A 55,191-nucleotide genomic window follows, 5' to 3' on the forward strand; every position below is an offset into this window, starting at 1 on the left:
GACGACATCGCGCTTCAGGTTATTGTTTGAGCATGATCTTTCCGGAAAACCGCTACGCGCTTTTCCGGGTCATGCTCAGAGCAGCCCGAGATCGCGCAGCTCGCGCCGCATCGGCTCCGGCATTGCCGCGATGGTGCCCGCGGCGGACTTGCCGAGATCCGGCGGCACGGAATCATCGGCGAGATAGCGCCAGCCCTGGAACGGGCGCATCGGCCGCGGCGAGACCGGGATCACCTTCGGCTGCATCACGATCCGGCAGCGCCCGATGCCGTCCTTGTCGCGGAACGGCTCGATGCCGATGATCTTTTCGCGCGCGGCGATCTCGCCCTTGATGACCCAATAGAGCGACCCGCCCGAGAGGATCTCGGCGTCGCGCTTGGGCACCATGCGGGTGATGTGGATGTGATGTTGCGGCAGACCCTTCTTCTTGGCGGTCTGCATCCGTTCGGCCACCCACTCCTTCAATTCCTTGACGGAGTCGCAGCCGACGGCGAGCTTGATCAGATGGAGTGGCATGCCCCAGCATTAGCGGGCCGGCCGCAGGTTTTCAAAGCCGAACTATTCGTTATCCGCAGCCGCGGGAGCCGAAGCCGCGGGAGCCGAACCCGGCGGCGGCGCCAGAGGAACCGGTGCAGCTGCCGGCGCGCGCGCAGCCTTCGGCGCCGGCGGCTTCTTGGCGGCCGGTGCCGCGGGCGCTGCGGCCTGTGCCGAAGTCGCGGCCGGCGGGCGCGGAGCCGACGCTGCGTTCGCGGCTGGTGCGGCCTGGCGCGTGCCCGTCGTGGGCGGCTCCGGATTCATGATGCTCACCGGCGGCGTCGACGAGGCGCTCGGGAACTCAGCGTTGGTCGGCTTGCCCGTCGGCATCGACGGCGGCAGCGCGGCGAGCGCACCTGCGGCCGGCACGGCCGATGCTGCCGCTGCGGGCGCGTTCCAGGTGGGCACATAGCGCGCGACCAGCATGTCGTAGAGATGGGAGTCCATGTTGGCGACGACCTGCTGCTGATCGGTCAGCGAGCGGAAGGCGGCGCAATCGAACCGGGTGCAGCCGTCGCGGGCGATCAGCACCTGCGCGACGAGGCCGTAGCGATCGCGTTCCAGTGCCTTGCGCAGCACCTTCATGTCCAGCGTCAGGCTCTTGTCGACGGTCGCGGCATCGCCGAGCGCGGTCAGCCGGTCGATCCTGACGGCGGTGTAGGAGACGGCGGCGGCCACCGCATCCGGCGAGCCGAACAGCGCCTTCTCGCAGCCAACGGCCACCGCATCGCCGGCGAGATCGTCGAGGCAGGACAGCGCCGGCAGGCTAGCGATAAAACCGGCCTGCGCGCGCGCCTCGGCGGGAGTTGCCTGCCCCGCCGGCCCATAGGCGCGCACCGTGGCAGCCACCGCGATGGCAATGGCAAGCAGCGTGATGACGGTCAGCGCACCGTTGGCGAGCGATCTCTCGGCGCGCAGCAGCGTGACCAGCAGTATGAATCCGAAGAAGCCGGCAGCCGCCAGCGTCATCCACATCGGAAAGGCCGACGAGCGCCAGATTTCGTCGAGCGACGAGGCCCATGCCCAGTTCATGCGCGACGTCCCCTCACGCGAGCAACGAGCGAATGGTCAAAGCGAGCACCGCGAGTCGGCAACTGCCCCCGGCCCACCTTGTGAAGGTGAAGCGGGCCTTTTGACGGCGAGCGGAGCAAATTCGTCCGCGACATCAATGGGCGGTGGCGGCGCTTCAGGAGAGCGCGAGCTGACTTTCCTTGGCGACCCGTTCGAAGGCCTCGGTCGAGCTCTTGATCCGGTACTGGCAGTCGTCGCCTTCCGTCGGCAGCAGGCGGATGATTTCGTACGAGCCGCTGGCAGCCGGGCGCGCAACGTTGCTGGCCGTGAACAATACGCGCGTTCCAACGGGGAATTTGTGCTTCAACACCCTCTCCATTACTCAAACAACGCCTGCCTCGCCCATGGTCCCACTGCGATGGCCGGCCGGAAACCCAGCAAGCTATATAGCACGCATGCGGCGTTTTTGGCCAGCCTCATCCGAGCATGGCAACACACCAATCTTGAAGTCTTTTCAGGACGATAACGGGAACAACGGGTCACGGTAAATACCGCGGGAACCGGGCCTCAGGCGGTATGGGGCAAATGACCCTGCGGGCTCGCCTGATCCACCGCCTTGGGCAGCTCCTGGGCCAGGATCTGGCCCAGCTGGTCGACCGGGATGTTGTAGCGCGCAGCCAGCTGGCGGACGGTGTCGTTGCCGAGCACGGCGCGGAGCTGGTCCGCCGAGATCGGCAGGTTCTGGCCGTTGCCGAGCCAGGATTTGACCTGGTCACCGAACCCGGCCTGCTGAAGCTTGGCGACGATCGCGCTGAGGCCGCCCTGGTTGTTGCTGCCGAGCACTTCGCTCAAGACGGCCGGCAGCACGGCGGCGCCGAGCTGGCCGAGCGCGCTGCGGAGCGCGGGATTGTTTTCCAGCGAGTCCAGGATTCCCATGGCGTGCCCTCTCCCAAGCCGCAGCTCCAGCACGATTGAGCGCCGCCGGCTGGCGTATCGTCAAGCGGCGCCCGATCACATTCGCGGGTTACGCGTCCTCGAACTTCGCGATGACAAGCGTCTCGGCAAGGCCCTCGCGGGTCCATTCCTGGAATGCCGGCAGCGCCATCATCGTTTCCATGTACGCCTTGGTATCCGGCGCGACGTCGATCGCATAGGAGCGGAAGCGGTGCACGACCGGGGCATACATCGCATCCGCCGCGCCGAAGCGGCCGAACAGGAACGGTCCGTTGGCACTGTGGCGCGCCCGGCACTCGCGCCAGATCTCCTCGATGCGCGCAACGTTGGCCTTCGCATCGGCCGACAACGTCACGGGGCGGATCGGCCGGTGCAGGTTCATGCCGCATTCGCTGCGCAGGGGCACGAAGCCGGAATGCATCTCGGCGCACACCGAACGGGCATGGGCGCGAGCGGCGGCATCATCGGGCCACAGCTTCACTTCCGGGTAGCGCTCGGCGATGTATTCGATGATCGCGAGTGAATCCCACACCGTGGTGTCGCCGTCGACCAGCACGGGCACCTTGCCGGCGCGGCTGAAGGACAGGATCTGCTCCTTGTCCGCGGGGTTATCCGTATAGAGCGGGATCATGGTCTCCACGAACGGGATGTCATTGGCGCGCAGCGCGAGCCAGGGCCGCATCGACCATGACGAGTAGTTCTTGTTGCCGATGGCAAGTTTTAGTGCAGCCATGTCACTGGTCCTTCCCAAGTCCTCTGCATGCGGCTGCTTTTAGCGCCATCGCCTGCCGTCAATCAATCGTTGCTGCGCCCGGCCTTGCGTGGCAATCGTTGCGATACTCGCGAGGAGAGAGACATGAGCAGGCATTGGGTCGACATCACCGCCGTCGGCTTCTTCATCGTCGAATGGCTGGTCTATGCCCTGACCCTGGAACATTCGGCCTATGGCCGCGACAGCCTGTCGGCGCGCATGAACCGTTATCGCGAGGTCTGGGTGCGCCGGCTGCTCGACCGCGAGACGCGCATGGTCGACATGCAGATCATGGCCTCGCTCCAGAACGGCACCGCCTTCTTCGCCTCCACCAGCCTCATCGCACTCGGCGGCGCGCTGGCGCTGCTGCACGCCACCAACGACGCCATCACGATCCTGAGCAAGCTGCCGGTCGACCTCAGCACCTCGCCCGCAATGTGGGAACTGAAATGCGTCGGCCTCGTGCTGATCTGCGTCTACGCCTTCTTCAAGTTCGCCTGGGCCTATCGCCTGTTCAACTATGTCGCCATCCTGTTCGGCGGCATGCCGCCGGCGACCCAGCGCGACACGCCAGCGGCCGAAGCCCATGTCATCCGCACCACGCGCCTGTTCGAATCCGCCGGCCGTCATTTCAACCGCGGCCAGCGCGCCTTCTTCTTCGCGCTCGGCTATCTCGGCTGGTTCGTCAGCCCCTGGGTGCTGTTCGTGACCACGGCAGCCGTGGTGATCGTGACCTGGCGAAGGCAGTTCGCGTCCAGTGCATGGGCGGCGATGGCACCGGAGGTGGAGGATGGCGAGGCGATGAAGAGGCGGGGTCCTCAGGGGTGAAGCGAGAGAGGCGGCACACTCTCTCCACATCGTCATTGCGAGCGCAGCGAAGCAATCCAGAATCTTTCCGCGGTGGCAGTCTGGATTGCTTCGCTGCGCTCGCAATGACGGAGTATGAGGCATCGACTTCGTCCTCCAAGTACAACTGTCATTCCCCGCCTTGTGCGCACTTGCGCACTGGGGCGGGGAATCCGGTACGCCGCGGCCTCTCGGCTCCATCACAGCCGTCTCTGGAATACTGGATCGCCCGGTCGAGCCGGGCGATGACAGCGAGTGTGTGGTTACAGACACGCCTTCGCAGCCTCGCGGCGCAATTCACCCGAGCTTTGCTTCGTCGCTCTACCCTCTAAGCCAAGAGGGCGCAGGGAAGGCCGGGTGCCAGCTGGCACCCGCGGTCCGCTGCGCGAAAAGCACACGCAGGAAGAACCGCACAGCAGCATACAGGTGTAGCCAATCACTCGGCCTTCCCTGCGCAGTGGTTGGACGGCTTATGCCTGCTCTCCCGGGAGCCGAGTTCCTTCTGGCCTCCCTCACCTTCGCGGAATTCACCGACACCGCGCCGGTTGACGCGACTGCCGCCTCCGCAAGAGCTTGACCGTAGCAACGACGGCCAGGACCACACGGTTTTGCCGTACGCACGGCCCGCCATTTCGCCGCGGTTTTCCCGGCCCTGTCGACGGAGCCGGAAACCTGCTGGCGAGACGAACCTCACAGCGCCGCTCGTCTGGCACGAAGTCTTGGGCTCACGGAGAGCAATCCGCCCTGCCCGCAACTCTCGCGCCCGACGCTGCCGCGTCCACCGCAAGCCCGGCTCGCGAAAATGACGACCACATGATCGCCCCTCAAGGATGAGCCGGGATGGGCGACACATACGACAAATCCGAATTTCGGTAAAGCGGAATGTTTTTGGGAAGGAGGCTTGACAGCATTAGGGGTGTTTTGCCCGTCGGGTCATGGATGCTTTGGATGCCGCTGAGAAGCGCAACGACGAGCTCGTCGCCAGCGAGCGGTACATTGCAACGACGGCCTATGGCGTGCAGGCAACCTATCCCCCGCCAAAATCCCGCGGCGAGAACGGCAAGTCCAACACCTTCCATTCCTCGTATTTGTCGGCCGGCAGCATCTTGTACGGCTGGCAGGCCTGAAGCGCGCTCGTCGCCGACTTCACGATAGCCACGCCCTTCGCGGATGGCGGGGCTTCGATCAGGATCGGCGGGCGCGCCAGCGTGCCGTCGATGGCGAGCACCGTGCGCAGCTTGATGTGGACGGTGTCGGTCGGGTCGACCCCGGCCGGCAGTTTTGCGCAGCTTCTCAAGTGCCGACGAAACTCGGCGATGACCTCGGGTGGAAGCTTTGCGCCGATCGAATCCCTGGCGTCGCCGCCGTCGCCCTTGGGTGCGTCTTTCGGCTCGATCGGCAGTTCGGGTGGCAGGCCCAGCATGACGCCGTATTTGAGGGTGACGTCGGGCTCGGGAGCCTGATAGGCCGGAGGTGCGGCCTGCGGCTGCGGCTGTTGCGGCGGCTGCTGGGGCTGCGGCTGCGCGGTGGTCTCACGCTGCTTCGGCGCCTGTGAGGGGGGCGGCTGTTTCTGCTGCGTCGGCTGCTCCGGTTCGGGCCGCGCCTTCTGCTGCGATGATTGCGACGCGGCCTGCTGCTTGGCGGCCGGCTTCGCCGCTGGATCCGCCTTTTCGGTGACATCCAGTTTCGGGAGTCTCAGCTCGGGCATCGGCTCCGGCGGCTTTTTCGCCGCTTCTTCCTTGGCCTTCTCCTCGGCTTTGGCCTCCTCCTGCTTCACCTCCTCCGGCGTGACGATGTCGACCGACACAGTTTCCGGCAGCTGGCTGCGAAACGGATGGACCTCGCTGATCACGATGATCAGCGCCACCAGCGTCAGGTGCGCGACCGCCGACGCCGCAATGTCCGTCCGTATGATCTTCCGCAGTTCCATCGCTCGATCTTGGGTTGCCGTCCTGCTCCTAAAGCGCGATGAAGTCAGGATCAACCGTCATCGCGCTTTAGGCTCTTGTTCGAGCATGATCTTATCGGAAAACCGCTTCGCACTTTTCCGGATCATGCTGGGCATACGGCAGCCCGCCCTCAATCCCATTTTGGCGCGAAGCCATAGTCGGTCAGGCGGCCCTTGGGATTGGCCAGACCGGCGATCCGGGCCATCTCCTCGTCCGAGAGCTCAAAATCGAAGATCTCGATGTTCTCCGACAGACGCTCGACACGTGAGGTGCGCGGGATCGCGGTGACGTTCTGTTGCACGAGCCAGCGCAGGCAGACCTGCGCCGGCGTCTTGCGATGCGTCCGCCCGATCTCGGCCAGCGTCTGGTCGGTCTTGATGCGGCCCCTGGCGATCGGGCTGTAGGCGACCAGCGCGAGCCCATGCTGGTCGCAGGCCGTCCTCACCTTGGCCTGGTCGAGATAAGGGTGAAATTCGACCTGGTTGCAGACGAGCGGCTCCGGCGACAGCGCGACCGCCTGCTCGATCAGCGCCACCGTGAAATTGGAGACGCCGATGTGACGCGTCAGGCCCATTTGCCTGGCATGCGACAGCGCACCAAGCGTCTCCGCTAGCGGCACGTGCGAATTGGGCCAGTGCAGCAGCAACAGATCGACGGAGGGAAGCCGCAGGCGCGCAAGGCTCTCCTTCACCGACCGTTCGAGGTCGTTGGGCGCGAAATGGTTGGTCCAGACCTTGGTGGTGAGGAAGACGTCGTCGCGGCGCACGCCGGAGGCGCGCACGCCGTCGCCGACCTCGCGCTCGTTGTCATAGACCTGTGCGGTGTCGATGTGGCGATAGCCGAGCCGCAGCGCCTGCTCGACCACGCGCGCACACGGCCGCCCGCTCAGTTCCCAGGTCCCGAGCCCGATCGCCGGGATCCTTGCGCCATTGGCCTCGACGAACAGCATGAGGAATCCTCTCTGTTGCGGTCGCCCCAGGACTCATCACAAGCATCAGCCACGCGCCATTATGGACCTCGCCCGTGACACTGCCAACGGAAGCGGGAGCGATCGGGCCGGTTATTCAGCGCAATGCTAACGGGAGGTTCGCAGCTCAGGCCTTGTCGTCAGGCTTTGGCGAGCGCCTGGAACACGGTGTCGGGCGCATGCGCGATCACGGCGAGCAGCGCGCGGGCCGGTCCCCGCGGGGCGCGCTTGCCCTGCTCCCAGTTGCGGATGGTCTCGACGGGAACGCCGAGCTTGGCCGCGAACTCCATCTGGGTCAGGCAGGCGCGGCGGCGCAGGTCGCGCACCGCGAGCGAGCCGGTGTCGGCCGGTGCGGCATTGGCCGCCGGCTGGACCGGAAACTCCTGCCCGTCCCGCAACTCGACGATCCGTCCGTCCGCCTTAAGCCGCAACCGCATATCCATTCCCCCAAGCGAGGGCGATGATGCGTCAGGTCGCTTAAGTTCGGATTAAAGATAGTTGCCCGTAGCCCGGATGGAGCGCAGCGCAATCCGGGGAAGCGCGCGCCGCGGGCAACCCGGATTACGCTTACGCTCCATCCGGGCTACGAACGCGACCGCCCCCTACCTCAACCCGAACCACAAGGTCGCAATCCCGAGGAAGGAGAAGAACCCGACCACATCGGTCACCGTCGTCACGAACGTCCCCGACGCCACCGCCGGATCGGCCCGGACACGTTCGAGCGCCATCGGGATCAGGATGCCGCCGAGCGCGCCGGCAACGAGGTTGCAGATGATCGCAAGCCCGATGACGATGCCGAGGCCCGGGATCTTGAACCAGGCCACCGCGGCGATGCCCGTGATCACGGCGAAGGCGAGCCCGTTGACGAGGCCGACCAGGCCTTCGCGCATCACCACGCGCCAGGCATTGGAGGAGCCGAGCTCGCGGGTCGCGAGCGCGCGCACCGCGACCGTCATGGTCTGGGTCGCGGCGTTGCCGCCCTGGCTCGCCACGATCGGCGCGAGCACCGCGAGCGCGACCATTTTCTCCAGCTGGCCCTCGAACAGGCCGAGCACGGAGGACGCCAGGAAGGCGGTGGCGAGGTTAACCAGCAGCCAGTTGAACCGGGCGCGCGCAATGGTGAACACGGTGTCGGAGAGTTCTTCGTCGCTGGTGACGCCGCCGAGCGCCTTGAGGTCTTCGGCCGCCTCTTCCTCGATGACGTCGACGACGTCGTCCACGGTGATGACACCGACCAGGCGGTCCTGGGTGTCGAGCACGGGCGCTGCGACGAGGTTGTACTTGCCGAACATCCGCGCCACCTCCTCCTGGTCCTCCAGGACGGAGACGCGGCGGCGATCCTCGTCGGTCAGCTCCGCAAGCGCCACCGGACGGCGGGCGCGAAGCAGGACGTCGAGCGAGACCGCGCCCTGCCAGTGCTGGTCCTTGTCGACGACATAGATCTCGTAGAAGCGGTCGGGCAGATCCGGCGTCTCGCGCATGTAGTCGATCGCCTGCCCCACGGTGAAATCCTGGGGCACGGCGATGAACTCGGTCTGCATCCGGCGGCCGGCGGAATTTTCCGGATACAGCAGGCTGCGCTCGAGCGCGACGCGCTCGCGCAAGGGCAGCTTCTCGAGGATCTCCTCCTGCTCGTCCTCGTCGAGCGTCTCCAGCAGCTCGACCGCGTCGTCGGACTCGAGTTCGCGGACACCTTCCGCGACCGTCTCCGGCGGCAGCTCATCGAGGATCTCCTCGCGGACGCTCTCGTCGACTTCGTTCAGCGCCGAAAAGTCGAAGTCGCGGCCCGTGAGCTCGACCAGGCGGACGCGGTCGTCGGGCTCCAATGCGCCGATCAGGTCGCCGAGATCGGCCTCGTGCAGCTCGGCAACGCAGGCGCGCAGCGCCGCACTGTCGCCGGCCTCGATCGCACGGGCAATCTCCTCGACGAATTCGTGACGAATTTCGCCGTCTTCATTGCGCATCGGCACGTGGTCGAGTACCGAGGCCTCGGCGGATGGGGCACCGTCCATATGTTCGTCCATGGCGCGCCTCGCCGTTTGACAGGTTGGAACGAGTGGTATGAGCTGATGGTTCAGGCAATACCCACAAGGCAACTCCGAGCGCAATGGCAAAGATGCTTCGACTGAGCTGGACATCGATGTCGGCGGGCGCGGTGCTCGCGGCCCTCGCCGGCGTCGCCTCGACTGAGGCCGCCGAGTGCCCGCGCAAGGATGCGCTCGGCACCTCGCGCATTCTGAGCGTCGACGCCAGGACCACGCCGCGCGTGGGCTTGAAGAGCTTTCCGGAGACGCTGCCGCTTGCCGATCGCGAGGTCGTGCTGACCTTCGACGACGGCCCGCATCCGCCGACGACGTCGAAGGTGCTGGCGGCGCTGGCGCAGGAATGCGCGCGCGCGACCTTCTTCCTGATCGGCCAACACGCCTCCGAACACCCTGACATGGTCAAGCGCATCGCGCGCGAGGGCCACACCGTCGGCCACCACACCTGGTCGCACCCGTTCATGGCGCGGATCCCGTTCGACAAGGCCACGGCCGAGATCGACCGCGGCATCGCCGCCGACGAGATGGCGCTGCACGGGACCTCGACCACGACGCCCTCGACGCCGTTCTTCCGCTTCCCCTATTTCGAGGCGACGCAAGCCGAGCTCGACCTGCTCCAGTCGCGCGGCATCGTCGTGTTCGGGGCCGATCTCTGGGCCAGCGACTGGGAGGAGATAACGCCGGAGCAGGAACTGAAGCTGGTCACCGAGCGCCTCGCCGCCGCCGGCAAGGGTATCATCCTCTTCCACGATCCCAAGGCGCGCACGGCTGCGATCATGCCGGCCTTCCTGCGGTATCTGAAGGAGAACGGCTATCGGGTGGTTCACATCGTCCCGGCGGGCGCAGCGCAGAAGAATGCCGACACGCGCTGATGCCGGAATGTCACGCCAGTGCAAAATGGGGTGATTTGGGCCCTATTAACAGTCTGTTCATGATACGCCATGCAAGTATTGAGGCGGGCGCGTCCTGGGAAAAGTTCTGGTGCCTGAACCGTTTCCTGATGTCTCCGACCTACTATGGCGGCAATCGCATATGAGGGCAGACGGGATTCATGATCGGAAGTAGCGTTGTTGTTCGGACGCGATCGTGGATCGTCCTATGTTTGGGCTTGCTGACCGTTGGCACACCGGCGGCCTTTGCAGCCGACTGCCCCGGCCACCCGGATGCGCTCGGGACCTCCCGCACCCTCGTGGTCGATCCGCACGAGCATCCGCGCATCGGCACGATGCAGTACCGCGAGACGCTGCCGCTGAAGGACCACGAGGTCGTCCTGACCTTCGACGACGGTCCGCTGCCGAAATATTCCAACCAGGTGCTCCAGATCCTCGCCGACGAGTGCATCAAGGCGACCTTCTTCATCATCGGCGGCCAGGCCAAGGCGAACCCTGAAGGGGTGCGCAAGCTGGTGGCGGCGGGCCACACCGTCGGCACGCACAGCATGAACCATCCGCTGACGTTCGACCGCATGCCGATCGAAAAATTCGAGCCCGAGATCAACGGCGGCATCGAATGGACGTCGGCCGCGATGACCGATCCGTCCAAGCTCGCGCCGTTCTTCCGCATCCCCGGCCTGATGCGCGCCGAGGGCGTCGAGAACTATCTGATCTCGCGCGGCATTCAGGTCTGGAGCGCCGATTTCCCCGCTGACGACTGGCGGCATGTGTCGTCCGATCGCGTCTACCAGCTCGCGATCCAGCGGCTGGAGGCCAAGGGCAAGGGCATCCTGCTGTTGCACGACATCCAGGCCCGCACGGTGGCGGCGCTGCCCAAGATCATCCGCGACCTGAAGGCGCGCGGCTATCGCATCGTGCATGTGGTGCCTGCGACCGCGGAGCGGCCGGCGACGCCGACCACACCGGTGGAATGGCTGCTGCATCCGCCGACCGAGACCGTGCCGATCGCGCGCTGGCCGGCCGTGCCGAACTTCGTGTTCACGCAGACCCAGACGCTTCCGGCGCCATCGCTTGCCGATCTCAATGCGCAGACCGGGCATCAGCCGCTGCTGCCGCGCCGGACCATGGCGCAGGCGAATGTCGCCGCCACTCTCCCCGTGCCCGACCGCGATCTGTTCGCGATTCCCGAGGGCTCGGTCGAGGTCTTGCTGTCCACGACCTTGTCACGGCGTGCCGCGACACGGCTGGCAATGGCGGCCGAGACGCCCCGTGCGGCTAAGGGCAAGGCTGCCAAGTCGCAGGCACACCGAACCGCCCACGCTGCGCACGGCGCACCGAAGCATGCCGCGCAGGCCAAGGGCACGGTCGCCAGAAACACTGCCCCCAAGAGCACTGCACAGGGCGCCGCGCCGCGTCCGACTCGCGTGGCCAGCCTGAAGAAGCGCGCGCAGTAAGCTCTACTGCCGCATGATGTTGGCGACGCAGAGCAGCACGATCAGCGCCAGGAAGAACAGGTCCATATAGGACTTGAGCTCGCCGTCGCGGCGCAGCCGCGCAACGTCGACCACGATCTGCTTGCGCGTCGAGGTTCCGCCCGAGCCGTCGTTGATCGGGGCCTGAAGGCGCTTGGTCTCGGCTTCCAGCTTCTCGATCTTCTGGAAGAAGTAGAACGCACGCAGCGTCGAGGCCGCGCGCATGCCGGTATAGACCAGCACCAGGATCGCGACGATCGCCCGGTTTTGATATTTCTCCAGGAAGTTGAGGCTGAAATAGACCATCGCCATGAACGCGAAGTTGGTCACGAAGCGGTAGACGAAGCTTAGAAAGACCATACTGGCTCCAGCCCAGAGAAGACGTGCAAGCGGGCCTGAATGCCGCGCAGGCCCGTCTACGCCAACTTGGTTTCAACAAAGATACTATCCGCCCACAACTCGCCGCCTTTTAGCCACGCGCGGCCATAATGCAAGCCGGGCCACGACGGCCGGCCTGTCCCGCACGCGGGCGTCCGCAACGCTCAATGGCGATTTGGCGGAAGTCGCGATAGACTGGAGCTGCCGCCACACGTGGGGTCTGCCGATGCCGAAGAAGGGAATCACGGGCCACGACGACTGGGTTCTGACCGAGGCCCTCGCGACCGCGCTGGTCGCGCTGGAGCAGCTCGAGCCGAAGCACCAGCCGAGCGCGCATATGGACGACATCCGCAAGATGCTCTCCAGCGGCAAGGAGCCCGCGGCAGTGAGCCTGCACCTCGCCCAGGCCAAGTGCCGCCTGTTTCCGGAGTCGGATCCGCTTCAGATCTACAAGGAATACGGGATCGGCGAGGAATATGGCTGAAGGGGCCGGGTCATCACCCTACTCCCGCCAGAACTCCGCCAGTTCTTCCGCGGTCACCAGATCGACCTGGCCGTGGAAGCGGGTGCGATACATGGTCATCAGCGCATCGTGCCCGACATCGGACGAGCTGCACAGCGCGTCCTCGACGATGACGACCCTGAAGCCGAGATCGACTGCGCTGAGGACCGTCGACAGGACGCAGACGTCCGTCTCGGCCCCCGTGATCACCACCGTCCCGACGCTCTTTTCGAGCAACAGGCCCGCAAGGCCGGGATTGCTGAACGCGGAATAGGCCGGCTTGTCGATGACAGCGGCTGGAGGAACGAACCGGCTCAGAGCTGGCACGAGATCGAGCGCGGATGGCGGCAAGTGCCTGCGGGTCGCCTGGCTCCAGTGACGGAAATAGCTGCGCCACTGTCCGGGACGATCGTCCGGATCCTGAGGGGTCATGAAGCGCGTGAAGATCGTTCTGGCCTGGCGGCGGGAAACGATGGAGACGATCGCCGGCAGTACCCGTTCCATCCAGGGCGTCGCCCAGAGACCGCCGGGGGCGAAGATGTTCTGCATGTCGATGCAGAGGTGAACCGCATCCCGGATGTCGGCAATTTCCGCACTGTCCCTCATCGTCCTCCACCGTCAAACGCATGGCCGCGCGACGGCATCTCCGCGGCGAGCTCATCGGCTGCAATGCGCGTCCGACAGCCATCGTTCCGCGGTCATCCGCGATGGACGAAGCCCCGCGCCGCCAGCGCACGCCATCACGTCGGCGAATCGCGGGATCGATCGACGGCGTCGGCGGAATCATGAGGAAGTTCGCCGCGTTCGACCGGACCGGTCACGCGACGGCTTCGACCGACGCAAGCGACGCAGTGAAACGGGCCGGCGTGGTGCCAGTCCCGGGCCTTACATCAGAAAAACTTCAGGGATTTCAAAGCCAAATTCGGCTTTTGGTGCGCTCGGAGGGACTCGAACCCCCACGATTTTACTCACTGCCACCTCAAGGCAGCGCGTCTACCAGTTCCGCCACGAGCGCTTTGGGGATGCCGGCCTGAGGCTTGAGGGCCGGCCGGATCAACGGCGCCGATCTAACAAATCCATCAGAGGGGTACAAGCCTGCAAAGGCCCTGAATTCCACAAGCTTGGCAGGAAAATCTCTCCCTGCCCGGATCGGCCCTATCGGGTGCCCAGGCCGCCACCGCGTGCCCAGGCCGCTACCGCGTGCCCAGGCCGCTACCGCGTGCCCGGCGTGCGCGGCAGCATCTGCTTGACCTCGACCGCGATCCGGTTGCGATCGACCAGCACGACGCCGGAGGCGACCGGCAGGTTGTTGGCCAAAACCTTGACCTCGTCGGCCTCGGTTGCGTCCAGCTCGATGATGGCGCCGCGGGAAAGACGTAATACCTGATGGATCGGCATGGTGGTCGTCCCGAGGACGACCATGAGATCCACGGTGACTTTATCGAGAGTGGGCACTGTCAGGACCGCCGCAACTTGAGACTAGCATTTGCGCCTGCAATCATCACCACGTTATGGTTAGCCAATGGTTAATTCGCCTCACAACCTCCGCCAAGACCAGCGTCAAGACCTCGATTTGACGTCGTTTTCCGCCTCCGCAGGCACGCCCGTGGAGTGGCGGATCTCGGACGCGCCGGTGCCCTATCCGGAGGCCGTAGCCGCCATGGAGGCGCGGGTCGCCGCGATCGCAGCGGGCGAGGCTCCGGAGCTGGTCTGGCTGCTCGAACACCCCCCGCTCTACACCTCCGGCACCTCGGGCAAGGAATCCGACCTGCTCGACTCCCGATTCCCGGTCTTTGCCACCGGGCGCGGCGGGCAGCTGACCTATCACGGGCCCGGCCAGCGGGTGGCCTACATCATGCTCGACCTCAAGCGGCGCCGGCCGGACGTGCGGGCCTATGTCGCGAGCCTGGAGGAATTGATCCTGCGCACGCTCGCCGCCTTCAACGTCCGCGGTGAGCGGCGCGAGGACCGGGTCGGCGTCTGGGTGAAGCGCCCCGACAAGGGGCCCGAGCACGAAGACAAGATCGCCGCAATCGGCGTCCGGCTGAAGCGCTGGGTGTCGTTCCACGGCATCGCCATCAATGTCGAGCCGGAGCTGTCGCATTTCGCCGGCATCGTGCCCTGCGGCGTCGCCGATCCCCGCTACGGCGTCACCTCGCTGGTCGATCTCGGCCAGCTCGTGACCATGGCCGATGTCGACGTCGCGCTTCGGCAAGCGTTCGAAGAGCTGTTCGGGCCGACCCGCGCGCTGGTGCCGGAAGCGGCCGCTTAGGCGCTTTCCTGTTGGAGACCCACCGCCCGCGTTCTCCGCGCGCGCGGAATCAGCTACGCTTCATCCCGGCGCCGCCCACGCCTCCCCCCTCCGCCGGGAAAGCAGACGTCATGCCGGGCGACTAGATCATCGGACCGACTGTTCGAGCGCCAGGCATAAGGAGGGATTGCGATCATGCTCGCAATGGGAGGTTCTCTCGATGAAGTTGTCTGCACCCATCTACCATCTGAAGCGGAAAGCAAAACGCCTGTCCCGCGAGGAAGGCATTCCGCTCCACGACGCGCTTGACCGCATCGCAACGACGGAAGGTTTTGCCGCCTGGAGCATGCTTGCGGCGAAAGCCGCGGCGATGACGCCGGCCAATCGGCTGTTCCCGCAATTCCGCCCCGGTGACCTTGTGCTGGTCGGGGCGCGCCCCGGCCAGGGCAAGACGCTGATGAGCCTCGAGCTTGCCGCGGAGGCCATGAAGTCGGGCCATCGCGCCGCGTTCTTCTCGCTCGAATACACCGAGAGAGATGTGTTGGAGCGCCTTCGGGCGATCGGCGTGGACCCCGCGCAATTCGCTGACATGTTCGAGGTCGATTGCTCCGACGCGATCAGCGCCGACTACGTCGTCAAGCAGATGGCCGCTTCTCCCCGCGGCACGGTCGTGGTGATCGACTATCTGCAACTGCTCGACCAGAGACGGGAAAACCCTGATCTGACCGTTCAGGTGTGCGCACTGAAATCGTTCGCGCGCGACAAGGGGCTGATCGTCGTCTTCATCTCGCAGATCGATCGATCCTATGATCCCGCGGTCAAGCCCTGCCCTGACCTCAGCGACGTCCGCTTGCCGAACCCGCTGGATTTGAAGCTGTTCGACAAGACGTGCTTCATCAACAACGCCGAAGTGCAGTTCCGCGCGGCGAGCTGATGGCTTCAGGCCGCGGGTGGGATTGTTCACCCGCGGCCTGCAACATCACGCCGCCTTCAGCGCAACCTCGAGCTTGCCGGCGATGTAGCGGCGCTCCTGGGTCAGGCCGCCAAAGCCGTAGGCGTCGCCCTTGACCTCGTCGACATGCAAATAGGTCTCGGGGTGCAGCGGGCCCAGGATCTCGGCCATGCGCTTGAACATCGCGGCGAGATAGGCCGCCTTCTCGTCCTTGGTGTTGGTGCCTTCGGTGACATGGATGTCGATCCAGTAGCTGGCGAGCTTCTGCTCGGCGAGCGATTGGCCGCCTGCGAACCAGTCGCCGGCATCGACCGACTTCACGATGATGGCGGTCACCTTGGGATCCTTGTGCAGGATTTTTGCGGTGAGCTCGGACACGGCATTCGCGATGTCGGCCTTCAGCGAGGGTGACTGGCGAGAGGTGGTGTAGGACACGGTGATCAGGGGCATGGTCGTTCTCCTCAAGATGTCGCGCAGGTCTTGCGCGGCGCTGATGAGAAGCTAGACCTCCCTTCTCCATTTTGGTATCTTATCTCTATTGATACCAGTGATAACAAATCATAATGACAGCCACGCTCGACATCGCCACCATCAAGGCCTTCCTGCTGGTCGCCGACCTCCAGAGCTTTACCCGCACCGCCGAAGCGCTCGGCACGACGCAGGCCGCCGTCAGCCTCAAGCTGCAACGGCTGGAGACGTTGCTGGGGAAGCGGCTCGTCGAGCGCTCGCCGCGCGCGGTCCGGCTCACCGCCGACGGCGCAGCATTCCTCGAACGCGCCCGCGCGCTGATCGAGGCGCATGACCGCGCATTGTCCGGCGAGGCCTCCGTCGCGCAGTCGCTTTCGCTCGGCATCTCCGACCACGCAGCTGGGCCCGAGCTGGTGCCGCTGCTCGAACGGCTGCACGCGATGTCCTCGCACCTCACGCTCGCCGTCACCATCGGCTTCTCGCGCGAGATGCAGGACGCCTATGACGCGGGCGACTTGGATGCGGTGATCGTTCGCCAGGAAGGCAGCCGCCGCGGCGGCGAGAAATTGGCCGAGGATGAATTCGGCTGGTTCGCGTCACGCCGCTTCGCCCTGCCCAAGGGCGAGCCGCTGCCACTCGCAACGCTCGCCCCGCCCTGCGGCGTCCGCGCCGTTGCCGTGCGTGCGCTCGACAAGGCCGGCCTCGCCTGGCGCGAGCGATTTGTCGGCGGCGGCGTCACGGCGGTGGTCGCGGCCGCACTTGCCGGACTTGCGATCGCGCCGCTGGCGCGGCGGATCGCGCCACCCGGCCTCATCGACATCGGCCCCGCACACAGGCTGCCGAAACTCGGCAGCTCGAAGGTCATGCTGCATTCGAAGGTCAGCGACCCCGCCAAGCTGGCTGCGCTGCGTGCGGTGGCGGCGACGTTCAAGAGCGTCGCCGCCTGACATCACATCACCTCACAAGATCGCCTCGAACGCGCTGCGCAGTGTCTCGTGGCGGAACACAAAGCCGCGGCTCAGCGCCTTGTTCGGCAGCACGCGCTGACCGCCGAGCAGCAGCTCGTCGGCAAAGCCGCCGCCGATCCGGCGCAGCAGGCCACCGGGAATGCGGAACACGGCGGGCCGATGCAGGCGGCGGCCAAGCTCTTCGGTGAACTTTGCATTGGTGACCGGGATCGGCGCCGTGGCGTTGACGGGCCCGGCGAGATCGGGGGTCGCGATCACGTAGGCGATCAGCCGGATGAGATCGTCGCGCTCGATCCAGGACATCCACTGCCGGCCGGTGCCGAGCGGCCCGCCGAGGCCGAATTCGAACGGCGTCAGCATGCGCGTGATGAAGCCACCCTCGGTGCCGAGCACGAGGCCGATGCGCAAATAGACCACGCGCACGCCGAGCTCTTCCGCGGGCCGCGCCGCCTGCTCCCAGGCCGCGCACAGCTCATGGCTGAAGCAGGCATGCGACTTCGCCGACTCGGTCAGCACCTGGTCGGCCCACAGCCCGTACCAGCCGATCGCGGAGCCGCTGATGAGCACGTCGGGCTTGTGGTCGAGCCGCGCGATCAGCTTGACGACCTCGCCGGTCATGTCGATGCGAGACTTCAGTATCTCGGCGCGCTTCGCCTCGGTCCACAGGCCGTTGCCGATCGGCTCGCCGGCGAGATTGACGATGGCGTCGATACGCATGTCCGAGGCGAGCTGATCGAGGCTGGTGATCAGCGTCACCGGCGGCGGCAGCAGCTCGGCCTTCGCCGGGGTGCGAATGAGCGCGATGACGTGATGCCCTGCCCCGCTGAGGCTCGCCGCGAGGCGGCTGCCGATGAAGCCGGTGGCGCCTGATATCAGCACGGTCTTGCGGTCCGGAAGTTTCTCGACGAGCCCTGCCGCCGGCACGCACGTCATGCGGCCGAGCCGGCGCACCGCCGCAAAATCCCTGACGCCGCAGAGCGCAGCGCCGACCGCGCAGGCGGTCGCGGCGCTGCTGAGCAGGCCCTGATACGCGACGGTCACGCCGAACGGCTGCATCGCCCAATCGATCAGCGCCGGCAGCAGCAGCACCAGGATGGCGCCGTAGTTGATCGCCAGCAGCGTGTGATTGATCCGCTCGCTCGGCGGCAACTTCCGGCTCAGATCCTCCTCGACGAAATCCATCAGCGTGATGACGATCTCGGCAACAAGCACCGCCACGATCAAGAGCGCCAGCGCGCCATGAACCTCGAGCCAGCCGAGCACGAGGAACAGCAGCGCATAGAGCATGTTGCGGATGCCGTGCAGCTTCAGCTCGAAGCGCTGCGACACCCGCCAGGCCAGGCGCTCGGTGAATTCGTGGTGATAGAAGGTGTCGAACAGGCCCATCACGATCTGGACGGCGATGAGGATCCACAACAGCGGCGTCATGATACGGCCTCCCTGAAGGTGGCGGACTGGTGGATCAGCGCGCCGTAACGCGGGTGGGTGACATCGAGGGTGAAGCGGAAGGCGCCCTCGCCGAGATCGCTGTGCGTCACCGTGAGGTCGCCCGGCGTGAGCCATCGCGGCAACGGGATCCACAGGCGTCCGAGCTGGAGGCCGTAAGCAGCGCTGCGGAAGGTCAGCACCTGGTCCTCGACCGCGATGCGCAGCGCCATCGAGACGCCGAAGCCGACATATTCCTCGAGCCCGGTCGGGCCGGCGAAGCGTTTTGCGGAATGGATCACCTGCGGAAAGCCGCGCTTGCGCGCGCAGATGCGCGTCCAGGTCTGGCCGCCGCTTGCGGCGTCCTCGGTGACCGTCACGATCATCGGCACGCCGGTGTCGCGGCCGGTCGGCAATGGCCCGCCGACCAGGCGTACGAGTTGCGCCAACCACCAGCCGGCGTCGCTGAAGGCGACCTCGTCGACCACGCCGACATACACGACACTGTCGCCGTCGGCGACGCGTTTGGAAAAGCGCCGCCAGGTCGCGAGCGGCAGGCGGCCCCAGTCCTCGTCCGACAGGAGCGCACGGAATCGGCGGTCGTCGAGCAGTTTGGTGTGAACGGGAAGAGATGCGCTGGAGCCTGATAATCGAGCCGACGTCATCGCACCCTCCCTCGCGCTATTTGAGCTTGCCCAGCGGCAGCAGGTTGGCGATCTTCTCGCCAAGCCGCATCAGGGCGACCAGCCGCGGCCGCGGCACCTTCAGCATCTGCATGAACCAGTGGTCGGCGAGTTCGGTGAAGGCGAGCATCTCCTTCAGCCGTTTGCTTGCGACCGGATTGATGGTCGGATCGTCGGCCGCATCGGACACGCAGGCCCTGAGCGCCATGATCGCCGGATCGAGCTCGCGCTCCTTGCGCCGTGCCGCGATCCGGGCCGCAACCTCCCAGATGTCGGTTTCGGCTTCGAAATGATCGCGGCGGTCGCCGAGGATCGGCACGCGACGGATCAGGTTCCAGGCCAGCAGCTCCTTGATCGAGTTGGAGACGTTGGAGCGCGCCATGCCGAGCGTGTCGGCGATGTCCTCGGCGGTCATCGGCGCCTCCGCGAGATAGAGCAGCCCGTGGATCTGGCTGACGGAGCGGTTGACGCCCCACCCGTCGCCCATGTCGCCCCAATGCAGGATGAAGCGCTCGACGGCGGCGGGGAGTTTCTTCTTTCCGGTTATTTCTGTCATGACAGAAATATCTGACGGATGAGATTGAGTGTCAAGTGCTCCCGGCGGCCTCCCCCCCTGCATACCGGCGGCTGCATTTGCCTAAAAACTTCCCAGAGATCGGGAACCAAGCGCCCCATTCGGCGTTTGCACGGGTCGAGGCAGGGTGGCCGAAATGATTAGAAAGTCCAATCAGCAGAGAGACTTGTTCGAGAGCGAACGCAGTTTCCGGCTGTTGGTCGAAGGAGTTGCCGACTACGCCCTGTACATGCTCGATCCCAAGGGGATCATCACGAGCTGGAACATCGGTGGCGAGCGCATCAAGGGCTATTCGCCCGAGGAGATCGTCGGCCAGCATTTTTCGCGCTTCTACACCGAGACCGACCGGGCCAACGGCAAGCCCGCCCGCGCACTCGGCATCGCCCGCGACAAGGGCCGCTATGAGGAGGAAGGCTGGCGCGTCCGCAAGGACGGCACCTTCTTCTGGGCGAGCGTCGTGATCGACCCGATCTACGAGGACGGCGAGCTCATCGGCTTCGCCAAGATCACGCGCGACATCACCGAGCGACGCAACACGGAGCTCAAGCTCGAGGCGATGCAGAAGCAGCTTGCCGAGTCCCAGAAGTTCGATGCGCTCGGCCAGCTCACCGGCGGCGTCGCTCATGATTTCAACAATCTCCTGATGATCATCAGCGGCAGCCTTCACACCCTGAAGCGGGGCGCCGACGACGATGCCAAGCTCCAGCGCGCGATCTCGGCGATCGAGACTGCGACCAGGCGCGGCGCCGCGCTGACCAACCAGCTCCTCACCTTCGCGCGGCGACAGAGCGTCAACCCGCAGGCGATCGACTTTTCCGAGCGCATCGGGGCGATCCGCGAGGTGCTCGACGCCGGCGTCGGCAGCGCCGTGCGCATCACCTTCGACATCGCCCGCGAGATCTGGCCGATCAGGACCGACGTCTCGGAGTTCGAGACTGCGCTGCTCAATCTCGTCATCAATGCCCGAGATGCGATGCCCGACGGCGGCACGGTGACGATCAGCGCCCGCAACGTCGTACTGGACGAGGCCCCGCTCGCCGGCGAGTTCGTGGCGATCGACATCGCCGACACCGGGCTCGGCATTCCCGCCGACGTCGTCGACAAGATTTTCGAGCCGTTCTTCACCACCAAGCCGATCGGCAAGGGCACCGGTCTCGGCCTGTCCCAGGTGCACGGCTTTGCGCACCAGGCCGGCGGCACGGTGAAGGTCGCAAGCGAGCTCGGCAAGGGCACGGTCTTCAGCATCCTGCTGCCGCGCGGAACGGATGTGCCGGCGCGGGAAACGGCGGAGGTGATGCCGTTCCGCGGCAGCGGCACGGTGCTGCTGGTCGAGGACAATCCGGATGTCGCCATCGTCAGCATCGGTCTGCTGGAGCAGCTCGGCTACCGCGTTCGCCGCGTCCCCGACGCGGAATCCGCGCTGCGCGAGCTCGAGCAAAACGGCGTCGACTTCGTCTTCTCGGACATCGTGATGCCCGGCAAGATGGACGGCCTCACCCTCGCCCATCATCTGCGCCTGATCCGCCCCGGCCTGCCGATCCTGCTCGCCACCGGCTACAGCGAGGCCGCCGCCGACGTGCGCGGCGATTTCCCGATCCTGCGCAAGCCGTATGAGATCCACGAGCTGAGCGAGGCGATCGCGAAATTGCCGAGGTGAGTCCCGCTTTCTTAGCCTCTCCCCGCCCTGACCGCGTCGTGACCGTGCTTGACGACCTTCTCTGAGGGCGCAGCTACACCGTCGGCAGAACCGAGAACGTCTCCCCTGCCCTGCGCAGGTTCAGTTCATCCGCACCGGCGGTCTCGCTGGTCACGCTGTCGACGCGCGCGGATGGCGGACCATGGCGGCACAGCGCCACCATGTCGGCGACGTGGTTCGGCGCGCCCGCGAACAGCGCTTCCACGCTGCCGTCGCGACGGTTGCGGACCCAGCCTTCGAGCCCGCTCGTGGTGGCCTGGTATTCGACCCAGGCACGATAGCCGACGCCCTGCACGCGGCCGCGGATCATGACCTGGAGGATCGCCCGGCTCATTTCTTGAGTCCGAGCACATCGGCGCTGCGCGCCTTCGTCTCGGCCTCGCGCATGACACGGCTGGTCAATTCCGCGGACGCCAATCCCTTGAGTGCTTTGGGCGGCGTGCCTTCGCGCAGCGCCTTCAGCGTGTCGTGGACGGCCTGCGTCGCAGCCGCGATCGGCGCATGGCCCTGGAGCGCGATGCGCACGCGCTGGGAGACGAGATAATCGGGCGCATTCAATTCTTCCGGCGCACCACCGAGCACGATCGGAAGATGCGTGGCGGACGCGACGGCCTCGAGCTCCGCGCGCGACTTGATGCCGGTGAAGAACAGCGCGTCGACGCCGGTCGCCTCGTATGCCCGCGCGCGCCGGATGGCATCTTCGAGTGACGTGATCGCGGCCGCGCCGGTACGGCCCATGATGACGAGCGAGGGATCGCTGCGGCCGCTGAGCGCCGCCTTCATCTTGCCGACGCCCTCCTCCAGCGAGATCAGTTGCGTCTTCGCTTCACCGAAGGCGGCCGGCAGCAGCGTGTCCTCGATGGTGAGGCCGGCCGCCCCCGCCGTCTCCAGCTCCTGCACGGTGCGGCGCACGTTGAGCGCATTGCCATAGCCGTGATCGGCATCGACCAGCACCGGCAGCGCGGAGGCGCGCGACATCCGCCGCATCTGTTCGGCGAGCTCGGTGAGCGTGATCAGCGTGATATCGGGGTCGCCGAGCACGGCGAGCGAGGCCACCGAGCCGCCGAACATGCCGAGCGGAAAGCCGAGATCATCGGCTATGCGGATCGAGATGGCGTCATAGACCGAGCCGGGATGGATGCAGGCCGGACCCGACAGGATCGATCGCAATTTTTCGCGGCGGGAACGGAAGGCCATGGTGCTGTCTCGGTTAGTGCAACGCCGTCGCAACATACTCCGTCATTGCGAGCGCAGCGAAGCAATCCAGAATCTTTCCACGGAGGCAGTCTGGATTGCTTCGCTGCGCTCGCAATGACGGAGCTCGTGGAGCCCGCTTAGGACCCCACTCGCACTCTTTACGCAAACTCCAAAATCAGTGCATCGACCGCGAGCGTGGCACCGGCGCTTGCGTGGATCTTCTTCACGGTGCCGTCCCGCTCGGCGCGGAGCACGTTCTGCATCTTCATCGCTTCGACCACCGCGAGCGTCTCGCCGGCCTTGATCTCCTGCCCCTCGCTCACCGCGATCGAGACGATCAGCCCGGGCATCGGGCAGAGCAGCTTCTTGCCGGTGTCGGAGGCCGTGGTCACCGGCATCAGCCGCGCCGAGGCGGCTTCGGCCTCGGTCCAGACATAGACCGGCACCTCGACACCCTGATGCGCAAGACGGATGCCGTTGGGAACCGGGCGCGTCTGCACCGCGACGAAGTGGCCGTCGATGGTGCCCTGCCAGACCGGATCGCCCGGCTTCCACGGCGACTGCAACAGATGCGCATTGCCGGCCTTGCCGTCGGCATCGACGAAGCGGATCGCGATCGCCTCGCCCTCGCGCGCGACCTCGAGCCCAATCTCCTGGCGATCGAGCCACACCGCGCGGCGGCGCTCGCGCTGCACGATCCGGCCGCCCATCTGGCCCGAGATCTGGCGCTTGCGCTCGCCGAGCACGTGATCGATGGCTGCGCCGACCGCGGCGATCCGCCGGGCGACCTCGCCTTCGGGCACGCGCACCGCAAAGCCCTTGGGGAATTCCTCGGCGATGAAGCCGGTCGAGAGCCGGCCCTCGCGCCAGCGCGGATGGTGCATCAGCGCCGACAGGAACGGGATGTTGTGCCTGATGCCGTCGACATAGAACGAGTCCAGTGCCGTCGCCTGCGCCTCGATCGCGGCCGCGCGCGAGGGTGCGTGGGTGACGAGCTTGGCGATCATCGGATCGTAGTGGATCGAGATCTCGCCGCCCTCCTGCACGCCGGTGTCGTTGCGGATCGTGATGCCGTCCTGGCTGGCTTCCGCCGGCGGACGATACTTCACCAGGCGCCCGATCGAGGGCAGGAAGTTGCGGAACGGGTCCTCGGCGTAGAGGCGGGATTCCACGGCCCACCCGGTGAGCGTGACGTCTTTCTGAGCGAGGCCGAGCTTCTCGCCGGCGGCGACGCGGATCATCTGCTCGACGAGGTCGATGCCGGTCACGAGCTCGGTGACGGGATGCTCGACCTGGAGGCGCGTGTTCATCTCCAGGAAGAAGAAGCTCTTGTCCTGGCCGGCGACGAATTCGACGGTGCCGGCGGAATCGTAGTTCACGGCCTTGGCCAGCGCGACCGCCTGCTCGCCCATCTTCCGGCGGGTGGCCTCGTCGAGCAGCGGCGACGGCGCCTCCTCGATGACCTTCTGGTTGCGGCGCTGGATCGAGCATTCGCGCTCGCCGAGATAGATGACGTTGCCGTGCTTGTCGCCCAGCACCTGGATCTCGATGTGGCGGGGATCGACGATGAACTTCTCGACGAAGACGCGGTCGTCGCCGAACGAGGCCTTGGCCTCGGCCTTGGCGAGGTTGAAGCCTTCGGCGACCTCGTTCTTCGAATGCGCGATGCGCATGCCCTTGCCGCCGCCGCCGGCGGAGGCCTTGATCATCACGGGGTAGCCGATCTCGTCGGCGATGCGGACCGCGTGCTTGTCGTCCTCGATGACGCCGAGATAGCCCGGCACGGTCGAGACCTTGGCCTTGGCGGCCGCCTTCTTGGATTCGATCTTGTCGCCCATCGCGGCGATCGCGCCCGGGTTCGGGCCGATGAAGACGATGCCGGCGGCTTCCAGCGCGCGCGGAAAGGCCTCGCGCTCGGACAGGAAGCCGTAGCCGGGATGCACCGCCTCGGCGCCCGTCTTGCGGCAGGCCTCGACGATTTTCTCGATCACCAGATAGCTCTCGGCGGCGGCCGGCGGGCCGATCAGCACCGCCTCGTCGGCCATCTCGACATGGAGGGCGTCGCGGTCGGCCTCGGAATAGACCGCGACCGTTTCAATTCCCATCCGGCGGGCAGTCTTGATGACCCGGCAGGCGATTTCGCCGCGATTGGCGATCAGGATGCGTTTGAACATGCTTTTCTTGAGTCTCGACCTTGGGCGGGACCCTTCCCCGACCGTTGGGGCCTCTGGGACGGGCCGTGTGGCCCCGTGGTACATCAAAATAGGCCGGAGGCAACGGTCTAAATCCGGTCCCTCTGGCGTACCAGCGCAAGACCAAAATGGACTTGGGCAACGGGCTTGGCGAGCCCCGGGCCGGCCTACGGCTTCCCGGCCTTGGCCACGCCCCGTACCAGGGCGTGAATGAAGTCCAGTTTGGCGACCACCGCCTGCGACAGGATGAACGGATAGAGGTCGCGCATGCCCATGGCGCGGTTGACGCTGTTCAGGGCGAAGGTGAAGGGCAGCCATGCGTCGACCAGCGTCTGGACGTCCCGCGCCTCGTAGGGGTTGAACCGGAGCCGCGTCGATAACTCTCCGTCGCGATCGACCCGCGGCCGCACCTCCATACCGAACTCGGAGGCCATCTCCAGGGTGTCGACGATATGGAGGTAGTGCGCCCAGGTTTCGGCGAAATCTTCCCAGGGGTGTGTCGTGGCGTAGGCAGAGACATAGTTCTGCTGCCAGTCCGGCGGCGCGCCTTCGGCATAATGGCGCTGCAAGGCCTGGCCGTAATCGGCCGAATCGTCGCCGAAGACAGCACGGCATGCGTCGAGCTTGCCGCCCGCGCGGACCAGCACATCCCAGAAATAATGTCCGACCTCATGGCGGAAATGCCCGAGCAGCGTCCGGTAGGGCTCGCCCATCTCCAGCCTGCGCCGCTCGCGCTCGATGCCGTCGGTTTCGGTAAGCGCGATCGTGACCAGGCCGTTGTCATGGCCGGTCATGATCCTCTGTCCGCTGTTCGGATCGTCGGCGAGGAAGTTGAAGATCAGGCCGTGCTCGGGATTGTCCTGCCGGTTCTGGAGCGGCAGCTTCCAGCGGATCAGGGAATAGAACAGCCGGTGTTTCGCCACCTCCAGCTCGCGCCAGCCGGCGAGCTGAGCCGGATCGGAGAGATCAGGCACCATGCCGTTGTGGCGGCAGGCGCGACAATATCCGTTGGTATCGCCCGGATCCGTCAGCCAGTTGCAGGCATCGTACTCGGCATTGCGGCAGAGCATCCGTCCCCTGCCCTCGTCGGCCAGCGTCGTCCAGGACACCGCCCGAGCCTCGCCGTCCGGCTCGAGCGCCGACATCGTCTCCTTCTCCGGGAGGAAGGCGACGCGGTGACCGCAACGTCCGCAGGCGCGGTTCTCGAAATAGAGAACGTTGCCGCAGGACTGGCAGACAAAGAGCTTCAAGATTTAGCCTCTTCGAAAACGGAGTTTTATGAATGAGCGTCGTGGCGCCTCGCAAAGACGCGTCCGCAGACGCATCGTTCCAATCTTCGGAACAAATAGCCAGCCCCGCCGTTAGCTGACCGGACTTTTCCGCGTTCAGGCTGGCCGCGGGCCTTTACCGACAATCTATCCCCTTTGAGCAATGGCTATCACGCTTTGTCTGTGTGAATATTGGTCCGGCACGTGCGCACACGCATCACAACGGCCGACGCCTTGAACGATACTTTGCCAGAGACAATCGCCGCCGAAAGGCTGCGCCAGCACCTCGAAGACGTCGCGCGCGAGCGCGACAATGCCTATCGCGCGCTCCAGGAGCGCGAGGCCGAGCTCGCGCGCATCCAGCGCATCGGCAAGGTCGGCGGCCTCGAGGTCGACTTCCGCGAGGGCTTCAAGAACCGTCGCTCGCCGGAATACCTGATGATCCACGGCCTGCCTCCCGAGGCCGCCGACGAATCGCACGAGGACTGGGTCGGCCGCATCCATCCCGATGACCGCGACGCCGCGGTGGCACACTTCTTCGATGCGCTGGCCGGGACCAGCGGGGATTATACCGCCGAATACCGCATCATCCGTCCGAGCGACAGCGAGACACGCTGGATCCGTGTCGTCGCCAAGATCGAGCGTGGCAGCGACGGGCGCGCCATCCGTCTCGTCGGCGCCCATATCGACATCACCGACCAGATGCTCGCCCGTGAGACGCTGCGCGAGAGCGAGGAGCGGTTTCGGCTGATCGCCGACAGCGCGCCGGTGCCGATCTGGGTCACAAAACTCGACCGCAAGCGTTCCTTCGCCAACCAGGCCTATGTCGACTTCGTCGGCCTGCCCTACGAGGAGGCCATCGATTTCGACTGGCGCAAGGTGCTGCATCCGGACGACCTGCCGCATGTACTGCAGCAATCCGTCCAGGGTGAAGCGTCGCTAAAACCCTTCGTGCTGGAAGCGCGCTACAAGAACGCCAGCGGCGAGTGGCGCTGGCTGCGCTCCGAATCCCAGCCGCGCTGGGATCCGACCGGCAAGCATATCGGCTTCATCGGCGTCGCCCACGACGTCACCGCCGCCAAGCAGGCCGAGATCGAGCTGCGGCGGCTGAACGAGACGCTGGAAGAGCGCATCGTCGAGCGTACCGCCGAGCTCGAATCCAACGAGGCCCGGCTGCGCGCGATCCTGGAGACCAGCAACCAGTATCAGGGGCTGGTCAATCTCAAGGGCGAATTGCTCTACGCGAACAAGACCACGCTCGCCGGCATCTGCGCCGAGGCACGGGACGTCATCGGCCAGCCGTTCTGGGACACGCCGTGGTTCACCGGCACCCCGGGCATGAGCGACGTCGCGCGCGAGGCCTTTGAGACGGTGCTGCGGGGCGAAGCGGTGCGGATGGAGATGCGGCTGCGCCTGCCGGCCGGCGAGCGCGATTTCGAGTTCGGCATGCGCCCCGTGCTCGACCGCCACGGCAACATCACCGGCGCAGTGCCCGAGGCCGTCGACATCACCGAGCGCCGCCGCGGCGAGGAGGCGCTGCGGCAGTCGCAGAAGATGGAGGCGATCGGGCAGCTCACCGGCGGTGTCGCGCACGACTTCAACAACCTCCTGACCATCATCCGCTCGGCGACCGACTTCCTGCGCCGGCGCGAGCTGCCGGAGGAGCGCCGCCGCCGCTATGTCGACGCCATCTCCGACACCGTCGAGCGCGCCTCGAAGCTGACCGCGCAGCTTCTGGCCTTCGCGCGACGGCAGCCGCTGAAGCCGCAGATCTTCAATGTCGGCAGCCAGGTCGAGGGCGTGGCGCAACTGGTCCGGCCGCTGGTCGGCGGCCGCATCGAGATCAGCGTCGAGGTTCAGGATGCCGATTGTTTCACCGTCGCCGACGTCGCGCAGTTCGAGACGGCATTGATCAACCTCGCCATCAACGCCCGCGACGCCATGAACGGCGAAGGCCGCCTCACCATCGCGGTGCGCAAGGTGCAGGGCATCCCGAGCCTGCGCGCGCAATCGGCGCGTGGCGGCGACTATGTCGCGATCTCGGTCGCGGATACCGGCAGTGGCATCGCGCCTGAGAACATCGACGCCATCTTCGAGCCGTTCTTCACGACCAAGGAGGTCGGCAAGGGCACCGGCCTCGGCCTCAGTCAGGCGTTCGGTTTCGCCAAGCAGTCCGAGGGCGACATCGCGGTGACGAGCACACCTCGCAAGGGCGCGACCTTCACGATCTACCTTCCGCAGGCGCAGAGCCCGGCCGCCGAGAGCGAAGCCGCAGCGCTGACCAGCGAAGCCGCGACCACCGGGCGCGGCTACCGCGTGCTCGTGGTCGAGGACAATGACGACGTCGGCCAGTTCTCGACCGAGCTGCTGGAGGACCTCGGCTATGTCGTCCGGCGCGTCGCCAATGCCAGTGCGGCGCTCGCCATCCTCGGCGAGAACGAATTTGCCGTCGATCTCGTCTTCTCTGACGTCATCATGCCCGGCATGAACGGCGTCGAGCTCGCCGGCCTCATCCGCGAGCGCTATCCGGGCCTACCCGTCGTGCTCACCAGCGGCTACAGCAACGTGCTCGCCGAGAACGCCCATCGCGGCTTCGAGCTGATCCAGAAACCGTATTCGGTGGAATCGCTGTCACGCATCCTGCGCAAGGCGATCACGGAGAAGCTGTCGGTGGCGCGGTGAGTGTTATGGTTGCACGAAGCTCCCACAGACTCCGTCATTGCGAGCGCAGCGAAGCAATCCAGACTGCCTCCGCGGAAAGACTCTGGATTGCTTCGCTGCGCTCGCAATGACGGCGCTGGCGCGCCGTCCTAAAGCAACGGAACTTGATGACATGAAACCCGCCCTCCTCTCCGCCTGGCAGACCTGGGCGCTGCTGTCCGCTTGCTTCGCCGCGCTGACCGCGATCTTCGCCAAGGTCGGCGTCGAGAACATCAATCCGGATCTGGCGACCTTCATCCGCACCATCGTGGTGCTGCTCGCCTTTTCGGTGCTGCTGTTCTTCACCGGGCAATTCGCCGTGCCCTCGGCGATCTCGTCCAGGACCTGGCTGTTCCTGGTGCTGTCGGGGCTCGCGACCGGCGCATCCTGGCTGTGCTATTTTCGCGCGCTGAAGCTTGCCCCGCCACGCTGGTGGCGCCGATCGACAAGCTCAGCGTCGTTCTGGTTGCTGTCTTCGCGTTCGCCTTTCTCGGCGAGCGTCCGACAACGCAGGGCTGGGCGGGGATTGCCATGATCGGCGCCGGCGCGGTGCTGCTCGCGGTGAAGTTCTGAAGCGGAACAAAGGTGCCGTGACCACCGTTCCTGCCGGGGCGCTTCTCGCCTCGATCGAGAGACCGATGTCGAGCCAAGACCCCGATCAGGCAAGGCGGGCCGGCCGTGCGCTGGATGCGGCCAACTTCTTCCTCGCCGACGTCCGCGACGGGCTTGGACCCTATCTTGCCGTCTATCTCCTCACCGAGCAGCACTGGGACGAGGCGCGCATCGGCCTCGTGATGTCGATTGCAACAGTCGCGGGTATCGTGGCGCAGACACCGGCCGGCGCGCTGGTCGATGCGACCCGGGCGAAGCGGCTGGTGATGGTTGTCGCCGCGATCATGGTGACGCTTGCATCGCTATCGCTGCCGTTGTTCCCCGGCTTCGTGCCGGTCGCAATCTCGCAAGGCATCGCGCAGGCCGCAGCCGTGGTCTTTCCACCGGCGATCGCCGCCGTCTCGCTCGGCATCTTCGGCCATGCCGCTTTCACCCGGCGGATCGGCCGCAACGAAACTTTCAACCATGCCGGCAACGCGGTCGCGGCGGGTCTTGCCGGCCTCTCCGCCTTTTGGTTTGGCCCGACCGTGGTGTTCTACCTTCTCGGCGCCATGGCGATCGCAAGCCTTGTCAGCATTCTTGCGATCCCCGAACCGGCCATCGACCACGACCTCGCCCGCGGCCTGGACGACGGCGATACACGGAGCGAACAGCCGTCAGGGCTCGCGGTGCTCCTCACCTGTCGCCCCCTGCTCGTCTTCGCGATCTGCGTCCTGCTCTTCCATCTCTCCAACGCGGCAATGCTGCCGCTGGTCGGCCAGAAGCTCGCGCTCCAGGACAAGAACATGGGCACCAGCCTGATGTCGGCCTGCATCGTCGCGGCCCAAGTGGTGATGGTGCCGTTCGCGATGCTGGTCGGCGCGAGAGCCGACCGCTGGGGCCACAAGCGCTTCTTCCTCGCTGCGCTGCTGATACTGCCCATTCGGGGAGCGCTCTACACGCTCTCCGACAATCCGTTCTGGCTGGTCGGCGTGCAGCTTCTCGATGGCGTCGGCGCCGGTATCTTCGGGGCGATCTTTCCGGTGATCGTCGCCGACCTCATGCGCAACACCGGCCGCTTCAACGTCGCGCAGGGCGCCGTCATCACCGCCCAGAGCATCGGCGCGGCGCTGTCGACGACGCTTGCGGGCGTCGTCGTAGTCGGCGCGGGTTACAGCGCGGCGTTCATCACGCTCGGCGCGGTCGCTGCGATCGGCGCGATCGTCTGCCTTGTCGCCTTGCCCGAGACGCGGCATGGAACCTTGCCGCCGCCGGGGAAGACAGCGCCACCGACATCGGCTATCGCTGCCAAATGAACCCATTCCACCTCAAGGATTGAACGTGCCGACCGCACCGCATGAGGCCATCTGGGCCTGGAGCATCATCGTCGCCGCGACCGCAGGCGTCATCATCCGGCCCTTTCGCCTGCCCGAGGCGGTCTGGGCCGTGATCGGCGCTGGCGCGCTCGTGCTGCCCGGCTTGCTGCCGTGGCAGGATGCGCTCGTTGGCATCGAGAAAGGCGTTGACGTCTATCTCTTCCTGATCGGCATGATGCTGATCGCAGAACTGGCGCGGCTCGAGGGCCTGTTCGACTATCTCGCCGCGCTCGCGGTGGAATATGCAGACGGATCGCCGCAGCGGCTGTTCTTGCTGATCTATCTCGTCGGCACCCTCGTCACCGTGCTGCTCTCGAACGATGCCACTGCGATCGTGCTGACACCCGCCGTCTATGCCGCGACGCGCGCGGCCGGCGCCAAGCCGCTGCCTTACCTGTTCGTCTGCGCCTTCATCGCGAATGCCGCAAGCTTCGTGCTGCCGATCTCCAATCCGGCCAACCTCGTCGTGTTCGGCGCGCGCATGCCGCATTTGACAGAATGGCTGCGCCTGTTCGCCCTGCCCTCGGCAGCCTCGATCCTGCTCACCTATGTCGTGCTGCGCCTGACCCAGCACCGCGCGCTGAAGGAAGAGACCATCGCGCGCAGCGTGCCGCATCCGAAGCTCAGCCGCGGCGGCAAGCTCACAGCCGTGGGCATCGTCGCGATCGGCGTCGTGCTGGTGACGGCCTCGGCGCTGGACAAGCAACTCGGCCTGCCGACCTTCATCTGCGGCGGGGCGACGGCCGCGATCGTGCTGCTGCTGAGCCGGCAATCGCCGCTGCCCGTGCTGAGGGGCGTGTCGTGGAGCGTGCTGCCGCTGGTCGGCGGGCTCTTCGTGATGGTGGAAGCACTGGTGAAAACAGGCGTGATCGGGCAGCTCAGTGCGCTGCTACATCAAGCCGTCGCGCAATCGGTGCCCAAGGCGGCCTGGAGCGTCGGCATCGCAACCGCAATCGCCACCAACATTGCCAACAACCTTCCGGTCGGCCTCGTCGCGGGCTCGGTCGCCGCCAGCGATCATCTGCCCGCGCCCGTCGTCAGCGCCATCCTGATCGGCGTCGACCTCGGCCCCAATCTGTCGGTGACGGGGTCGCTTGCCACCATCCTCTGGCTGGTCGCGCTGCGGCGCGAAAAAATCGAGGTCGGGGCCTGGCCGTTCCTCAAGCTGGGCATGCTGGTGACGCCGCCCGCCCTGATCGCGGCATTGGCAGCCGCGATCAGGTAGCTTCCATACTAGTCGTTCTCGTAGCCATAGACTTCCGGCAGGATGAAGATCGCAGCGAGCAATCCGATCATCGGGAAGATCGCGACCATCAGCGTGGCATTCGCCTGCCCGATCGCAGCGAACACCGTGGGGAACAGGAAGATCGCCAGGAACGACGGCAGCTTCACGAACATGTAGGCGAAGCCGCTGGCGGTGCCGCGGTACTTCGGCTTGGCGACCATGGTCGGGATCGTCATACAGTTCGACGCGTCCCAATAATGGCCCCACAACATGGCGGCCGCTGCGAACGGCAGCAGGATCTTGTTGTCGGTGTAGAGCGCGAAAGCCGCGACCAGCAGCGAGGCCAGCACGATGCTGAAACCGGCGATCGCGATGCCGCGGTGGCCGATCTTCGGCGTCAGGAGCGGACCGACCCAGCCGGACAGAGCGGCGAAGCAGAACAGCGCCATCGTCACCAGGTTGATGCCGAGCACGCTCGACACGCCGACCATGACAAAGAGCACCGGCAGGTAGAACGCAAAGGTCGAGAACTCGCTGCCTTGCGCAAAGCAGGCGATCCAGCCGTAGACAGTCGCTCGCCAGCGGATCGGATCCTGCTTGAGGTCGGCGAGGAAGGCGCGGGTGCTGACCTTTGGCACCTCCACGTCATGGTTCGGCAGCATGTCGAGATTGTCATTGAACATCTCGCGCGCGACCTGCTTGGCCTCGCGATAGCGTCCCTTCTGCACCAGCCACACCGCCGTCTCCGGCACGTCGTGACGCATGATCAGAATGATCAGCGCCGGTACCGCGCCGAGACCGAGCGTCACCCGCCACAGCATCTCGTGCTGCATGTCGATCAGCAGGAAGATCACGATGACGCCGATGGTCAGGACCTCGCCGACCGCGAACATGAACTGCCAGCGGTTGCCCATGACCTCGCGCTCGCCCTTGGCCATGGATTCCATGATGTAGGTGTAGCCGGTCGAAATATCCGAGCCGAGCGGAATGCCGAGCAGGAAGCGGATCACGATGAGCCAGGTGACGTTCGGCACGAAGGCCTGCGCCAGCGCCAGCACGATGAACAGCACCATCGTCACCAGGAACATGACGCGGCGGCCGATCTTGTCGGAGAGCCAGCCGCCGAGCAGCGCGCCGATCAGGGCGCCGCCCTGCGTGCCGGCCGCGGCGAGGCCCAGCATCAGCGGATCGGGATTGTACTGCTCCTTGATGAAGATCAGCACGAAGGCGATCGAATAGAGATCCCAGGCTTCGACCAGGATCGAGGCCATCATCAGCCAGCCGACCTTGTTACCCTTTGGACTGTAATTCGTGATCAGGTAGCGGACCGCGGCTTCGCTCGCGGTCGGTTGTGGCATGGCCATCGTCGACATGTTTGGTCCTCTCTTCAAAATTCTTTTACGCGCCGAGCAGCGGCTCGATGCTGCAGTCGAGCAGGCGCGGGTCGATCCCCGCCTCCATGCCCGTGAACATCTCGCCCATGTAGTCGATCAGCGCATCGCTCGCCTTTACGGCGTCATCGACGCGGCGGCTGGCGACGGCTGCGAGAATGGCGAGATGATGGTCGATCGTGCCGGAAAGATCGGCCTGGCCCGGCATGAAGCGGTGGTGGATGTAGCCGATGCGCCGGTACAGCGTGTGCAGCGGCCGCAGCGTGTGCACCAGGAACGGCTCGCCGGCCGCCTCCAGCACCAGTGCGTCGATGCGGCGGTCGATGTGGTTGAATTCGTCGAGGGTCAGGCTGGCGCGGCGCTCGCGCAGCAGGCGCTCGATGTGCAGCGCCTGATTGCGGTGCGACAGGCTGGCGCGATCGGCCGCGAGCCGGACGACAAAGCGCTCCATGTCGCGGCGCAAGGCCAGCAGCATCCGCTCGCGCGCAAGATCGATCGGCGCGATGTGCAGGCCGTGGCGCGGACGGATGATGATGAGCGTGTCGGCGGACAGACGATTGACGGCGTGATGCACCGGTGTGCGACCGAAGCCGGTGATCTGCTGCAATTCCAGCATCGTCATGAATTGTCCGGGCTTGAGCTCGCAGTGGACGAGGAGCTCTTCGATCCTCTGGTAAGCCAGCTCGAAGAAGTTGAGCCGGTTGCGCCGGGAGGGCTTGCCCTCGCCGTCGTCCTCGTTTCTCACCACCTCGAGCGCGCGCTTGCGCCGTGCCATGTCGTCCTCCTGTCAGCCGCGCTCTCATTGCTGGGTGGCGCCCTATTTGTGGCACCCTTAAAACATGTTGTGATATATTACAAGCAGGCGTAAGACTTCCGCGCGACCTGCAACATGCTGCAGTGCGAAATGAGACTTGAGGCGCGAGGCGCCTGTGATGGGAGGATTGTTGCCGTGAAGATCACGTCGATCGAGACGCTGCGCACCGAGGAATTTTCCAACGTCATCTGGGTGCGCGTCCACACCGACACGGGCATGATCGGTCTCGGCGAAACCTTCTATGGCGCGGGCGCGGTCGAGGCGCAGATCCACGATACGTTTGCCGGCCGCCTGCTCGGCCGCAATCCCCTGCACATCGAGGCGATCCATCGCGACATGCTGAACCTGCCGATGGCGCAGTCCTCGACGGGCGTCGAGTATCGCGCCGCCTCGGCGATCGACATCGCGCTGTGGGACCTGTTCGGCAAGGTCTGCAATCAGCCGGTGCACCAGATGCTCGGCGGCCTCTGCCGCGACAAGCAGCGCATCTACAACACCTGCGCCGGCACACAATATGTCCGCTCCACCAATATCAGCCCGGTCGCCAACTGGAATCTCGGCGCCTCCAAGGGTCCCTATGAGGATCTCGACGGCTTCATGCACCACGCCGACGCGCTCGCCGAAAACCTTCTGGAGAGCGGCATCTCAGCGATGAAGATCTGGCCGTTCGATCCCGCGGCCCAGGAGAACAAGGGTCTCTACATCACCGCGGCGCAGATGAAGCGGGCGATCGAACCGTTCGAGAAGATCCGGAAAGCCGTCGGCGACAAGATGGAGATCATGGTCGAGCTCCATTCGCTCTGGAACCTGCCGACCGCCAAGCAGATCGCGCGTGCGCTCGAGCCCTACAAGCCGACCTGGTACGAAGACCCGATCCGCATGAACTCGCCGCAGGCGCTCGCCGAATATGCGCGCTCGACCGACGTCTGGGTCTGCGCCAGCGAGACGCTGGGCTCGCGCTTCCCCTACAAGGACATGCTCGACCGCGACGCCATGCATGTGGTGATGGCCGATCTGTGCTGGACCGGTGGCCTCACCGAAGGCCGCAAGATCGCGGCGATGGCGGAGACCTATCACCGGCCGTTTGCTCCTCATGATTGCATCGGCCCGATCGGCTTCATCGCCGCCATCCACATGTCGTTCAGCCAGCCCAACACGCTGATCCAGGAATCGGTGCGCGCCTTCTACAAGGGCTGGTACAATGAACTCGTCACCACAATGCCTGTTATCAAGGACGGTTATGTCTTCCCGATGGAAGGCCCCGGCCTTGGCGTCGACCTCCTGCCTGCGGTATTCGACCGCAGCGATCTCACCGTGCGCCGTTCCAACGTCTGAGGATTTCTTGAGATGAGCACCGCCCTTTTCGACCTTTCCGGCCACACCGCGCTCGTGACCGGTTCATCCCGCGGGCTCGGCCGCGCCATCGCCGAGGGCATGGCCAAGGCCGGCGCCAGGCTGATCATCAACGGCGTCGATCCCAAGCGCGTCGAGCAGGCCGTCGCCGAGTTTCGCGCCGCCGGGCATCAGGCCGAGGGCGCAGCCTTCAACGTGACGGACGAGCCGGCGATCGTCGCCGCCTTCAACGACTTCGACAGGCAAGGCATTGCCGTCGACATCGTCGTCAACAATGCCGGCATCCAGCACCGCAAGCCGCTGGTCGAGTTCACCACCGACGAATGGCGCAAGGTGATCGAGACCAACCTCACCAGCGCCTTCGTCATCGGCCGCGAGGCGGCCAAGCGCATGATCCCGCGCAAGCACGGCAAGATCATCAATATCGGCTCGCTCGGCAGCGAGCTCGCGCGTCCCACCATCGCGCCCTACACCGCCGCCAAGGGCGGCATCAAGAACCTGACCCGCTCGATGGCGGTGGAATGGGCCCAGCACGGCATCCAGGCCAATGCGATCGGCCCCGGCTACATGCTCACCGACATGAACGAGGCCCTGGTCAACAACACCGATTTCAACAACTGGCTGATGGGCCGCATTCCCTCGAAGCGCTGGGGCCGGCCGGACGAGCTGGTGGGCGCGGCGATCTTCCTGGCGTCGGACGCCTCCACTTACGTCAACGGCCAGATCATCTATGTCGATGGCGGCATGATCGCCGCGATGTGATCCGCGAAGCATATTGAGGAGCGAGCCCATGCGCGCCGTCGTCATTCACGCCCCGAAAGACCTGCGGATCGACAGCTATCCCGATCCGGCACCCGGCCCGGGCGAGGTCCGCGTCAAGATCGCCAATGGCGGCATCTGCGGCTCGGACCTGCATTACTATCATCACGGCGGCTTCGGCGTCGTGCGCATCCAGCAGCCGATGGCGCTCGGCCATGAGATCGCCGGCGTGGTCGCAGCCGTCGGTGACGGCGTCACCAGCGTGAAGCCGGGCACGCGCGTCGCGGTCAATCCGAGCAAGCCGTGCGGCCAGTGCCTGCATTGCCAGGAAGGCATGCGCAACCAGTGCCTCGACATGCGCTTCCTCGGCAGCGCGATGCGCTTTCCCCATGTGCAGGGCGGTTTCCGTGAGTTCCTCACGGTCGATGCGACGCAGGCCGTGCCGATCGCGGACAAGCTGTCGCTGGCCGAGGCCGCGGTCGCCGAACCGCTCGCGGTATGCCTTCATGCCGGCAAGCAGGCCGGTCCCCTCCTCGGTAAGCGCGTGCTGATCACCGGCTGCGGCCCGATCGGTGCACTGATGATCCTGGTCTCGCGTTTCGGCGGCGCCGCCGAGATCGTGGTGACCGATGTCACCGACGCGCCGCTCGCGGTCGCCAGGAAGCTCGGCGCCACCCATGCCATCAACGTCGCGACCCATGCCACCGCGCTCGATCCATGGCGCACCGGCAAGGGCGTGTTCGACACGCTGTTCGAGGCTTCCGGCAACCAGGCAGCGCTGCGCATCGCACTCGACGTGCTCAGGCCCGGCGCCACGCTGGTGCAGCTCGGCCTCGGCGGCGAGATGACGCTGCCGATCAATTCCATCGTCGCCAAGGAATTGCAGCTGCGCGGTACCTTCCGCTTCGATCCCGAGTTCGAGCTCGCGGTGCGGCTGATGGGCGAAGGCCTGATCGACGTCAAGCCGCTGATCACGGCCACCATGCCATTCGAGAACGCGGTCGCCGCCTTCGAGCTTGCCAGCGACCGCTCGCAGTCGATGAAGGTGCAGCTGACGTTCTAGGCAACGACCGGCACTATTGGCTCTCGATCAGCCGGTCGCTGACCAGCCGCACCGCGCCGCGCTTCCAGGAATAGTCGGCGCCCATGCGCAGGCCGCTGTCGCCGCGTGACACCACGGCGCCGGTCCTGGCATCGCGGACCTGGAAGCCGAGCGTGTACTCGGTGCGGCTGACCCGCCGCACCACGCCGACCAGCGATTGGTCCGCGCCGAGCTTTTGCGCAATCGCCGCTTCGCAGCCGCCACAGTCCCGCAAGGCACGCGCCTTCACCGCCTCGCCGCTGACATCGACGATGCGGTAGCGGCCGGATTGGCCCAGCGCCTCGCGCACGCTGCCGGTGACCTCGGCCAGGTACGACGCATCCGAACTGGCCGAGGCGCCCATCGACGCCGCGGTCATGTCCTCGAGCTCGAACTCGAACACCGCCAGCGCGACCGGCGCTTTTGTGCCGAGCGCGGCCATGACCTCACGCGACACGAAGATCTCGGCGCGCTCCCATGATTCATCATTGTCGCCGCGGAAGGTGTAGAGCTTGTCCATCACGATCTTCTTGGCACCGACGTCGATCACGGCGACCTTGGCCCATTGCACCAGCGTGCTCGTCTTCTGAATGCCGCCGATCACCTTGAAGGCCGCGCCATCCTGCGTCGACGGCACTGGCCGGTATCGCCCGTCCGCACCGATATCCCGCCTGAGCGCGGCCATGAACGCCGACAACCGCCGCTCATGGGCGGCGGTCTGGTTGGCCGGCTCGGCCGACGTATCGGTATAGCTGAAGTCGTCCATGGCAACGCCGATGGCGACCTCGGCACCGGCTGGCGAATAGGCCGCCAGCAGGACGACAAGGAGAAAGGCGGATAGGATCAACCGGGACAGGTGCATGGGCGGGCCTCGTGTGACGGAGCGGCGCGAAAAACTGGAGGGTCACCTCAGGCCGTGCACCCGTGTCCGTCCCGGCGAGTGCCGGGAAAATTTCACGACGTTGCACTGCGGTAGAGTGCAGCGCTTTCCGCCGCCTGCGTTCTGCCGTTTAATGCGGAGGCAACAAACCCGTTCGCGCCAGGTGCCCGCCGATGTGGAACCGCCCGAGATCCGATCTCAAGGTCCGTCTGACGTTGCGCGTGGCCGCAATATCGGCCGCCTGCTTCGCCGCGATATCAGCCTATTTCCTTGTCACGGCGGACCGCGAGGCGCATGCGCGCATCGACGGTATCGCCGCCATCGTGGCGAAGTCGCTGGAGCTGCAACAGGGCAAGGTCCAGTGGGTGGCAAGCCCGCGCTCGGACTTCCCCAATCTCGACCCCGTATCGGCCTACGTGATGACGCCCGGCCTGTGTCTGGCATTCCGTGGCACGAGCGGCGACATACTCCAGCGGTTCTGTAGTGGCGCGCCTACCCCGGCGAACCCGCCGCCGCAGGTCTTCGCGGCCTTCTATCGCAGCCTGTTCGACCCCGGCCGCGAGGCGGCGCGGCCTGTGATCGTACGCGGAGCGAAGCTCGGCGAGACCGTGGTCTCGGTCGATCCGGCCGTGCAGACGGCGGAGGCCTGGCACGAGGCCGGCCGCCTGATGATCGCGCTTGCGATCGCACTGCCGCTGCTCTGCGCACTGGTCTATGCGGCACTGGCGCGGGCGCTGCGCCCCACCCGAATGATCCGCACCGGCCTCGAGCGGATCGCGGCCGGCGACCTCGCCGCACGGCTGCCGCCGTTCGACCTCGCCGAGCTCTCCGCCATCCGCGACGTCTTCAACCATCTCGCCGAAAGCCTCGACACCGCGCTTGCCGAGCGCAGCGAGCTGACGCGAAAGCTGATCGCGCTCCAGGACGAGGAGCGCCGCCATCTCGCGCGCGAGCTGCACGACGAGTTCGGCCAGTCGCTGGCCGCCATCCGCGCGCTTGCCTCATCCGTCCGCCAGACCGCCGCGCTGGACTGCCCTTCCCTGCTGTCCGAATGCGACGGCATCGCACGGACCGCAACCGGCATGATGGAGATGCTGCGCGGCACGCTGTTCAGGCTGCGTCCGCCCGATGTCGAAGAGCTCGGGCTGGTCGCCAGCCTCGAAGGCCTGGTCGCCGGCTGGAACGGACGCAGCCGCGGCGAGACGCGTTTTGCGATCCGGTTCGACGGCGCTTTCGAGACCCTCCCGGCCGCGATCAGCGCCAGCCTCTATCGCATCGTGCAGGAGGCCCTCACCAACGCCGCCAAGCATGCCGGCGCAACCAAGGTGAGCCTGGAATTGGCGATGCGTACCAACGAGATCGCGCTTGCGATCGACGACGACGGACGGTCGAGCGATCCCGCCGCGAAATCCGGAATGGGCCTGCTCGGCATGCGCGAGCGCGTCGCGGCCCTGCGTGGCCGACTGAGCTTCGAGGCCGGCCCGCATGGCGGCACTGCGCTGCGCGTCACCATCCCTGTCACCGCCGATCGGCCGGTGCTGGAGCACGCGGCATGAGCGCGGCCGACGCGACCATCCTGCTGGTCGACGACCATTCCGTCGTCCGCGAAGGCTATCGCTCGGTGCTCCAGAAGCAACCCGGCCTGCGCGTCGTCGCCGAAGCCGCCGACGGCGCGGAGGCCTACCGTCTCTTCAAATCCGAGGCACCCGACCTCGTCATCATGGATTTGAGCATGCCCGGCATCGGCGGCATCGAGGCCATCAGGCGCATCAGGCAGTGGGACAAGGGCGCAAGAATCCTCGTCTTCACCATGCACCAGAATGCGGGCTTCGCCGTGCAGGCGATCCGCGCCGGTGCCAGGGGCTATGTCACCAAGATGAGCCCGCCGGAAACCCTGGTGCGCGCGGTGATGGACGTGCTCGCCGGCAAGATCGCCATCAGCCCCGACATCGACCACGAGCTCGCACTGAGCCGCATCAGCGGCGAGAGCTCGGCCGCCGACGTCCTCACGCCGCGCGAGTTCGAGGTGCTGCGGCTGCTGCTCGCCGAGCAGACGACGGAGGAGATCGCCGAAACGCTCCACGTCAGTCCGAAGACGGTGGCGAACCTGCACTCGCTGATCAAGGACAAGCTCGGCGTCGACTCCGACATCGAGCTGGTCCGCCTGGCACTGCGCCAGGGAATCTTGACGCAGGTCGATCTCGGCGAGGCCTGAAGCGCTCAGGCGAGATAACGCGTCAGATAGCCTTCCATGGCGTAGAGCGCGCAGAGCGCCAGGCTCGACCACACCGCTGCGCTGAAATACAGGAACATCCAGGTCAGCTCGCCCTTCCAGTGCGCAATGTCGTGGGTCACCACCCAGCGCGTCGCGACGTCATGCAGGCCTTCGAGGAAGCCGAGCAGCCTGTTGCCCTCTTCATGCCCTGCCCGCCAGCGGCTGAGATACATCGGCACATCGACGGTGACGAGGAAGGAGAGGAAGCAGGCGATGCCGACGATGCCGGCGATCAGCGCCCAGCGCACCACGCCCTGGAATTCCGGCATCAGGCGACACAGCGCAATGCCGGCGAGGAAAAAGGTCACCGCCCACAGCGAGTTCTCGATCGCATTGTAGAGGAAGTTCGTGGTGACGACCGCGTACCACGAGAAGCACTCCGCGACGATGATGATGGGCACGATCACAAGCGCGATGTTCACCGCGGTCTCCGCCCCGGTCATGTGACCTAGCTGATGCAGGATGATCGCCCATTGCGCGACGAAGCACAGTTCGGCCACGGTCGCGACGGTGCGGCCGACGAACACGCTGGAGAGCCAGGTGTCGAACAGACAGATGCGCTGCACGTCGGCGCGCGGTAGGAACGATCGGAACGCGCAGCCGAACACATAGCCGGCGCACAGCAGGAACATCAGCCCGATATCCGAACCGCCGCCGGCGCTGCCGGCAACGGTCGGATAGAACTCGCGGTACAGCATGAACCAGACGAGGATGTTGGCACTGCTGACAAGCGTGAGCGACCCCCACCACCACGCGAGGGGATTTGACCGCGCCTGCCACTGCAACATGAATCGCTCCGCCGTAATCGATGTGACATCTAACGGTAGCAATTCTGTCATAAATCAGCAGCACGACGCGACAAAAATCTACGTTATGGCGCTGTCATAATTGACCTGCGCGCTGTCATATTCGCGAAGGCGACGGCGTCTCCGGGCGTTTTCCGAGTTTGATTCCGGGGGCGCTACTTCGGGGCCCCCGGTATCACGCCGGCGTTCTATTTCTTCAGCCCGCTCACATAGGCCGCGAGCTTATCCAACGTCTGGTAGCCGTATTCGACCGCGCCGAAGCCGATCATGCCATCGCGCTGCTCGGTGCTCGAGGCCAGTTGCCGCATCATCAGCACGGTCTTGCCGTTGCTCTGCTCGGCAAAGGTGAGGGTGAAGCGAAACATGCTGGGATCGTCGTCCTGGTCGACGCCGTGATCCATCTCCATCAGCGACGGCCGCTCGATGCGCCGAAAGCGCATGCGGTTTGGATAGACGGTGCCGTCAGGACCGATCATGTTGAAGCGCCAGACGCCGCCGACGCGCACGTCGATCTCGAAGGTCTCGATCTTGAATCCCTTCGGCCCGAACCATTGCGGCAGGTGCTTCGGATCGGACCACGCCTCGAACACCAGATCACGCGGTGCGTCGATCACGCGCGACATCACGATCTCGCGGTCGAGCGACCATTGCGACAGAGCGGGATTGGCAGAATTCGTCATCACTCAGAACCTTTCCGTTTGCTTGGCTTGTTGTTTGTCTTGTCGGTCGTTCTGGACGGCTGCCTGGCAGCCGCCCTCTCCTTCTTGAGCTTCATCACATAGGCCTCGAACCGGTCGAGACGCGCCTCCCAGATCGCGCGCTGGTGCTGGAACCAGTCTTCCGCACCGACGAGCGCCTCGGGGCTGAGGCGGCAGGTACGCACGCGGCCGGACTTCTCCGACTGCACCAGTCCGCTCAGCTCCAGCACGTGGATGTGCTTCATGAAGCTCGGCAGCGCCATGTCGAACGGCTCGGCGAGCTCGCCGACCGAGGCCTCGCCGGCGCATAGCCGCATCACGATCGCCCGCCGGGTCGGGTCGGCGAGCGCGGAAAAAATCTGGTCCAGTCGAGACAATTGGTTAGCCATGAAGCTAACTATAGACCCACTGCCAACCCACGTCAACAATTGTTAGCCGACAAGCTAAGTAAAATTCGTCGGCGCGGCCGGACGCGGGATCGGCGGCTGGAAGATCCGCCGCGGAACTTCCAACGCGCGATTGTGAATTGAGGCGGGACGCGGTTTACAGGTACGACTGGCGCCGGGGGCGACGGCAATCTGTTCATCAAGCGCGTGTCCCCACTTGTCACCTCACGACCTCTTTCGATCAGCCGGCGTGGCTTCGCCAAGGCGGCCCTGCTTCCGCTCGCAATCAGCCTCGTCAGCCCGCGCAAGGCGGCCGCGGATTCCGACATGATCGCGCAGATGCGTGACATCGTCGCCAACGAGCTGGCGCCGACCGCGACGCCGGACCAACCGGGCGGCCTCGCCGCCGCGCTGTATGCCGGCCGCCATGTCGAGTTTTTCAACTTCGGCCTTGCCGACGACACGACGCGACGGCCGGTCACATCGGACACGCTGTTCAACCTCGCCTCGCTGCGCAAGCCGTTCGAGGCGACGCTGGTCGCGCTCGGCACGCTTCGCGGCGAGTTGCGGCTCGACGATCCCCTGCCGAAATACCTTCCCGAGCTCACCGGCGACAGCATCCGCGGCGTCACCGTCGGCGAGCTCGTCACGCACACGTCGGGACTGCTGCTGCCGACCGACCATCCGCCCTGGCCGAACGAGCAGTTCTCGCGCGCACAGTTCATCGAGATGCTCAACGCATGGAGACCGCGGGCTGGCGAAGCGCCCGGCAAGCAGCGCATCTACAGCCATGCCGGCTACGTGCTTCTCCAGCTCGTGCTCGAACGCTGTTACGGCGCGCCGATCGCAACCCAGTTCGAACAGCGCATCTTCAAGCCGCTGGGCATGACCGCGACCTCGGTGCCCGAACGCGGCGAGGCCAATCGCGCCGTCATGGATGCAGCGTGGATGCAGCGGGTCGTCCAGGGCTATTCGGATCAGGGCATGGCGATCGGCCCGCCCGGCAACCAGCAGAGCTATTTTGACTTTCCCGGCACTGGCCAGGTGTTCTCTTCCCCGCGGGATCTTTCGACCTTCGTTGCGGCCTGCGTCGACGGCCGCTCGGTCGATCCGCATTTGCGCGAGGCGCTGCGGATGACCCAGCACGAGGCCTTCCGCGTCGACGAGAAATTCGGGCAAGGCATGGCCTGGGAGACGGTGCATCTTCCCGAGGCCACCGTCGTCGACAAGCCGGGCGGCCTCAACAACGCCTCCGGCTATATCGGCCTCGTGCCGTCGCGGCGGATCGGCATCGTGCTGCTGGCCAATCGCGGCGAATATCCGCACGAGATCGCGCGCTACAGGATCCTGCCGGCGCTGGCGAAGCTCGTGGCCTCGCACTGAAGCCGGCCCTAAACAGAAAGCCCCGGCTGAGCCGGGGCTTTCCACGCCAGATTCGGAACGGGATGAAGCTCAGTATCTGGCGACGACCGGTCCGCCGAACTTGTAGTTCACGCCGACGCGCACGATGTTCGACTTGATGTCCACCGAGTGGGTGAAGACGCTGCTCGGGAAAGGCAACGTGCCGGCGGAGCCGACCAGATTGGTGCTGGTTGCCGTAGCGCGGCCCAGATCGACATAGAGATATTCGGCCTTGAGCGACCAGCCGCCGCCGAACGCATATTCGGTGCCGACGCCTGCGGTCCAGCCGACGCGCGTGTCGCGGATCGTTCCGGATTCGGCCGCACCACCGGCGAAGGTGTCGGTGAAGTTGAAATTGGCCTTCACCTCCGAGATGGCCGCGCCGCCCGTGGCATAGAGCAGCCAGGTCGGAGCCGCCAGGAAACCGATGCGGCCGCGAATGGTGGCGAGCCAGTCAGCCGAGACCGACGAATTCACGGTGAAGGTGTCCGGTGCGCAGCAGGGATACACGGCCGTGCCCGAGGCGCGGCCCTTGAAGCCGAAATAGTTGATATCGCCTTCGATGCCGAACACGGCGTTGTTGACCTGCCAGTTGTAGCCTGCGGTTAATCCGCCCGTCACGCCGGAGCTGTTGATGCCCTGGGCACCCACCGTGTTGACGGCGGGGACGCTGCTGGCGGCGAAATAGCCCGTCGGAGAAAACACGGTCGAGGTGCTGGGATCGGAGCTGCCCCACTGCCCGCCGACATTGCCGCCGACGTAAAATCCGGTCCAGTTGTAGGCCGGCGTCATCATCGGCGCCTTGGTGTATTGCGCTGCGAGGTCAGCCGCCTGCACCGATGCGGTGCCCAAAACAATCGAAGCGACCGCCAGCAAAAACGTCTTCATTCCAGTCTCCATGCCCACGCGATCAGCTCGCGTTTCGAATGCGCGCGGGCGAGAGGCATCCGGCGCAGATCGGGCATAGGCTGCGGGCCTCATGCCGTCTTGGGCTGCGGCGAAGTTCATAGGGACTGTGACGTAGTGTGAGCCTCACGTGGTGCGAACGGACCAGAAGTGTGACCCGGCAGCCACGCCTCATCCTCCATCGGCGGCGCGCCGCGCGCGGCCGTGTCGCATCACGACAAGGCCCGCGCGAACGTGATGCGAATCTGCCGGCGTCAGACCGAGCGCGTCAGCCCACCGTCCACACGGATGTTCTGGCCGGTGATGTAGGCTGCACCGTCGGACGCCAGGAACGAGATCGTCGCTGCGATCTCCTCGACCGTGCCGTAGCGCTTCATCGGGACGCTGTCGCGGCGCGCATCCAGCTGCGGCAGGCTGTCGATCCAGCCCGGCAGCACGTTGTTCATGCGGATGTTGTCGGCGGCATGGGTGTCGGTGAAGATCTTGGTGAAGGCGGCAAGGCCTGCGCGGAACACCGCCGAGGTCGGAAACATCGCGCTCGGCTCGAATGCCCAGGCGGTCGAGATGTTGATGATGGCGCCGCTCTTCTGCGCCTGCATCACCGGCATCACCAGCCGGGTCGGCCGGATCACGTTGAGGAGATACGTATCGAGTCCGGTGTGCCACTGCTCGTCGGTAATCTCCGTGATCGGCGCGCGCGGCCCGTGGCCCGCACTGTTGACGAGCACGTCGATACGCCCCCACTTCGCCATCGCGCCGTCGACGAGACGCTTCAGATCATCATTCGACGTGTTGGAGCCGGTGACGCCAAGCCCGCCGAGCTCGGCCGCCAGTGCCTCGCCCTTGCCGGAGGACGACAGGATCGCGACGCGAAAGCCGTCGGCCGCGAGCCGCCGCGCGGCCCCTGCCCCCATGCCGCTGCCGCCGGCGGTGACGAGTGCGACTTTCTCTGCTGCCATGACCGATCATCCCTGTCTTGAGGCGAGCCGCGGGCCCGGCCTATCATGAGGCCTTCTACCGCCAGACTTGCCGGCAGGTCCACCGTCGAAGGCATCCGCCATGAGCGATTTGCAGATCCGCAATTTGCGCCCCGAGGAGATCTCGATCGCCGTCGACTGGGCCGCAGCCGAGGGCTGGAATCCGGGCCTCTCCGATGCCGCCTGTTTCGCCATCCCCGACGCGCAAGGCTTCTTCGTCGGCGAGCTCGGCGGCGAGCCGGTCGCGACCGTCTCCTGCGTCAATTACGATGACCGCTTCGCCTTTCTCGGCTTCTACATCGTGCGCGCGGACCTCCGCGGTTCCGGCCACGGCCTGCGCATCTGGAACGCGGCGATCGCGCATGCACGTCCCCGCGTGATCGGCCTCGACGGCGTCGTGGCGCAGCAGGACAACTACAAAAAGTCCGGCTTCCAGCTTGCCTACGCCAATATCCGCTATGGCGGCACCGTCGCAGCGCCGCCGAGGCCGCCCGCCGACGTCGTCGCGCTCGACACGATCCCGTTCGCGCTCATCGACGCCGACGACGCAACGGTGTTCCCCGCGCCGCGCAGCGCCTTCCTGCGCGCCTGGATCAAGACATCAGGCCATGTCGGCCGCGCGCTGCTGCGTGACGGCAAGCTCGCCGCATGGGGCGTGATCCGCCCGTGCCGGACCGGTCGCAAGATCGGCCCGCTCGTCGCCGACGATCGCGAGGCGGCCGAAGCGGTCGTGCAGGCCTTGCTGGCGAGCGCGGACGGTGGCGAAGTCTTCCTCGATGTCCCCGCCGTCAATCGCGAGGCCATCGCACTCACGGAACAGCTCGGCCTCAAGCCGGTGTTCGAGACGGCGCGAATGTACACGGGGCCGATCCCGCCGCTGCGGCTCGACCGTGTCTTCGGCGTGACCAGCTTCGAGCTGGGTTAGAGCATGATCCGGAAAAGTGTGAAGCGGTTTTCCGAAGAGATCATGCTCAAAAAGCAACGCGCTGCTCAGTAGCAGCGCATGATGTTGACGGTGTGCTCGCCGCCGCCACGGCCGGGCACCGTCACCTGCTCCGTCGGGCAGCTCGGCACATAGGGCCGATCGGACGGCACCACGTTGGGCGGAAAGCGATGCGTCCAGTCCCAGGGAACGTCATAGGTGTAGGTGTAGCGCACGTCGGTGGAGGGCGGCTGTCCGGCATCGGCGAAGGGCTGGCTATAGCCTGCGCCGTCGTAAAAGAACCCGCCTCCGCCCGGCCAATAGACCCACGGCGTGTTGCGGCCGCGGAACCGCGCACCCGGCGCGATCGGCGGACGCATTGCCGCAGTCGGCGACGCCGCAGTGGACCCATGCGGAGCGGCGCCGCCGGGCCTTGAAAAACTGTCGCTGGACGAAAGGAGCAGCGCGGCTGCGCTGAGCGAGGCGAACAGCGCCCCATATGATCTGGACATCATGATACGCACCAACTCGTTTGGCTTCGGCGGCTCCCCACCGCACGCTAGGCCGGGCTGTCGCCCACCCGCAAACGTATAATTAATTATTGGTTAAGACACGGGATTAACGGGGAACCCGGTGCGGCAGAACGCCCGGAATTCCGCCTTTTTGCGACGGCGCGATGTGTCAGTGGTCTTGCTGGTGCTTGCGCAGCCAATCGAGCAAGTCCTGCGCATTGCCGGTGCCCTGCGTCACGATCGCGGTGTTTCCGCCGCTGCGCCGGTACACGGTGGTGCGCCCGGGCTCTTTCTCGATCCTGACCTCGGCCTGCGCGGGATCGCCGCTTTGCGTGATCGCCGCCGTCCCGTTTTCGTCCTGGACCACCGTGGTATGGCCATCGCCGGCCCCGGCCGGCGCCATCGCAACCACGCTCATGAATCCTATTCCGGATGCGAGCAGGAGCAACCTCATGTCATACCTCCATCATCGGCCGAACTGAAAGATCGCCAGCCAGTTGAAGCGTCCGAACTGCCTTACCGCTCCCGAGTTCATGTCGCCGATCTGAAGCAGGAGCGCGTTGGTGGAATTGCCGATCTGGGTGATGTCGGCGGTGTTGCTGAGACCGGACTGACCGATCGCCGCGTTGGTGGTGCCGCCCACCTGGATCACATTAGCATAGTTGCGCGTGCCGTTCTGGATGATGGTCGCATCCACCGTTCCCGTTCCGCCGATCTGGATCACCCGCGCGATGTTGATGCGGCTGTTCTCCTCGATCGTGACAGGCTGAACATCGTTGCCGAATTGCACGATCGTCTCGATGCTCACGTTCCGGTTGGTCACGCTGCGCTGGACCGTTCCGGCCGGCGCCTGCGTCGCCGTGCCGACGGCGACAAGCAACGCCGCCACAGCCAGAACCCGCTTCAAGACCTCTCTGCCGCACCGCATCGCGCTTCCCCGCTGGTTCCCGACGCCGATGAGTTCGCGCGCCTTACGGACCGGTCTGGACGATCGTCGAAGTGTTGACCTTGCTGAATTGCGCCACCGTGCCCGTGTTCATGGCGCCGAGCTGCGACACGAGACTGGTCGCCGACTGGCCGGTCTGGCCGACGAAGGCGAAATTGTTCATCCCGGCCTGCCCGATCGACGCCGAATTCGTCCCGCCGAATTGCAGGACGCCCGTGGCATTGTTGGTGCCGTTCTGGACAACGGTCGCACTGGTGCTGCCGCCGATCATGAACACACCCGCCATGTTGAGCTGACTGTTCTGGTTCAGCACGACCGGCGGTCCGCCGACCGACACGATGGTCTTGATGTCGGCGGTCTGGGCGCCGGCCGATCCGGCGCCGGCGCCGCCGAGGGCGAGCACTGCGGCACCCGCGCTTCCCAAGAGACGTTTCAAGAGACGTTTCATGACATGCCTCACCACTTCCGAATTGCTCACGGAGTCTGCTGGAGAATCGTCGAGCCGTTCAGGATTCCGAGCTGCCCGACGCCGGCCACATTGTTCGCGCCGATCTGGCCGATCAGGCTCGAATTGGCGCCGCCGACCTGGCCGGTCAGCGCCGTGTTGGACGCCGTCGCGGTGGTGCCGCCCTGCCCGGTCACCGCGGTGTTGACGGTGAGCAGCGAGCCCATCTGCAAGGTGGTCGCCGTATTGGTCGCGCCGAACTGCAACGTCGTGGCGCTGTTGCTGGTTGAGCCCGTCTGCGAGATGAAGGAGCTGTTGGTCGTGCCGAACTGCAGCACGCTGGCCGAGTTGCCGGCCTTTGCATCGACGGCAGTCAGCGCGCTGAGCGCAATGGCCGTCACAACGAGATAGGTGATCCGCATGTCATGTCCTCCGCGAGAATAGGCGAGCGATCCCTGACTGGTCGGCCCGCCCGATGGCGGTGCTTTCGAGAATGGGCCGGACGCGCCGCGCTGTGACGCGTCCGGTCGACGAGATGGTTCAGTGCGCCGTCTGCGAGACGGTGCTCGTGTTGATGCCGAAGCCGCTGAGCTGGCCGACGCTGGCGGAGTTGTTCTGGAGCGCGGCCGGCCCGAACGAATTCTGGGTGATCGAGCTGCCGTTGTTGATGAAGGCCACCTGGCCGGTGGTCGCCGTGTTCTGCACGCCGACCTGGTTCACGGTGCTGGCGTTGTTGAGCGACGGCGAGCTGGTGCCCTGCATGGTGGACGCACCGTTCAGGATGCCGACCTGGGTCGTCGACGAGCTGTCGTTGGTGAGGCCGTTCTGCGTGACGCTCGAGGAGTTCACGATGCCGAGCTGCACCGTGGTGGACGTGTTGGCGGCCTGGGCCGCGGAAGACAGAGCGAGCACGGCAACGGAAGCAAAAAACAATTTGCGCATGGAGTATCCCTTTCTGGCCAAGTTGTCTGACTGGTTTCGGATGCTGGTCCTGAATGCGACCGACATCGTGGGATCACTCTGAACCGATCGCGGCAATCGCGACAGACTGCAGTTCATGCTAATCGGTACGGACTAGACGTTGCGCGGAATGTCGCCACTCGCAACCTCAGATTTGCGGCTGTCCCGCACTGGCGCGCGTCGTCTCCGCTTCGCGTCCCATGCTGTCGATCAGCCGCGCCACCTCGATCGGCGACCGCAGCTCCATCTTTCGCATCATCCGGGCGCGATGGACCTTCACCGTCACTTCGCTCACGCCAAGCCTCGCCGCGATCTGCTTGGCGACAAGCCCCTCGGCCATCAGCAGCATGATCTCGCGCTCCCTCGACGTCAGCGCCTCGACGCGCTGCCGGGCCTCGCGCACGGCGCGTTCGCGCTCCATCCGTCTGCGGTCGCGCTCAATGCCATGCCTGATCGCATCGAGGATCTCCTGTTCGCGAAAGGGTTTTGGCAGAAATTCGACCGCGCCGCGCTTCATCGCCTCGACCGAGACACGGACGTCGGAATGGCCGCTGATGAAAACGATCGGAATGGGCACGCCCGATTCGGCGAGCTTGCGCTGAAGCTCAAGTCCGGTCGGCGACGTGCCGGGAAAGCGGACGTCGAGCACGAGGCATGAGGGTCCGTCGGAAAGCCTCTCCCTGAGGAATTCGTCCGTCGAGGCAAACAGCCTCACCTGATGTCCCGTCTCCTCGCAAAGTCTCCCGATCGCGCTTCGTATCTCGATTTCGTCGTCAACGACATAAACTGTAGCTTGATTTGAATCCATTGCATCAAACTCCCGGACCTGGCCTCGATGATCCAGCAACGAGCCATCCATTGTTCTTGCAAGCGAAAACAAGGTTCTTGAATGCACCGGCGAGAACCGGTCGAGTCGCGTCTGCCCGTCGGTTTGACGTCTTAAGGCCAACACCCGGCCGAGACGAGTGAAGGCGTTCACATATCGGGCTTCGTGATGGAAAGGTCTCGATGCCGCCGACGGCGGCGTCACCGCGAGACGCCATATCGAGGATGCGGCAATTCGGCGTCTCGACCGAGGTATCGCCCAACTGCGTCATGGTGTCGCCACTCATGCGCCAACTCGAACGCCGGCGGCCGGCCACTTGGACCAAACCACACGAGACGTTCAGTCAGCTATCGAGTTCGATACCGCGCGCAACCTCTGGAATACGCCGGGTATGCACTTCACGCAAATCACGAAAGGTCGCGCCCGCGCATTTTACTTCTGGATCGTCCAGCGCGCCCGACCGTCGCCCCGGCCGCGACGACATACTAACGTATCGATATTGATTTTGACAATTTACAACCATAGCGCGATCTCGCTCCGCACCGGCAACGAAGCCATTTCAAGCAGGCGGGTTTTTGATATGCGATTTGTGCCAATTATTGCCTTGCTCGGAGCTGCATGCGCCCTCGCCGCGGCCTTCGCCACAGAGCCGGCCGTCGTCGCCGGCGCCGCCGGTAGCGCGGCAGACACGGCGGCTCACGCCTATGACTCGACGAAGCGGCTGCTCGTGCCCGGCAGGCGCGAAGCTCCGGCCTTCGGGTCGGATGCGCCGATGTTCCGCTATGCCGCGATCCAGCGCGGCAGCATCGAGCAGACGATCACCGTCACCGGCGCGCTACAGCCGGTCAAGACGATCGAGGTCGGCTCCCAGCTGTCGGGGCAGCTCGCCCGGGTCTATGTCGACTTCAACGACACCGTCAGCAAGGACCAGCCGCTCGCCCTGATCGATCCGCGCAGCTTCGCGGCCAAGGTCGACGAAGCCAGGGCTTCCATGGCGGTCTCCAATTCCCTGGTCGACATCGCGCGCGCCAAGCTCGATCGCGCCAGGATCGATCTGCAGAACGCAAAGGGCAGCCGCGACGTGCTCGCCGCCAAGCTCGAGAGCGCCCAGGCGGTCAAGAGCTCGGCACAGAAGACCTTGCAGCGCAAGCTGGCGCTCCAGTCGCAAAACGTGGTGGCGACGACGACGGTCGACGACGCGCAGACCGAGTTCACGGCACGTCTGGCCCAGGAGCGCGAGGCCGAGGTCCTCATGTCGCTCAACGCCTACTCCGTGGACGGTGCCCAGGCCGACGTCCGCCGGATCGAAGCCGAGCTGCAACAGGCCCGCATGGCGGTGCCGGAGAAGGCGGCCGTTCTCGCCGCGGCCCAGGCCGATCTCGACCGCACCGTGATCCGCTCGCCGATCGACGGCGTCGTCGTCGGCAGGTTCGTCAACGAGGGCCAGACGCTCGCGGTTGGCCTCGAGTCGCGCACCACCTTCGTGGTCGCCCATCGCCTGGAAGACATGGAGATTCACGCCCAGGTCGACGAGGCCGATATCGGGCGCATCGCCTCCGGCCAGCGCGCCTATTTCACGGTGGATGCCTACCCCGACCGCCGCTTCGAGGCCGTGGTGCGGCAGGTGCGCAAGGCGCCGCAGAACCAGCAGCACGTCGTCACCTACACCGTCGTGCTGTCGACCTCCAATCTCGACGGCGCGCTGCTGCCTGGCATGACGGCCCTGGTGAAGATCGTGATCGAGCGGCAGGACGACGTGCTGAAGGTGCCGCTCGCCGCACTGCGTTTCCAACCGTCCGGCGCGCGTCCTGACCCGGCCACCGCGCACAGCGGCGTGTGGGTGCGCACTGCCGGCGGCTCGCTCCAGCGCATTGCGGTGACGGTCGGCGCGGCCGGCACCGAACAGGTCGCACTCAAGAGCGGCGACCTCGTCGAAGGCAGCCAGGTCGCCGTCGGCCAGGCCATCCGGCCGGCCGGCATGGAGTTTTTCGGAATCAGGTTCGGATCATGACTGCCCCCCTTCCCCTCATCAGTCTCCGGTCCGTATCCAGGACCTATCGCACCGACGGGGTCGCGGTGGCGGCGGTGCGCAACGTCAGCTTCGACATCGCGCAGGGCGAGATCGTCGCCGTGATGGGACCGTCGGGGTCCGGCAAGTCGACGCTGATGAACATGATCGGGCTGCTCGACCTGCCGAGCGAGGGTGAGGTCCATCTCGAGGGAGCGAACGTCGCCGAGCTCTCGGAAGATCGCCGGTCGTCCTTGCGCGCCCGCAGCATCGGCTTCGTGTTCCAGTCCTACAACCTGCTCGCACGCCATAATGCGATCGAGAACGTCGCACTGCCGCTGGTCTATGGCGGCATCAGCCGCAAGGCGCGCCTGGCGCGCGCCGAACAGAGCCTTCAGGCCGTCGGCATGCTGCACCGGGCCCATCATTTTCCGCGGCAGCTCTCGGGCGGCGAGCAGCAGCGCGTCGCGATCGCGCGTGCGCTGATCGCCTCCCCGCTGATCGTGCTCGCCGACGAGCCGACCGGCGCGCTCGACAGTCGCACCGGCGCCGAGATCCTGGCGCTGTTCGCCGCGCTCAACCGGACCGGCCAGACCATCGTGATGATCACGCATGACCCCGGCATCGCGACGCAGTGCCGGCGCACCATCCGCCTGCACGACGGCGAGCTCGTCAGCGACGAGACGCTGGTTCCGCTGCTGCCGAAACGGAGCGCGGTGTCATGACGATGCTCCAGGGTTTTCAGATCGCCCTGCACGCCCTGCGCCTCAATCCATTGCGCAGCTTCCTCACCATGCTCGGCATCGTGATCGGCGTCGCCTCGATCGTGACGGTGTTTGCGATCGGGTCCGGCGCGCAGCTTCGCCTCCAGGAGCAGATCCGCTCGATCGGCGCCAACGTGCTGATGATCACGCCGGGCGCCGTCTATCAGGGCGGCGTGCGCCTCAAGGACGGCAGCAAGCTGACGATGACCGAGAGCGACGTGCAGGCCATCCTCGAGCAGATTCCGGAGATCCAGGCCGCGGCCGGCTCGATCGCCGGGACGGCGCAGGTCATCCACGAGAGCAAGAACTGGAATACGACCATCAACGGCACCACGACCGGTCACTTCATGGTGCGCGACTGGCAGCTCGCGGCCGGACGTTATTTCTCCGGCACCGAGGAGGCCGGCGCCGGCAAGGTCGTGATCCTCGGCAGCACGGTCGCACGCGAGCTGTTCGCGCCGGGCGACGATCCGATCGGCGCGCAGATCAGGATCATGAAGGTGCCGCTCGAAGTGGTCGGCGTGCTCGATCGCAAGGGCCCGGCGCAGGACGACGTCGCCTTCGTGCCGCTCAGCACGGCCAAGCTGCGCTTCCTCGGCAGCGCGAGCAACATCAACCGGGATTCGGTCGCCTACATCATTGCCAAGGTGGCCGCGGACGGTCAGATGGCGGGCGCGCGATCGGAGATCGAAAGCCTGCTGCGGCAGCGCCACCGTGTCCCCGCCGGCCAGGAGGACGACTTCAAGGTCCAGGATCCGGCCGCCGCCATGGAAGCGCAGCAGGGCGCGATCCGCACCGTGGCGCTCCTGCTCGTCGCCATCGCCTCGGTCTCGCTGCTCGTCGGCGGCATCAGCATCATGAATGTCATGATCGTCTCGGTCACCGAGCGCACGCGGGAGATCGGGATTCGCCGCGCGCTTGGCGGGCGGATGCGGGACATCCGCCTCCAGTTTCTCTGCGAGGCGCTCGTCCTCTGCCTGCTCGGCGGCGCCATCGGCGTTGCCGGCGGCATCACGCTCTCGATGACCGTCGCCCGCATGGCCGGATGGATCACCTCGATCGACGGCGAGGCGATCGGCCTTGCCCTCGTCTTCTCGATCGCGACCGGCCTGATCTTCGGCTTCTACCCCGCCCACAAGGCGTCCAGACTCAGCCCGATCGAGGCGCTCAAGACGGAGTGAGAAGATGCCGGGGGCGGCCGCATCAACCAGAAGACCAGGGAGGAGCCAGTCATGAGCCCGGATCCGAAGGATTCGATTACACCGACGCCGCGTGAGCGTGAGCTGATGATGTTGATCGCGCGGGGCATGCAGAACAAGAACATCGCCTACGAGCTCAAGATCTCGGAGAACACGGTGCGGGCGCATATCGGCAACATCATGCGCAAATACCGCCTCCAGAACCGGACCCAGATCGCGATCATCTATGCGCTCAAGACAGTCCCGCTTTCGCTGCGGCGCGATCGGGCCAGGAGCGTAGCCAACCCGGCGGCCGTCAAGCCGGCACAGGCCCTCGCGCAGGCTCCGCGGGTGCCGACGGCGCCGGACTAACCGCCCCGGCCACAATCCCTTGGCAGCCCGTCGGGCAAGACACCCAAGACCGGGGTCAAGCGACCAGTATCAAAATAATTCTATTTATGCGAATTCGGAATTTTGTTAGACATTATTCACTCCGACCCAAGGAAGGCGGGCGTATCGCGATCGTCTGCTATGGCCTGGTACAATTTACTTGCGGCGCGGTTTGGCTAGGGCGGACATTGCACGAGGTCCGAGAAGGGCCACAAGCCGAAGCGACAAGCCTTATTCGATCACCTCGTCCGCGCGGGCGAGCAGCAGCGGCGGCACGATGACGCCAAGCGCCTTTGCGGTCTTCAGATTGATCGCCAGTTCGAACTTGATCGGTTGTTCGATCGGCAGGTCGGCCGGCTTCGCACCTTTGAAAATCTTGTCGACGAAAGCGGAGGCTCGACGATAGAGATCTCCAACATCGGCCCCGTAAGTCAGAAGGAAGCCCGCCTCTGCCAACTCTCTCTGGGTAGAGACGGCTGGCAGCCGATTCTTCAAGGCCATTTCTGCAATCTGGCTGCGGTGGTTGAATAACACACTATCTCCCTGCATGACGCACGCCTGCACGCGCTCCCGAACCATCAGCGCAAACGCCTGTTCAAGTGAGTCCAACCCACGGGCTTCGGCGGGGATAGTCGTCAACCCCAGTGT

General features: G+C 65.6%; 58 protein-coding genes, 1 tRNA gene and 1 pseudogene (1 of these 60 only partly in view). 23 read left to right on the forward strand and 37 right to left on the reverse strand.

Annotated features, from left to right (window positions below; genetic code table 11):
• Positions 1-75 precede the first annotated feature (75 nt).
• The 5 genes from E4K65_RS30620 to E4K65_RS30640 form a co-directional block, all read right to left on the reverse strand.
• Positions 76-516, reverse strand: coding sequence for a DUF1489 family protein (locus E4K65_RS30620; protein ID WP_011087921.1), 441 nt, complete (start codon positions 514-516; stop codon positions 76-78).
• Positions 517-558: 42 nt separating this feature from the next.
• Positions 559-1,566 (reverse strand): hypothetical protein, encoded by a 1,008-nt coding sequence (locus E4K65_RS30625; RefSeq protein ID WP_135177289.1) that lies wholly within the window; start codon positions 1,564-1,566, stop codon positions 559-561.
• 154 nt (positions 1,567-1,720) lie between these two features.
• Positions 1,721-1,924 (reverse strand): hypothetical protein, encoded by a 204-nt coding sequence (locus E4K65_RS30630; protein WP_011087923.1) that lies wholly within the window; start codon positions 1,922-1,924, stop codon positions 1,721-1,723.
• A 188-nt stretch (positions 1,925-2,112) separates the two neighbouring features.
• Entirely contained in the window at positions 2,113-2,481 is a 369-nt protein-coding gene (locus tag E4K65_RS30635) for a YidB family protein (protein ID WP_028171531.1), read from the reverse strand.
• A gap of 88 nt (positions 2,482-2,569) precedes the next feature.
• Positions 2,570-3,232: a glutathione S-transferase family protein gene (locus E4K65_RS30640; protein ID WP_135177290.1), complete on the reverse strand. Its 663-nt coding sequence runs from the start codon at positions 3,230-3,232 to the stop codon at positions 2,570-2,572.
• 123 nt (positions 3,233-3,355) lie between these two features.
• On the opposite strand from E4K65_RS30640, the gene E4K65_RS30645 reads away from it, so the two are divergent.
• Positions 3,356-4,078: a DUF599 domain-containing protein gene (locus E4K65_RS30645; protein WP_135177291.1), complete on the forward strand. Its 723-nt coding sequence runs from the start codon at positions 3,356-3,358 to the stop codon at positions 4,076-4,078.
• A 1,045-nt stretch (positions 4,079-5,123) separates the two neighbouring features.
• Here E4K65_RS30645 and E4K65_RS30660 read toward each other — a convergent pair.
• The 4 genes from E4K65_RS30660 to mgtE all read right to left on the reverse strand — a co-directional run bounded on the left by E4K65_RS30660 (position 5,124) and on the right by mgtE (position 9,036).
• The gene (locus E4K65_RS30660; protein WP_135177292.1) at positions 5,124-6,026 is read right to left on the reverse strand and encodes a hypothetical protein; all 903 of its coding nucleotides are present in this window, start codon (positions 6,024-6,026) and stop codon (positions 5,124-5,126) included.
• A gap of 149 nt (positions 6,027-6,175) precedes the next feature.
• Positions 6,176-6,994, reverse strand: a complete 819-nt coding sequence (locus E4K65_RS30665) for an aldo/keto reductase (RefSeq protein WP_135177293.1) — start codon at positions 6,992-6,994, stop codon at positions 6,176-6,178.
• A gap of 158 nt (positions 6,995-7,152) precedes the next feature.
• Positions 7,153-7,455, reverse strand: a complete 303-nt coding sequence (locus E4K65_RS30670; RefSeq protein WP_135177294.1) for a helix-turn-helix domain-containing protein — start codon at positions 7,453-7,455, stop codon at positions 7,153-7,155.
• 159 nt (positions 7,456-7,614) lie between these two features.
• Positions 7,615-9,036: a magnesium transporter gene (mgtE, locus tag E4K65_RS30675; protein WP_135177295.1), complete on the reverse strand. Its 1,422-nt coding sequence runs from the start codon at positions 9,034-9,036 to the stop codon at positions 7,615-7,617.
• Between the two features lie 83 nt (positions 9,037-9,119).
• On the opposite strand from mgtE, the gene E4K65_RS30680 reads away from it, so the two are divergent.
• Entirely contained in the window at positions 9,120-9,926 is an 807-nt protein-coding gene (locus E4K65_RS30680) for a polysaccharide deacetylase family protein (RefSeq protein WP_135177296.1), read from the forward strand.
• A gap of 179 nt (positions 9,927-10,105) precedes the next feature.
• Positions 10,106-11,401, forward strand: coding sequence for a polysaccharide deacetylase family protein (locus tag E4K65_RS30685; protein ID WP_135177297.1), 1,296 nt, complete (start codon positions 10,106-10,108; stop codon positions 11,399-11,401).
• Positions 11,402-11,404: 3 nt separating this feature from the next.
• On the opposite strand, the gene E4K65_RS30690 is transcribed toward E4K65_RS30685, so the two are convergent.
• Positions 11,405-11,779 (reverse strand): hypothetical protein, encoded by a 375-nt coding sequence (locus E4K65_RS30690; RefSeq protein ID WP_027549327.1) that lies wholly within the window; start codon positions 11,777-11,779, stop codon positions 11,405-11,407.
• A gap of 244 nt (positions 11,780-12,023) precedes the next feature.
• Between E4K65_RS30690 and E4K65_RS30695 the strand changes: the two genes are divergently transcribed.
• Entirely contained in the window at positions 12,024-12,281 is a 258-nt protein-coding gene (locus tag E4K65_RS30695; protein WP_027549326.1) for a hypothetical protein, read from the forward strand.
• Between the two features lie 18 nt (positions 12,282-12,299).
• On the opposite strand, the gene E4K65_RS30700 is transcribed toward E4K65_RS30695, so the two are convergent.
• The 3 genes from E4K65_RS30700 to E4K65_RS30710 all read right to left on the reverse strand — a co-directional run bounded on the left by E4K65_RS30700 (position 12,300) and on the right by E4K65_RS30710 (position 13,754).
• On the reverse strand, positions 12,300-12,905 hold the full coding sequence (locus E4K65_RS30700; RefSeq protein ID WP_135177298.1) for a cysteine hydrolase family protein: 606 nt from the start codon (positions 12,903-12,905) through the stop codon (positions 12,300-12,302).
• A 324-nt stretch (positions 12,906-13,229) separates the two neighbouring features.
• Positions 13,230-13,314: transfer RNA gene (locus E4K65_RS30705), tRNA-Leu, on the reverse strand.
• Positions 13,315-13,511: 197 nt separating this feature from the next.
• Positions 13,512-13,754: a FliM/FliN family flagellar motor switch protein gene (locus E4K65_RS30710; protein WP_011088012.1), complete on the reverse strand. Its 243-nt coding sequence runs from the start codon at positions 13,752-13,754 to the stop codon at positions 13,512-13,514.
• A gap of 67 nt (positions 13,755-13,821) precedes the next feature.
• Here E4K65_RS30710 and lipB point away from each other — a divergent pair, with 67 nt between their 5' ends.
• Positions 13,822-14,571 (forward strand): lipoyl(octanoyl) transferase LipB, encoded by a 750-nt coding sequence (gene lipB, locus E4K65_RS30715; protein ID WP_135177299.1) that lies wholly within the window; start codon positions 13,822-13,824, stop codon positions 14,569-14,571.
• A 199-nt stretch (positions 14,572-14,770) separates the two neighbouring features.
• Positions 14,771-15,484 (forward strand): DNA helicase, encoded by a 714-nt coding sequence (locus E4K65_RS30720; RefSeq protein ID WP_135177300.1) that lies wholly within the window; start codon positions 14,771-14,773, stop codon positions 15,482-15,484.
• Positions 15,485-15,529: 45 nt separating this feature from the next.
• On the opposite strand, the gene E4K65_RS30725 is transcribed toward E4K65_RS30720, so the two are convergent.
• Positions 15,530-15,952: a tautomerase family protein gene (locus tag E4K65_RS30725; RefSeq protein ID WP_135177301.1), complete on the reverse strand. Its 423-nt coding sequence runs from the start codon at positions 15,950-15,952 to the stop codon at positions 15,530-15,532.
• 113 nt (positions 15,953-16,065) lie between these two features.
• Here E4K65_RS30725 and E4K65_RS30730 point away from each other — a divergent pair, with 113 nt between their 5' ends.
• Positions 16,066-16,917, forward strand: a complete 852-nt coding sequence (locus E4K65_RS30730; RefSeq protein ID WP_135177302.1) for a LysR family transcriptional regulator — start codon at positions 16,066-16,068, stop codon at positions 16,915-16,917.
• Positions 16,918-16,929: 12 nt separating this feature from the next.
• Here the strand turns inward: E4K65_RS30730 and E4K65_RS30735 are convergent, their stop codons facing one another.
• Genes E4K65_RS30735 through E4K65_RS30745 form a run of 3 tightly spaced genes read right to left on the reverse strand, consistent with a single transcriptional unit; the run spans position 16,930 to position 19,602 of the window.
• The gene (locus tag E4K65_RS30735; protein WP_135177303.1) at positions 16,930-18,366 is read right to left on the reverse strand and encodes a TIGR01777 family oxidoreductase; all 1,437 of its coding nucleotides are present in this window, start codon (positions 18,364-18,366) and stop codon (positions 16,930-16,932) included.
• On the reverse strand, positions 18,363-19,028 hold the full coding sequence (locus tag E4K65_RS30740) for a DUF4166 domain-containing protein (protein WP_135177304.1): 666 nt from the start codon (positions 19,026-19,028) through the stop codon (positions 18,363-18,365). The genes E4K65_RS30735 and E4K65_RS30740 overlap by 4 nt, the downstream gene beginning before the upstream one ends.
• Positions 19,029-19,044: 16 nt before the next feature.
• Complete coding sequence (locus E4K65_RS30745) at positions 19,045-19,602, reverse strand: GbsR/MarR family transcriptional regulator (protein WP_135177305.1); 558 nt, start codon at positions 19,600-19,602, stop codon at positions 19,045-19,047.
• 154 nt (positions 19,603-19,756) lie between these two features.
• On the opposite strand from E4K65_RS30745, the gene E4K65_RS30750 reads away from it, so the two are divergent.
• Entirely contained in the window at positions 19,757-21,277 is a 1,521-nt protein-coding gene (locus E4K65_RS30750) for a PAS domain-containing sensor histidine kinase (RefSeq protein ID WP_167771275.1), read from the forward strand.
• Between the two features lie 73 nt (positions 21,278-21,350).
• On the opposite strand, the gene E4K65_RS30755 is transcribed toward E4K65_RS30750, so the two are convergent.
• From E4K65_RS30755 to E4K65_RS30770, 4 genes are all read right to left on the reverse strand, one after another.
• A complete protein-coding gene (locus E4K65_RS30755) occupies positions 21,351-21,650 on the reverse strand; it encodes an acylphosphatase (RefSeq protein ID WP_135177307.1) in 300 nt (99 codons plus the stop codon).
• The gene (locus tag E4K65_RS30760) at positions 21,647-22,513 is read right to left on the reverse strand and encodes an isocitrate lyase/PEP mutase family protein (protein WP_135177308.1); all 867 of its coding nucleotides are present in this window, start codon (positions 22,511-22,513) and stop codon (positions 21,647-21,649) included. Before E4K65_RS30760 ends, E4K65_RS30755 begins: the two co-directional genes overlap by 4 nt.
• Before the next feature lie 158 nt (positions 22,514-22,671).
• Positions 22,672-24,687: an acetyl-CoA carboxylase biotin carboxylase subunit gene (locus tag E4K65_RS30765; protein ID WP_135177309.1), complete on the reverse strand. Its 2,016-nt coding sequence runs from the start codon at positions 24,685-24,687 to the stop codon at positions 22,672-22,674.
• A 185-nt stretch (positions 24,688-24,872) separates the two neighbouring features.
• On the reverse strand, positions 24,873-25,955 hold the full coding sequence (locus E4K65_RS30770; protein ID WP_135177310.1) for a zinc-binding metallopeptidase family protein: 1,083 nt from the start codon (positions 25,953-25,955) through the stop codon (positions 24,873-24,875).
• A gap of 222 nt (positions 25,956-26,177) precedes the next feature.
• Here E4K65_RS30770 and E4K65_RS30775 point away from each other — a divergent pair, with 222 nt between their 5' ends.
• From E4K65_RS30775 to E4K65_RS30790, 4 genes and pseudogenes are all read left to right on the forward strand, one after another.
• Positions 26,178-28,655, forward strand: a complete 2,478-nt coding sequence (locus E4K65_RS30775; RefSeq protein ID WP_135177311.1) for a PAS domain S-box protein — start codon at positions 26,178-26,180, stop codon at positions 28,653-28,655.
• A gap of 106 nt (positions 28,656-28,761) precedes the next feature.
• A pseudogene (locus E4K65_RS30780) lies at positions 28,762-29,246 on the forward strand (EamA family transporter).
• 65 nt (positions 29,247-29,311) lie between these two features.
• Positions 29,312-30,580 (forward strand): MFS transporter, encoded by a 1,269-nt coding sequence (locus E4K65_RS30785; protein ID WP_135177312.1) that lies wholly within the window; start codon positions 29,312-29,314, stop codon positions 30,578-30,580.
• A 25-nt stretch (positions 30,581-30,605) separates the two neighbouring features.
• The gene (locus E4K65_RS30790) at positions 30,606-31,865 is read left to right on the forward strand and encodes an arsenic transporter (RefSeq protein WP_167771276.1); all 1,260 of its coding nucleotides are present in this window, start codon (positions 30,606-30,608) and stop codon (positions 31,863-31,865) included.
• 8 nt (positions 31,866-31,873) lie between these two features.
• Here the strand turns inward: E4K65_RS30790 and E4K65_RS30795 are convergent, their stop codons facing one another.
• Both E4K65_RS30795 and E4K65_RS30800 read right to left on the reverse strand, forming a co-directional pair.
• Positions 31,874-33,238: an MFS transporter gene (locus E4K65_RS30795; RefSeq protein WP_027549302.1), complete on the reverse strand. Its 1,365-nt coding sequence runs from the start codon at positions 33,236-33,238 to the stop codon at positions 31,874-31,876.
• Between the two features lie 25 nt (positions 33,239-33,263).
• The gene (locus tag E4K65_RS30800) at positions 33,264-34,031 is read right to left on the reverse strand and encodes a GntR family transcriptional regulator (RefSeq protein WP_135177314.1); all 768 of its coding nucleotides are present in this window, start codon (positions 34,029-34,031) and stop codon (positions 33,264-33,266) included.
• Positions 34,032-34,205: 174 nt separating this feature from the next.
• Here E4K65_RS30800 and E4K65_RS30805 point away from each other — a divergent pair, with 174 nt between their 5' ends.
• The 3 genes from E4K65_RS30805 to E4K65_RS30815 are packed head-to-tail and all read left to right on the forward strand — an operon-like array spanning position 34,206 to position 37,245.
• Complete coding sequence (locus tag E4K65_RS30805) at positions 34,206-35,405, forward strand: mandelate racemase/muconate lactonizing enzyme family protein (RefSeq protein WP_167771277.1); 1,200 nt, start codon at positions 34,206-34,208, stop codon at positions 35,403-35,405.
• A gap of 12 nt (positions 35,406-35,417) precedes the next feature.
• Positions 35,418-36,185, forward strand: coding sequence for an SDR family oxidoreductase (locus E4K65_RS30810; RefSeq protein ID WP_027549299.1), 768 nt, complete (start codon positions 35,418-35,420; stop codon positions 36,183-36,185).
• A 28-nt stretch (positions 36,186-36,213) separates the two neighbouring features.
• Complete coding sequence (locus tag E4K65_RS30815) at positions 36,214-37,245, forward strand: L-idonate 5-dehydrogenase (protein ID WP_135177316.1); 1,032 nt, start codon at positions 36,214-36,216, stop codon at positions 37,243-37,245.
• Between the two features lie 13 nt (positions 37,246-37,258).
• Here E4K65_RS30815 and E4K65_RS30820 read toward each other — a convergent pair whose 3' ends face one another.
• The gene (locus E4K65_RS30820) at positions 37,259-38,125 is read right to left on the reverse strand and encodes a DUF3280 domain-containing protein (protein ID WP_135177317.1); all 867 of its coding nucleotides are present in this window, start codon (positions 38,123-38,125) and stop codon (positions 37,259-37,261) included.
• Between the two features lie 191 nt (positions 38,126-38,316).
• On the opposite strand from E4K65_RS30820, the gene E4K65_RS30825 reads away from it, so the two are divergent.
• Complete coding sequence (locus E4K65_RS30825) at positions 38,317-39,699, forward strand: sensor histidine kinase (protein WP_135177318.1); 1,383 nt, start codon at positions 38,317-38,319, stop codon at positions 39,697-39,699.
• Entirely contained in the window at positions 39,696-40,358 is a 663-nt protein-coding gene (locus E4K65_RS30830; RefSeq protein WP_135177319.1) for a response regulator, read from the forward strand. The genes E4K65_RS30825 and E4K65_RS30830 overlap by 4 nt, the downstream gene beginning before the upstream one ends.
• Positions 40,359-40,363: 5 nt before the next feature.
• On the opposite strand, the gene E4K65_RS30835 is transcribed toward E4K65_RS30830, so the two are convergent.
• The 3 genes from E4K65_RS30835 to E4K65_RS30845 all read right to left on the reverse strand — a co-directional run bounded on the left by E4K65_RS30835 (position 40,364) and on the right by E4K65_RS30845 (position 42,311).
• Positions 40,364-41,206, reverse strand: a complete 843-nt coding sequence (locus E4K65_RS30835; protein ID WP_135177320.1) for a hypothetical protein — start codon at positions 41,204-41,206, stop codon at positions 40,364-40,366.
• A gap of 206 nt (positions 41,207-41,412) precedes the next feature.
• Positions 41,413-41,904: an SRPBCC family protein gene (locus E4K65_RS30840; RefSeq protein ID WP_167771278.1), complete on the reverse strand. Its 492-nt coding sequence runs from the start codon at positions 41,902-41,904 to the stop codon at positions 41,413-41,415.
• Positions 41,904-42,311, reverse strand: coding sequence for a metalloregulator ArsR/SmtB family transcription factor (locus E4K65_RS30845; RefSeq protein WP_167771279.1), 408 nt, complete (start codon positions 42,309-42,311; stop codon positions 41,904-41,906). The genes E4K65_RS30840 and E4K65_RS30845 overlap by 1 nt, the downstream gene beginning before the upstream one ends.
• A gap of 204 nt (positions 42,312-42,515) precedes the next feature.
• On the opposite strand from E4K65_RS30845, the gene E4K65_RS30850 reads away from it, so the two are divergent.
• Complete coding sequence (locus E4K65_RS30850) at positions 42,516-43,691, forward strand: serine hydrolase (protein ID WP_135177323.1); 1,176 nt, start codon at positions 42,516-42,518, stop codon at positions 43,689-43,691.
• A 69-nt stretch (positions 43,692-43,760) separates the two neighbouring features.
• On the opposite strand, the gene E4K65_RS30855 is transcribed toward E4K65_RS30850, so the two are convergent.
• Entirely contained in the window at positions 43,761-44,597 is an 837-nt protein-coding gene (locus E4K65_RS30855; RefSeq protein WP_135177324.1) for an outer membrane protein, read from the reverse strand.
• A gap of 272 nt (positions 44,598-44,869) precedes the next feature.
• Positions 44,870-45,574, reverse strand: a complete 705-nt coding sequence (locus E4K65_RS30860; RefSeq protein ID WP_135177325.1) for an SDR family oxidoreductase — start codon at positions 45,572-45,574, stop codon at positions 44,870-44,872.
• 100 nt (positions 45,575-45,674) lie between these two features.
• On the opposite strand from E4K65_RS30860, the gene E4K65_RS30865 reads away from it, so the two are divergent.
• Positions 45,675-46,517, forward strand: coding sequence for a GNAT family N-acetyltransferase (locus E4K65_RS30865; protein ID WP_135177326.1), 843 nt, complete (start codon positions 45,675-45,677; stop codon positions 46,515-46,517).
• A 65-nt stretch (positions 46,518-46,582) separates the two neighbouring features.
• Here E4K65_RS30865 and E4K65_RS30870 read toward each other — a convergent pair whose 3' ends face one another.
• From E4K65_RS30870 to E4K65_RS30900, 7 genes are all read right to left on the reverse strand, one after another.
• A complete protein-coding gene (locus E4K65_RS30870; RefSeq protein WP_167771280.1) occupies positions 46,583-47,029 on the reverse strand; it encodes a hypothetical protein in 447 nt (148 codons plus the stop codon).
• 166 nt (positions 47,030-47,195) lie between these two features.
• Complete coding sequence (locus E4K65_RS30875) at positions 47,196-47,480, reverse strand: hypothetical protein (protein WP_027549281.1); 285 nt, start codon at positions 47,478-47,480, stop codon at positions 47,196-47,198.
• A gap of 12 nt (positions 47,481-47,492) precedes the next feature.
• Positions 47,493-47,933, reverse strand: a complete 441-nt coding sequence (locus tag E4K65_RS30880) for a curlin (protein WP_283813909.1) — start codon at positions 47,931-47,933, stop codon at positions 47,493-47,495.
• Positions 47,934-47,997: 64 nt separating this feature from the next.
• Positions 47,998-48,420, reverse strand: a complete 423-nt coding sequence (locus E4K65_RS30885; protein WP_235885781.1) for a curlin — start codon at positions 48,418-48,420, stop codon at positions 47,998-48,000.
• Between the two features lie 26 nt (positions 48,421-48,446).
• Positions 48,447-48,839: a curlin gene (locus tag E4K65_RS30890; RefSeq protein ID WP_135177329.1), complete on the reverse strand. Its 393-nt coding sequence runs from the start codon at positions 48,837-48,839 to the stop codon at positions 48,447-48,449.
• A 118-nt stretch (positions 48,840-48,957) separates the two neighbouring features.
• Positions 48,958-49,359 (reverse strand): curlin subunit CsgB, encoded by a 402-nt coding sequence (locus tag E4K65_RS30895; protein WP_167771281.1) that lies wholly within the window; start codon positions 49,357-49,359, stop codon positions 48,958-48,960.
• A 166-nt stretch (positions 49,360-49,525) separates the two neighbouring features.
• Positions 49,526-50,185, reverse strand: coding sequence for a response regulator transcription factor (locus E4K65_RS30900; protein ID WP_135177331.1), 660 nt, complete (start codon positions 50,183-50,185; stop codon positions 49,526-49,528).
• Positions 50,186-50,783: 598 nt separating this feature from the next.
• Here E4K65_RS30900 and E4K65_RS30905 point away from each other — a divergent pair.
• From E4K65_RS30905 to E4K65_RS30920, 4 genes are read left to right on the forward strand one after another with little or no spacing between them, the layout of a single operon-like run.
• Positions 50,784-52,214, forward strand: a complete 1,431-nt coding sequence (locus E4K65_RS30905) for an efflux RND transporter periplasmic adaptor subunit (protein WP_135177332.1) — start codon at positions 50,784-50,786, stop codon at positions 52,212-52,214.
• The gene (locus E4K65_RS30910) at positions 52,211-52,936 is read left to right on the forward strand and encodes an ABC transporter ATP-binding protein (protein ID WP_135177333.1); all 726 of its coding nucleotides are present in this window, start codon (positions 52,211-52,213) and stop codon (positions 52,934-52,936) included. The genes E4K65_RS30905 and E4K65_RS30910 overlap by 4 nt, the downstream gene beginning before the upstream one ends.
• Positions 52,933-54,156: an ABC transporter permease gene (locus E4K65_RS30915; protein WP_135177334.1), complete on the forward strand. Its 1,224-nt coding sequence runs from the start codon at positions 52,933-52,935 to the stop codon at positions 54,154-54,156. The genes E4K65_RS30910 and E4K65_RS30915 overlap by 4 nt, the downstream gene beginning before the upstream one ends.
• 51 nt (positions 54,157-54,207) lie before the next feature.
• Positions 54,208-54,525, forward strand: a complete 318-nt coding sequence (locus tag E4K65_RS30920; protein WP_135177335.1) for a response regulator transcription factor — start codon at positions 54,208-54,210, stop codon at positions 54,523-54,525.
• A gap of 249 nt (positions 54,526-54,774) precedes the next feature.
• Here E4K65_RS30920 and E4K65_RS30925 read toward each other — a convergent pair whose 3' ends face one another.
• On the reverse strand, positions 54,775-55,191 hold the 3' end of the coding sequence (locus E4K65_RS30925; RefSeq protein WP_135177336.1) for an ABC transporter substrate-binding protein. It continues 570 nt past the right edge of the window; only the last 417 of its 987 coding nucleotides appear in the window; the start codon falls outside the window, past its right edge; its stop codon occupies positions 54,775-54,777.

This window comes from Bradyrhizobium niftali, from assembly GCF_004571025.1.
Taxonomy (GTDB): Bacteria; Pseudomonadota; Alphaproteobacteria; order Rhizobiales; family Xanthobacteraceae; genus Bradyrhizobium; species Bradyrhizobium niftali.

Bases quoted from the DNA above. Each gene is read 5' to 3' on its own strand.
- E4K65_RS30620 (WP_011087921.1), bottom strand. From the start codon at position 516: ATGCCACTCCATCTGATCAAGCTCGCCGTCGGCTGCGACTCCGTCAAG.
- E4K65_RS30625 (WP_135177289.1), bottom strand. From the start codon at position 1,566: ATGAACTGGGCATGGGCCTCGTCGCTCGACGAAATCTGGCGCTCGTCG.
- E4K65_RS30630 (WP_011087923.1), bottom strand. From the start codon at position 1,924: ATGGAGAGGGTGTTGAAGCACAAATTCCCCGTTGGAACGCGCGTATTG.
- E4K65_RS30635 (WP_028171531.1), bottom strand. From the start codon at position 2,481: ATGGGAATCCTGGACTCGCTGGAAAACAATCCCGCGCTCCGCAGCGCG.
- E4K65_RS30640 (WP_135177290.1), bottom strand. From the start codon at position 3,232: ATGGCTGCACTAAAACTTGCCATCGGCAACAAGAACTACTCGTCATGG.
- E4K65_RS30645 (WP_135177291.1), top strand. From the start codon at position 3,356: ATGAGCAGGCATTGGGTCGACATCACCGCCGTCGGCTTCTTCATCGTC.
- E4K65_RS30660 (WP_135177292.1), bottom strand. From the start codon at position 6,026: ATGGAACTGCGGAAGATCATACGGACGGACATTGCGGCGTCGGCGGTC.
- E4K65_RS30665 (WP_135177293.1), bottom strand. From the start codon at position 6,994: ATGCTGTTCGTCGAGGCCAATGGCGCAAGGATCCCGGCGATCGGGCTC.
- E4K65_RS30670 (WP_135177294.1), bottom strand. From the start codon at position 7,455: ATGGATATGCGGTTGCGGCTTAAGGCGGACGGACGGATCGTCGAGTTG.
- mgtE (WP_135177295.1), bottom strand. From the start codon at position 9,036: ATGGACGAACATATGGACGGTGCCCCATCCGCCGAGGCCTCGGTACTC.
- E4K65_RS30680 (WP_135177296.1), top strand. From the start codon at position 9,120: ATGGCAAAGATGCTTCGACTGAGCTGGACATCGATGTCGGCGGGCGCG.
- E4K65_RS30685 (WP_135177297.1), top strand. From the start codon at position 10,106: ATGATCGGAAGTAGCGTTGTTGTTCGGACGCGATCGTGGATCGTCCTA.
- E4K65_RS30690 (WP_027549327.1), bottom strand. From the start codon at position 11,779: ATGGTCTTTCTAAGCTTCGTCTACCGCTTCGTGACCAACTTCGCGTTC.
- E4K65_RS30695 (WP_027549326.1), top strand. From the start codon at position 12,024: ATGCCGAAGAAGGGAATCACGGGCCACGACGACTGGGTTCTGACCGAG.
- E4K65_RS30700 (WP_135177298.1), bottom strand. From the start codon at position 12,905: ATGAGGGACAGTGCGGAAATTGCCGACATCCGGGATGCGGTTCACCTC.
- lipB (WP_135177299.1), top strand. From the start codon at position 13,822: ATGGTTAATTCGCCTCACAACCTCCGCCAAGACCAGCGTCAAGACCTC.
- E4K65_RS30720 (WP_135177300.1), top strand. From the start codon at position 14,771: ATGAAGTTGTCTGCACCCATCTACCATCTGAAGCGGAAAGCAAAACGC.
- E4K65_RS30725 (WP_135177301.1), bottom strand. From the start codon at position 15,952: ATGCCCCTGATCACCGTGTCCTACACCACCTCTCGCCAGTCACCCTCG.
- E4K65_RS30730 (WP_135177302.1), top strand. From the start codon at position 16,066: ATGACAGCCACGCTCGACATCGCCACCATCAAGGCCTTCCTGCTGGTC.
- E4K65_RS30735 (WP_135177303.1), bottom strand. From the start codon at position 18,366: ATGACGCCGCTGTTGTGGATCCTCATCGCCGTCCAGATCGTGATGGGC.
- E4K65_RS30740 (WP_135177304.1), bottom strand. From the start codon at position 19,028: ATGACGTCGGCTCGATTATCAGGCTCCAGCGCATCTCTTCCCGTTCAC.
- E4K65_RS30745 (WP_135177305.1), bottom strand. From the start codon at position 19,602: ATGACAGAAATAACCGGAAAGAAGAAACTCCCCGCCGCCGTCGAGCGC.
- E4K65_RS30750 (WP_167771275.1), top strand. From the start codon at position 19,757: ATGATTAGAAAGTCCAATCAGCAGAGAGACTTGTTCGAGAGCGAACGC.
- E4K65_RS30755 (WP_135177307.1), bottom strand. From the start codon at position 21,650: ATGAGCCGGGCGATCCTCCAGGTCATGATCCGCGGCCGCGTGCAGGGC.
- E4K65_RS30760 (WP_135177308.1), bottom strand. From the start codon at position 22,513: ATGGCCTTCCGTTCCCGCCGCGAAAAATTGCGATCGATCCTGTCGGGT.
- E4K65_RS30765 (WP_135177309.1), bottom strand. From the start codon at position 24,687: ATGTTCAAACGCATCCTGATCGCCAATCGCGGCGAAATCGCCTGCCGG.
- E4K65_RS30785 (WP_135177312.1), top strand. From the start codon at position 29,312: ATGTCGAGCCAAGACCCCGATCAGGCAAGGCGGGCCGGCCGTGCGCTG.
- E4K65_RS30795 (WP_027549302.1), bottom strand. From the start codon at position 33,238: ATGTCGACGATGGCCATGCCACAACCGACCGCGAGCGAAGCCGCGGTC.
- E4K65_RS30800 (WP_135177314.1), bottom strand. From the start codon at position 34,031: ATGGCACGGCGCAAGCGCGCGCTCGAGGTGGTGAGAAACGAGGACGAC.
- E4K65_RS30810 (WP_027549299.1), top strand. From the start codon at position 35,418: ATGAGCACCGCCCTTTTCGACCTTTCCGGCCACACCGCGCTCGTGACC.
- E4K65_RS30815 (WP_135177316.1), top strand. From the start codon at position 36,214: ATGCGCGCCGTCGTCATTCACGCCCCGAAAGACCTGCGGATCGACAGC.
- E4K65_RS30820 (WP_135177317.1), bottom strand. From the start codon at position 38,125: ATGCACCTGTCCCGGTTGATCCTATCCGCCTTTCTCCTTGTCGTCCTG.
- E4K65_RS30825 (WP_135177318.1), top strand. From the start codon at position 38,317: ATGTGGAACCGCCCGAGATCCGATCTCAAGGTCCGTCTGACGTTGCGC.
- E4K65_RS30830 (WP_135177319.1), top strand. From the start codon at position 39,696: ATGAGCGCGGCCGACGCGACCATCCTGCTGGTCGACGACCATTCCGTC.
- E4K65_RS30835 (WP_135177320.1), bottom strand. From the start codon at position 41,206: ATGTTGCAGTGGCAGGCGCGGTCAAATCCCCTCGCGTGGTGGTGGGGG.
- E4K65_RS30840 (WP_167771278.1), bottom strand. From the start codon at position 41,904: ATGACGAATTCTGCCAATCCCGCTCTGTCGCAATGGTCGCTCGACCGC.
- E4K65_RS30845 (WP_167771279.1), bottom strand. From the start codon at position 42,311: ATGGCTAACCAATTGTCTCGACTGGACCAGATTTTTTCCGCGCTCGCC.
- E4K65_RS30855 (WP_135177324.1), bottom strand. From the start codon at position 44,597: ATGAAGACGTTTTTGCTGGCGGTCGCTTCGATTGTTTTGGGCACCGCA.
- E4K65_RS30860 (WP_135177325.1), bottom strand. From the start codon at position 45,574: ATGGCAGCAGAGAAAGTCGCACTCGTCACCGCCGGCGGCAGCGGCATG.
- E4K65_RS30865 (WP_135177326.1), top strand. From the start codon at position 45,675: ATGAGCGATTTGCAGATCCGCAATTTGCGCCCCGAGGAGATCTCGATC.
- E4K65_RS30870 (WP_167771280.1), bottom strand. From the start codon at position 47,029: ATGATGTCCAGATCATATGGGGCGCTGTTCGCCTCGCTCAGCGCAGCC.
- E4K65_RS30875 (WP_027549281.1), bottom strand. From the start codon at position 47,480: ATGAGGTTGCTCCTGCTCGCATCCGGAATAGGATTCATGAGCGTGGTT.
- E4K65_RS30885 (WP_235885781.1), bottom strand. From the start codon at position 48,420: ATGAAACGTCTCTTGAAACGTCTCTTGGGAAGCGCGGGTGCCGCAGTG.
- E4K65_RS30890 (WP_135177329.1), bottom strand. From the start codon at position 48,839: ATGCGGATCACCTATCTCGTTGTGACGGCCATTGCGCTCAGCGCGCTG.
- E4K65_RS30895 (WP_167771281.1), bottom strand. From the start codon at position 49,359: ATGCGCAAATTGTTTTTTGCTTCCGTTGCCGTGCTCGCTCTGTCTTCC.
- E4K65_RS30900 (WP_135177331.1), bottom strand. From the start codon at position 50,185: ATGGATTCAAATCAAGCTACAGTTTATGTCGTTGACGACGAAATCGAG.
- E4K65_RS30905 (WP_135177332.1), top strand. From the start codon at position 50,784: ATGCGATTTGTGCCAATTATTGCCTTGCTCGGAGCTGCATGCGCCCTC.
- E4K65_RS30910 (WP_135177333.1), top strand. From the start codon at position 52,211: ATGACTGCCCCCCTTCCCCTCATCAGTCTCCGGTCCGTATCCAGGACC.
- E4K65_RS30915 (WP_135177334.1), top strand. From the start codon at position 52,933: ATGACGATGCTCCAGGGTTTTCAGATCGCCCTGCACGCCCTGCGCCTC.
- E4K65_RS30920 (WP_135177335.1), top strand. From the start codon at position 54,208: ATGAGCCCGGATCCGAAGGATTCGATTACACCGACGCCGCGTGAGCGT.